Here is a 54,938-nt window from a genome sequence, read left to right as displayed (position 1 = left end):
GCCGGTCCCGGCCAGCGGCGGCGCCGAGGTCAGCAGGCGCACCACCTCCCGGGCCCGCTCCCGCACCGCGGGCCGGTCCGCGCCCAGCGAGCGCGCCGCCCCCGCCAGGGCCGAGGCGGTGTTGCCGCGCAGCAGCCCCGGGGCCACCCGGCCCCGCGCCCCCGCCGCCCGCAGTGCGGCCGCGACCGGCTCCAGCACCCCGGCCAGCACGGACTCCGCCAGGTGGGCGGCCACCGCCGCGGGCTCGCGGCAGACCGGGGTGGCCCACCGCTGGGAGGTGCGCAGCACCGGCGCGCCGGCGGCCCCCGGGTCCCGGTGGAAGTCCCGCGCGCGCAGCGCCGCCCCGTGGCACAGCGCGGCGGCCAGCACCGGCGACAGCAGCCGGGTGGCCAGCCCCTGCTGGAACAGCGACGCCGCCACCCGCCACTCCACCGCCCCCGCGGGGACGGCGGCGAACCCCGCCAGGCGCTCGCGCACCCGCTCCACCTCGGCCGCGGCCTCTTTGGGCCCGGCACCGGACAGTGCCCGCCACCCCGGGCCCGGCGGCCCCGCCTCCAGGGCGAACAGCATGTTGACGCGGCCGATGTCGGCCAGCACCGGGGCCACCTCGACCCGCTCCCCGACCACACGGTCCCCTTCCCTCGACGCCCGCCCGCGGGCGGGTAGTGCCACCACCACCCGGTGTCCACGTGCTGAGGGGATCGTGTCCCGACCCGCCCCGAACCTAGATTGGGGTACGTGAGCGGTCGCAGTCCATCCATCGCACGGCCCGGCGACCCGCCCGGGCCCTCCCAGGGGTCCGTCCGCGACGCCGTCGCCACGGCCCGCCGGACGCCCTGGCGTGCCCGCGCGGTCGAGGTCGCCCACCTGATGACCTCGTTCGCCCTGTCGCTGTTCTACCTGCTCCCCGCGATCACACTGGTCGCCGCCGCCTCCTGGGCGGGGTTCACCTTCGCCCCGGGCGGGGGCGACCCCTGGGACGGCGGGCTCGCCGACCTCGCCGGGGACGTGCTCGGCATGCTGGTCGTACTGCCCGCCGTCGCCGTCCTGCTGGCCCGGCTGGCCTGCCGGGTGCAGCGGCACCGGCTGGGCACGGTGTTCGGGATCGTGGAGACCGCGCCGCCCGACCCGCTGGCCCCCGACGGGCGCTGGCCGAGGCTGTGGCGCTTCCTGTTCGGCCGCGAGGCCTGGTCCATGGTCGTCTACACCACCGCCGCCGGGCTGCACGGGCTGCTGTTCGGCGGGGTCGCGGTGGTCCTGGTGGTGTCCGGGACGGCGATGGCCATCGGCGCGCTGTTCGGCACCGTGTTCATCCTCGCCCAGGGCCAGCCCTCGGACCTGGCCGGCCCGCTGGCCCAGGTGGTGCTGGGGCCGCTGGTCGCCCTGGTGGGGCTGAAGCTGGCCCCCTACGCGGTCACCACCGAGGTGGCGCTGCACCGCGCCCTGCTGTTCGACGCGCCCGAGGTGCGGATGCGCCGCCGCCTCTCCCACGTCCAGGACAGCCGGCTGCGCATGGTGGACGCCGCCGAGGCCGAGCGGCGCCGCATCGAGCGCGACCTCCACGACGGCGCCCAGCAGCGGCTGCTCGCGCTGACCCTGACGCTCACCCGGGCCCGCGCCCGCGTGGGCAGCGACCCCGGCGCCGCCCTGGAGCTGATCACCGAGGCCCAGCGCGAGTCCCGCGAGGTCATGGAGGACCTGCGCGAGGTCGCCCGCGGCCTGCACCCCCGGGTGCTCACCGACCGCGGCCTGCCCGCCGCCCTGCCGGTGGCCGCCGGGCGCTCGCCCGTCCCGGCCAAGGTGGAGGTGGACCTGGACGGGCGGCCCTCGGCCCGCGCCGAGGGCGTGGCCTACTACGTGGTGTGCGAGGCGCTCACCAACGCGGCCAAGCACTCCGGCGCCGGGCGGGTCACCGTGTCCGCGCGGCGCGTGGGCGCCGGCCGCGGCGGCGACCTGCTGCGGGTCGCCGTCACCGACGACGGCGCCGGCGGCGCCGACCCCGAGTCCGGCAGCGGCCTGTACGGCCTGTGGGACCGGGTGGACGCCGTGGACGGCGTCCTGACCGTGCACAGTCCGGCGGGGGAGGGCACCGTCCTGACCGCCGACATCCCCTGGGAGGCATGAGAACCGTGTTCCACGGACACGACGCGCGACCGGCCCCGGCCCGGCCCGCGCAGCAGGGCGGGGTCCCCGGGGCGGGGCCGCGGGTGGTCATCGCGGAGGACTCGGTGCTGCTGCGCAGCGGCATGGCCCGGCTGCTGGAGGACGCCGGGGTGGAGGTGCTCGCCGAGGTCGGCGACGCCGACGCGCTCATGGGCGCCATCGCCGCCCACCCGGAGGTGGACCTGTGCCTGGTGGACATCCGGATGCCGCCCACCTACTCCGAGGAGGGCATCCGGGCGGGCATCCGCATCCGCGAGGAGCACCCGGAGGTGGCGGTGCTGCTGCTGTCCCAGCACGTGGTGGGACGCTACGCCGCCGAGCTGTTCGGAGGGCGCGACATGTCCCGGGTCGGCTACCTGCTCAAGGACCGGGTCGCCGACATCGACGAGTTCCTCACCGTGCTGCGCCGGGTGGCCGGCGGCGGCGCGGCGATCGACCCCGAGGTGGTGTCCCAGCTGCTCAGCGGACACCGGGGCAGCGCCCTGGACCGGCTCACCCCGCGGGAGACCGAGGTGCTGGAGGTGATGGCCCAGGGCCTCAACAACGCCGGGATCGCCTCCCGGCTGACCGTCACCGAGCGAGCGGTGGAGAAGCACATCCGGTCGATCTTCACCAAGCTCGACCTGGGCCAGGACGACCACGACCACCGCAGGGTGCAGGCGGTCCTGCACTACCTGCGCGACCACGACCGGGACTGACCGGCACCGCGGCACGACGGGGCAGGGGCCCCGGACGGAGAGGAAGAAAGTGACATTCAAGGCACGGGGGCTGTACGCCTCGTCGAGCAAGGAGCCCCGGAGCGGGTTCCGCGCCGGACCGTGGCTGGTGCTGGGCGGCGTCCTGGTGGCGGTCCTGATCGCGGTGACCGCGGTCTCGGTGCTGGGCAGCGTGGGCGTGGACCGGGGCGGCAGGGAGGACTCCTTCGCCTCCCCTGAGCGCCTGGTCGTGGAGAACGAGACCCGCGGGCGGGTCACCCTCACCGGCACCGACGGCGACCGGGTCCTGGTGGACCGGGAGATGCGCGGCACCCCGCTCTCGGAGCCCGACGAGGACATCGAGACCGAGGACGGCCACCTGCGCATCGAGACCGAGTGCTCGGGCATCTGGTTCGTGGGCGGCTGCGCGGTCGACTACGCCATCGCCGTCCCGGCCGGTGTGTCGGTGCAGGTGGAGACCATCGGCGGCGGGGTCAGCGCCACCGGCCTGGACGCCGGGGTGCAGGTGGACACCGTCAGCGGGGCGGTGGACCTCTCCGACGTCTCCGGCGAGGTGCGGGTGGAGACCACCAGCGGCCGCATCGACGCCGCCGGCGTGGCGGGCTCGGCCGACCTGGAGACCACCAGCGGCGCCATCACCGCCTCCGGTGAGGGCGAGCGCCTGTACGCCTCCAGCACCTCCGGGGCGGTCGACGTCGGCGGGTTCTCCGCCGCGGCGGTGGAGGCCGAGTCCACCAGCGGCCGGGTCTCGGTCGGCGGCGGGTTCGACACCGCCGAGGTCTCCTCGGTCTCGGGGGCCGTGGAGGTCCTCACCGACGAGCCCTTCCAGACGCTGGCGGTGGAGACCACCAGCGGCTCGGTGGACGTGGGCGTCCCCGCGGGCGCCTACGACGTGACCGGCGAGTCGGTCTCCGGCGGGCGCGAGATCGGGGTGGACACCTCCGCCTCGGGGCCGCGCGTGCAGGTGGACACGGTCAGCGGGAGCGTCCAGGTCCGCGAGCGCTGAGGTTCAGGCGCGGGTGAAGCGCAGCGCCGTCCAGTCGGAGTCGATCTCCTCCTGGGCGGCGGGGCGCCACCCGTCGTCGACCAGGACGTCCCACCCCTTGTCGGGGCCCAGGTCGGTGATGATGGTGCCGCCGCGCCGGGGGTAGCACACCCAGACCGCCGCGGCCGGGGACAGGGTCTTCAGGAGCGGGTGCAGCTCGCGGTCCACCGTCCCGCGGTCCAGGGCGAACAGGTGCGCGGAGTCGTACTCGGCCCCCTCGATGGGGCCCAGGTCGATGTGCACGTCGGGCGGCGGCTCCAGCAGCCTCAGGTACCGCTCGGGCGCGTTGAGGACGAGCAGCCTGTCCCCGGGGCGCACCCCGAGCCTGTGGGCGAGCGTCTGCGCCATGTCCCCCTCCGATGTCCGCCGGACCGGCTCCGTGCCGTCCTGGGGCCACCGTACGGCCCCCGCGCCCGGAAACCGAGGACCTTCCCCCGCCCGGACCCCGGGATGGCCGTGTTTTTAGGATGCATCCATGACAGATGAGAACGGCGTACTGCGCTGGGGCGTGCTCGGCACGGGCGGGATCGCCCACTCCTTCATGGAGGGCCTGCGGGCCACCCCCACGGCGAGGGTCACCGCGGTCGGCTCGCGCACCCCGGAGCGGTCCCGGGAGTTCGCCTCGACCTGGGGCGTCGCCCGCGCCCACGGGTCCTACGAGGACCTGGCCGCCGACCCCGACGTGGACGCGGTCTACGTCGCCACCCCCCACCCCTGGCACCACCCGCACACCCTGCTGTGCCTGAACGCGGGCAAGCACGTGCTGGTGGAGAAGCCGATGGCGATGAACGCGCTCCAGGCGGCGGAGATGACCGCGGCCGCCGGGGCCAACGGCGTCTTCCTCATGGAGGCGATGTGGACGCGCTTCCTCCCCGTACACCGCCTGGTCCGCGAGCTGGTCGCCGACGGGGCGATCGGCGAGCTGCGCCAGATCTCCGCCGAGTTCGGCGTCAGCGCCCCCTACGACCCCGACCACCGGCTGTTCAACGCCGACCTGGGCGGCGGCGCCCTGCTGGACCTGGGCGTGTACCCGCTGATGCTGGCCTCGTGGTACCTGGGGGAGCTGACCGTGGTGGGGGCCACCCGCCGGCTGTCGCCGGACCACATGGTGGACACCCACACCACGGTGCTGGTGCGCGGGGAGCACGGCGCGACGGCCACCCTGTCGTGCGCCTCGCTCACCGCCCTGCCCAACCGGGCGGTGCTGGCCGGGACGCGGGGGCGGGTGGAGCTGCCGCTGTTCTGGGCGGCGACCGAGGCGGTCCTGTACCGGGAGGGCGCCGAACCGGAGGTCCTGGAGCGGCCCTTCCGCGCCAACGGCTACGAGTACGAGGCCGAGGAGGTCGCCCGGTGTGTGGCGGCCGGGCTCTCCCAGAGCCCGGACATGACCTGGGACGAGAGCCTGCGCCTGGCCGCGCTCACCGACAGGGTGCGCGACATGGGCGGGCTGGTCTACACCGCGCCCACGGTCAAGGCCGTGCCGCTGTGAGCAGCCCGACGGTGTCGGGGTGGACCGGCGCGGCGGCGCGTCCGCCGCGCCGGGGCCGCCCGCCCAGGGAGGGCATGCGGCGCACCCGCGAGCGGGCGGCGCGGGCCAGGGCGCAGCGGGCGAGCGCGGCGGCGTCCATGTGCGCCACCACCATGAGGGCGTCCTTGGGTCCGACGGTGCGGGCGAAGAGGTCGTCGATGTCGCTGTGGCCGCTGCGCGGGCGCACCCCGTAGACGTCGCCGTCGAACACGCGGTAGGCGTCGCGCACCACGAGGGTGTCGGGGTCCAGGCCGGGGCCGTCGCCGAGCCAGTCGGCGGCGTCGGCGGCCACGCGCCGGACCCGAGCGGGGAGGGGCCGGCGCGTGTTGGGGAAGACCCGCTGGGGGCCCAGGTTGTGCAGCCACCCGGCGTAGACGGCCGGGTGGCGGGTGCGCATGACCACGTCCATGCCGCGCAGCGGCCGGGTGCGGATCTCGCGGGTCAGGAAGTGCGTCATCAGCGCCGAGGTGATGCCGCTGCGGCGGTGGGCGGGCACCACGCCGGTGGCGTCCAGGTACAGGGCGGGCCGCCCGGCCAGGTGCAGCCGGTGGTAGCCGCCCCAGCCGACGGGGACGCCCGTGCGGTCCATGACCAGGGCCAGGGCGGTGACCCGGTCGAAGAACCCGCCCTCGACGCGGGCGTGCCAGTAGGCCGAGTGGTCGGCTCCGAAGGCGCGGGCGGCCAGGCCGCGCAGCAGCGCGTGCAGGCGGGCGCGGCGGTCGGCCGTCAGGGCGGCGGGGGAGTCCCAGCGGGCGATCCGGTAGCCGGGGCACAGGTCGCGCACGGTCGGCAGGAGGTGGCGGTCGGACGTCGGGCTGAGGGCGCGGTCGAGCACGCTGATCCCACTTTCATCACTCTGGGAAATCGTGTAGCTGCTCACAGTAGTTGCTTTGGGGTGTCCCCGTGGGGAGTTCCCCGGCGAAGGACGGCCCGGCCGACTACGATCGATCTCAATGACCTTTGTGGGCCTCAAGTGTCCTCCAAGGACACTTTTCGACGATCGTTAGGTGGGGACATGTGCGCGCAGCCGGTGCCCGACTGGCTCATCCCTCCGCCCGGGGGCTTCAGAGCCGAGGACCTCGACAGACTGCCTGAGCTGCCCCCCCACACCGAACTGATCGACGGGAGCCTCGTTCTCGTGAGTCCTCAGAAGGGCTTTCACAGCGTTTTCCTGGACATCTTGGTCCAGCGGTTGCGCTCGTGCGCTCCCCCGGAATACCGGGTCCGGCGCGAGATGACGGTCACGCTCGGTCCTCGTCAACGCCCTGAACCCGATCTGTTGGTGGTTGACGCCTCCGCAGTGGACGAGGAGCAGACGAGTTTCGCACCTGCCTCGGTCACGTTGGTGGGTGAGGTCGTCTCCCCCGAGTCGGTCGATCGGGACCGGGTGCGCAAACCCCAGCTCTATGCAGAAGCGGGAATCCCTCACTTCTGGCGGATCGAGAAGAAGAACGGCGACCCTGTGGTGTACGTGTACGAACTCGACCCTGCCACGAACCGCTACATTCCTTCTGGCCTGCACCGTAATCGCTTGAAGGTCGACCTGCCCTACTCCGTCGACATCGACCTCACCGAGTACCGGCGCCTCTGAGGGTCAGCCCGCGGCGCGGCGCAGGCGCTCGGACAGCGCCGCCATCTCGGCGCGCAGCTCCCCGGGCTCCTCCACACGCATCTCCACGTCCAGCATGGCCAGGTAGCAGGCCATCATCCGCAGCGAGTCGCCCGCGACCTCCAGCACACAGGAGTCCGCGTCCGCCGGCTCCAGCCGCCCGTACGCGCCGATGCCGCGCCGCTCCGCCTCCTCGGCGTCCACGAACAGCCGCACCCTGGCCCGGTGCGGCCACATGTGGAAGTTCATCCGCTCGGCCAGGTAGGCGGCCACCCCCTGCGCGGGCGGGTCGCGCGGGGGCACCCGCGGCCCGGTCGGGGTGAGCGGGCGCATCCGGTCCACCCGGAAGGTCCGCCAGTCGTCGCGCTCGTTGTCCCAGGCCACCAGGTACCACAGCCGCCCCCGCGAGACCAGGCGGTGCGGCTCGGTGACGCGCCGGGCGACGGTGCCGTCGTGGCGCTCGTAGTCGAAGCGCAGCCGCTCCCCGTCCCGGCACACGCCCGCCACCAGCGCCAGCACGTCGGCGTCCACGACGGGGCCGCCGCCCGGCACGGGCACGGTGAAGCCGCCCAGGGCCTCCACCCGGCGGCGCAGCCGGGAGGGCAGCACCATGAGGAGCTTGGCCAGGGCGCGCACCGAGGTCTCCTCGATGCCGCGCACCCCGCCCTGCGCGGCGGTGCGCAGCCCCACCGCGACGGCGACGGCCTCCTCGTCGTCCAGCAGCAGCGGGGGCAGCGCGGCGCCCACGCCCAGCTGGTAGCCGCCGCCGGTGCCCATGGTGGCCCGGATCGGGTAGCCCAGCTCGCGCAGCCGGTCCACATCGCGGCGCACGGTGCGGGCGCTCACCTCCAGGCGCTCGGCCAGCTCCCCGCCGGGCCAGTCCTTGCGGGTCTGGAGCAGGGAGAGCAGGCGCAGCAGGCGTGAGGACGTGGTGGTCGACATACCCGCAGTCTGCCAGCAGTGCAGGCCAGGACGTGTCCGCTACCGGCGGGGGGCCAGCGCCGCGACCGCGTGCAGCAGCGCCGCCGCGACCAGGCACGCCGGGACCGAGGACTGCGCCAGCGGCCCGGCCGGCGGCGCACCCGCGGCGAACGCCGAGATCTTCAGGCTCGCCCCGGTGGTGAAGACCCGCGCCCGCAGGGGTTCGGGCGCCTCGCGGTGGCGGATCGCGAACAGGGCGGCCAGCTGGGGCCCCTCGGCCGCGCCCACCAGCGCCACCGCGGCCACCAGCGCCGGCGTGCAGGACGCCGACGCCGCCCACGCCGCCCCCGCGGTACCGGCGGCCTGCACGGCCACGCACACCCGCAGCAGGGCGTCGGGGGAGACCGCGCCGGGCCGGCGAGCCATCACCAGGTTGGCGGCCAGCGAGCACACCGCCATCCCGGCCAGCAGCAGCGCCCCCTGCTCGGCGCCGCCCATCAGGCGCATCCCCAGCAGCGGCGCGCACACCACGAGCATCCCGGTCCCGGCGACGGACAGCGCGCTGACCGCGGTCGCCCACCGCAGCGCCCCCGGGGCCAGCACCGCCCGCACCCCCTCCCACAGCCGGGGGAGCACCCGGCCCGCGGGCCGGGCGGCGGGGGCGCCGGGCAGCGCCAGCGCGGCCGGGACCGCCAGGGCGATGAGCGCGGCGGCGCAGGCCAGCGCCGCACCCGCCCCGGCCAGGACGGCGACGGCGCCCGCCAGCGCCGGTCCCAGCAGGGAGGCGGCGCCGAAGGTCATCGCGTCCCAGGCGTCAACCCGCCCGCGCGGGGCGGAGGGCACCGCCCGGGGCAGCTGCGCGGTCCACCCGCCCGAGAGCGCCGGGCCCAGCAGCCCCACCGCCGCCGCGGCGCCGACCGCCAGGGGCAGGGGCACCCGGCCCACCGCCAGGGCCAGCGCCACCAGCCCCGCCGCGTAGGCGCACAGCGCCCACGCCAACAGCCGCCCGGGCCGGGCGGAGCGGTCCAGCAGGGCGCCCACCAGCGGGCCTCCCACGGCCGCCGCCCCGGTCAGCCCGGCCAGCAGCGCCGAACCCGCCACGGCCTCGCCCGTCAGCGCCATCCCCAGCAGCAGCAGCGCCGGCCCCGACATCTCATCGCCCGTCCGGGCCGCGGTCGCACCGCCCAGGTACCTCGTCACGTCGCGCACGGCCCGGACGCTACGGGGTAACGCCACAAACCAGAAGAGGCGTTACAGTGGCCGCATGCCCACCCCGACCGCCCTCACCGGCCGCTCGGTGCGCGCGGTCGCCGCCCGCACCGCCGACCTCGTCAACGCCCTGGCCCGGCCGGACACCGGTCCCGGGCGGGTGCGGGAGGTGCTGCGCGCCCACGGCGAGACCGACCCGGTCGCCGGCGCCGACGTCGAAGCCATGCGCGGGGCGGCCGGGCGGATCCGCGCCGTCCTGGCCGCGGACACCGCCGCGGCGGCGGCAGCCGCGGTCAACGCCCTGCTGGCCGGGGCGCACCGGCCCCGGCTCACCGACCACGGCGGCACCTCGCACTGGCACGTGCACACCGACTCCTGCGACGACGCGCCGCTGGCGGAGTGGTTCGCCGCCTCGGCAGGCCTGGTGCTGGCGCTGCTGCTGACCGACCGCCAGCGCCCGCCGGGCGGGGTGTGCGCGGCCCACGGCTGCGACCTGGTCTTCATCGACACCGGCAGCGGCAGCACGCGCCGGTTCTGCTCCAAGCGGTGCGCCACCCGCGCCCGGGTGCGCGCGCACCGCGCCCGCGCCTGAGCGGGCGCACCGGGCGGGAAGGGGCGCGGCCCCCGGCGCGGGACCGCCCGTGCGGGGGTGCGGCGCACCCCGGAGAGGCGCGGCCTTCCTCCCGCTGCCCGCCCCGGCCAGGGTGGGGGCCATGAGCACACACGGAACGGGCACAGCGGCACAGAAGGTCGTCCTGGTGACGGGGGCGGGCAGCGGGATCGGCGAGGCGGTGGCCCGGCGCCTGGCCGCGCAGGGGCACACGGTCGTCCTCACCGGGCGGCGGGCCGAGCGCCTGCGCGCCGTCGCCGACGACCTCACCGCGGCCGGGCACACCGCGCGGGCGCACCCCCTGGACGTGACCGACCGCGCCGCCTTCGCCGCCCTGGCCGCACAGGCGGCGGCCGAGCACGGGCGCCTGGACGTCCTGGTCGCGAACGCGGGCGTGATGCTGCTGTCGCGCCTGGAGTCGCTGCTCGTCGACGAGTGGGACCGGATGTTCGACGTCAACGTCAAGGGTCTCTACAACGGGGTCGCCGCGGTGCTGCCGCACTTTCGCGCCCAGGGGTCGGGCCACGTGGTGACCGTCGCCTCGGTGGGCGCCTACGAGGTGCCGCCCACCTCGGCGGTCTACTCGGCCACCAAGTTCGCGGCCCGGGCGCTGACCGAGGGGCTGCGCGTGGAGTCCGACCCCTCGGTCCGGGTGACCACCGTCTCCCCGGGGGTGACGGAGTCGGAGCTGGCCGAGCACATCACCGACCCCTACGCCGCGGACTTCATGGTGGAGTACCGCAGGCGGAGCATCCCGGCCGACGCGGTCGCCCGCGCCGTGGCCTTCGCCCTGGACCAGCCCGCGGACGTGGACGTCAACGAGATCATCGTGCGCCCCGCCGCCCAGCGCTGAACCGCCGGGGCGGGGACGGTGCGCACCGTCCCCGCCCCGGCGGGCGGCTCAGGCCGCCGCCACGGCGACGGCCTCCACCTCCACGAGCTGGTCGTCGTAGCCCAGGGCCGCCACCCCGAGCAGGGTGGAGGGTGCGTCGTGGTCGCCCATGTGGGCGCGCACCACGTCCCAGGCGGCCACCAGGTCCTCCTGGCGGGGGGAGGCGACGTAGACGGTGGTCTTGACGACGTCGGTGAGCGAGGCCCCGGCGTCGGCCAGGGCGGTGCGCAGATTGCGCATGACCTGCTCGGCCTGGCCGGCGACGTCGCCGACGGCCACGGTGGCCCCCTTCTCGTCCAGGGGGCAGGCCCCGGCGGTCCACACCGCCCGCAGGGGTCCGGTGGCGGTGGCCGCGTAGGCGTAGTCGACGTCCGGTGTGAGGGTGGCGCTGCGGACGAGGCGGACGGCGGTCATGGGTCTCCCGTGTTCGGTGGTGCTGTCCCCCTGTCCAACGCCGCAGCGCCCGCCCCGGTGCCCGTCCCGTTTCCGCCGACGGCAGAGCGTCAACCCTTCTTGACACTCTTAGGGCGTCAAGATAAATTGACACCATGCATGGGGGAACGCCGCCGACCGACCCGGCCACCGGCCTGACCGCCGTGGCCGCGCTGCGCAAACTCGCCGACCACCTGGAGGCCCTGCACGTGCGCGCCGCCCGCGAACAGGGCCGGTCCTGGCAGGAGATCGCCGACCACCTGGGCGTCACCCGCCAGGCCGTCCACCAGAAGCACGCCCACCGGGAGTGACACCGTGTTCGAACGCTTCAGCCGCACCGCCCGCGCCGTCGTCTCCGACGCCGTCGCCACCGCAGCCGAGCAGGGCGACGCCAAGGTCGGTCCCGCCCACCTGCTCCTCACCCTGGCCCGCTCCGAGGGGGCCGGCGCCCGCATCCTGGCCGACGCCGGGATCACCCCCGCCATGCTCGCCGACCCGCCCGCCGGACCCGCCGGGCTCAACGACCGCGAGCTGCACGCCCTGCGCGCCGTGGGCATCGACACCGACGCCCTGTTCCGCCGCCTGGAGGAGGCCTTCGGCCCCCAGGGGCTGGCCCCGCCCGAGCGGCCGGCACCGGTGCGCCGGCGCGGGCGCCTGGGCAGTCCCTTCGACGCCAGGGCCAAGAAGGTCCTGGAGCTGTCCCTGCGCGAGACCATCGCCGCCGGGCACGACGCCATTGACTCCGCCCACCTGCTGCTGGCCCTGCTCCGCCAGGGCCTGCCCGAGCCCGCGGCCTCGGTGCTGGCCTCGCGCGGCCTCACCCACGCCGAGGTCCTGCGCCGCACCCGCGCGCTCCTGGACCGGGCGGCGTGAGGGCGCGGCGACCCGCCGCGGGTGCCCCGGCCCCCGTGCCGGGGCACCCGGCCGGTCAGGTCAGGACGGCCACGCCCAGGGACACCAGGACGCCGACCCCCACGCCCCACAGCACGATCGCGACCGCGTGCCAGAACACCACCGCGCCGCGGGTCGCGCCGAAGGAGACGGTCGCCGCCGCCGTGATCTGGCTGGGCAGCGCCAGCGGGCCCAGCAGGGCCACCCCGGCCACGCCGTAGCGGTCGAACCGCTCCTTCAGCTTGGCCCGGCGCGGCGACGGCTCGCTCGCGTCGCCGCCGCGGCCGGCCAGCACCCTCTCCCGCACCCGGGAGGAGACCGCCACCACGGCCATCATGGACACGAGGTTGCCGGCCACCGCGGCCGGGACCGCCACGAAGACGGGCAGACCCGCCACCACGCCCAGCGCCGAACCGTTGTAGGACTCCACGAAGGGGACCATGCCGAGCAGGATCACCACGATCCATTGCAGGGCCTGGGGCACCTGGGAGGTGAAGTCCTGGAGGTACTCGATCATCGTGGAACCCTTCGTCGGTGGGGAATCGCGTTCCCCCCAACAGTCGCCCGCCGACCCCCTCCCGCGGCAGTGCGACCGCGTCACCGGCCGACCGTGACATTCACCCGCCCCGACCGTGACGCCGTGTCACTGGTGGGGCCCGCCCGGACCCGGCCAGACTGGGGGCGCGCCGCGCCCGCCGGGGGCCCGCGCCGCGGACCGGGAGAGGGAGGCGCATGGCGTCCGAGCAGACCGAGGAAACACAGGGACGGCTGCGCCGGCTCAACCTGGACATCGTGTCGGGGTCGATCGCGGCCGTGGGCGCGCTGCTGATCGCCACCGACGCCGAGGCCTGGTGGGACGCGCTCCTCATGGGCCTGGGGCTGTCCCTGACGATGATCACCGTCAACCTGTGGACCGCGGGCCGGCGCCCCCTGCTCATGCTCCCCGGCGCCCTCGTCGTCACCGCCGTGTGGGTCGCCGGGGTCCTGTGGCTGGACGGCGCCACCACGGTCTACGGCTTCGCGGTCGTGGCCACCATCCTGGTCTCCGAGCTGCGCCGCCACCGCAGGGCGGCCGCCGCCGGGGTCGTGGCCCTGGCCGCGGTCCTGATCGGGGTGCGGGCGGCCCTGGGGCCGGAGGGCCCCCTGGAGATCCTGTTCCGCTACGGCGTGACCTCGGCCGCCGTCGGCCTGGGCGGGTTCGTCCTGGTCTCGCTGGTCTTCGCCGTCCACGACGTCATCGGCGAGCTGGAGCGCGCCCGCGAGCGCGAGGCCGAGATGGCCGTCATGCGCGAGCGCGTGCGCTTCGCCGGCGACCTGCACGACATCCAGGGGCACACCCTGCACGTGGTCAAGCTCAAGGTCGCCCTGGCCCGCAAGCTCCTGGGCGCCGACACCGTCCGCGCCGAGAAGGAGCTGGGCGAGGTGTACGAGCTGGTCGGCGACACCATCTCCCGCACCCGCGAGCTGGCCTACGCCCAGCGCAGGCTCAACCTGTCCGCGGAGCTGGAGAACGCCAAGAACCTCTTCGAGGCCGCCGGCATCCGGGTGGAGGTCGACCGCGAGGGCGAGGTGGACGAGCGGGCGGGGGTCCTGCTCGGCCAGGTGCTGCGCGAGACCACCACCAACATCCTGCGCCACGCGCAGGCGTCGAGGGTGCGGATCACCCTCGCCGAGACGGGCATCATCATCACCAACGACGGCGCCGGACAGGGGCCCACCCCCGCGCTGCGGGGACTGGCCGCCCTGGGGGAGCGGGTGGCCGGCGCCGGTGGCGAGCTGACGGCGCGGCGCGAGGACGACCGGTTCCTGACGGCCGCCTCGTTCCCGGCCCCCCGGCCGGCCGCCGCGCGCTGACGATCACGAGAGGACACAGATGACCATCACCGTGGTGCTCGCCGACGACGAGGCCCTGCTGCGGTCGGCACTGGCGGCGCTGCTGCCCCTGGAGGGGGACATCTCCGTGCTCGCCGAGGCGGCCGAGGGCGCGGCGGCCGTGGAGGCCGTGCTGCGGCACCGGCCCGACGTGCTCGTCATCGACCTGGAGATGCCCGGCACCGACGGGCTGGAGGCCGTGGCCCGGCTGCGCCGGGAGCTGCCCGGCCAGGCGGTGCTGATGCTCACCCGCCACGCCCGCCCCGGGGTGCTGCGCCGGGCGCTCAAGCTCGGGGTCCAGGGGTTCGTGAGCAAGTCGGCCGAGCCCGCGCACATCGCCGAGGTCGTGGCCACCCTGCACGGCGGCAAGCGGTGGATCGACCCGGACGTGTCGGCGCTGGCCGTCATCGACGACTCCCCGCTCACCGACCGCGAGGTGGACGTGCTGCGCGAGACCCGGGAGGGCTACTCGGTGGCCGAGATCGCCGGGCGCCTGCACCTGGCCGAGGGGACGGTGCGCAACTACCTGTCCAACGCGATGCAGAAGACCCAGACGCGCACCCGGCACGAGGCCGCCCGCTACGCCCGCGAGCACGACTGGCTGTGAACCGGCGCGGTCCCGGGGGCTTCGGGCTCCCCGGGACCGCGCCGCGCGTGCGCTCAGGCGCGGCGGCGGGCCCGCAGCACCGCGTCGTGCAGGACGGAGCGGTGCCCGCCCCGCTCCACCTCGCGGCTGCGCGACTCGCTCACCAGCACCTCCCACGCGCCGGGGTCGAGCACGGCGGCCACCTCGGCCGCCCCCACCCGCGCGTGCTCCAGCGACCCGTCGTGGCCGTGGGACCCCGCGTGGCCGTGGGGCCCGGTGTGGTCGTGCCCGACGACGAACAGCGTGCCGCCCGGCGCCACCGCCGACGCCAGCAGGCCGAAGAACGCCGCGTACCCGCCGGTGGGATGCGCGTAGTGGCTGCACACCAGGTCGTAGCCGCCCCCGCCGGGGATCCCCTCGGTCAGGTCCGCGCGCACCCACGCGATGCGCCCGGCCGCCTGCGGGTCCAGGTCCGCGGTGCGCTCGCGGGCGGCGTCCAGGGCGGCCTGGGAGATGTCCGCAGCCGTCACCCGCCATCCCCGCCCGGCCAGCCACCGGGCCTCGGCCCCGGTGCCCGCCCCGGCGTCCAGCGCCCGGCCGGGCTCCAGGTCCGAGGCCTCGGCGACCAGGTGCGGGTTGGGCGGGACGCCGTGCCCGCCCGCGTGGCCGCGGTAGCGGTCCTCCCAGTAGTCCCGGTCGAAGTCCTGCGCCATGTGCTCCCCCTCGTCGCGCTCGCGTGTCACAGTCCGTGGCGCTCCGGCCCCGCCACCGCCTCGTGCGCCCGGGCCTCCGCCCGGGCCGAGAACGGCAGCCCGGCGCGCATCCGCGCGACCGCGCGGTCGGCCTCCTCCATGACCAGGTCCGCGTTGATCTGCGCCCCGGCCATCGTGCCCGCCGCGGCGGCCGCGCCCACCTGGGCGGTCAGGTCGGTGACGTTGCCCGCCGCCCACACGCCCGCCACCTCCGTGCGCCCGCCGAACTCCGCCTCCACGTGCTCGCCGACCCCCATGGGGTGCTCGCGCAGGGGCAGGCCCAGCTCCGCCAGGAAGCCGGCGCGCGCCACCATGCGGGTGGCCACCGCCAGGGCGTCGCGCTCCACCACCCGCCCGTCTCCCAGGCGCACCCCGCTCAGGCGGTCGCCGGCGGTCTCCACCGCGGCGACCGCGCCCTGGACGACCTCGATGCCCAGGGCCCGCATCCGCTCGCGGTCCTCGGCGCCCACCGGGTCGGCGGTGTGGGCGAAGAACACGACGTCCTCGCTCAGCTGGCGCATGAGCAGCGCCTGGTGCACCGACATCGGTCCGCTGGAGAGCACGCCGATCCGCTGCCCCCGCACCTCCCAGCCGTGGCAGTAGGGGCAGTGGATCACGTCCCGCCCCCACCGGTCGCCCAGGCCCGCCACGTCCGGCAGCTCGTCCGCCAGGCCGGTGGCCACCAGCAGGCGGCGCGAGCGCAGGGTGCGCCCGTCGGACAGGCGCACCGCGAACCCCCCGTCCTCGCGGGCGGCGCCCACGACCCGGCCGCCGACCACCTCGCCGCCGTAGCCGCGCAGCTCCTCGCGCCCCCGGGCCAGCAGGTCCAGGGGGTCGACGCCCTCCCGGCCCAGCAGCACGTGCACCCCCTCGGCGGGGGCGTTGCGGGGCTCGCCCGCGTCCACCACCGCCACCGAGCGGCGCGAGCGGGCCAGGGACACCGCCCCGCTCAGCCCGGCCGCACCGCCGCCGATCACCACCACGTCGTAGTCGCGGGTGCCGTCTCGATCCGTCACCTCGATCACCTCCGCGACCAGGATGCGGCCCGTCGGGCGTCCAGCACAAAAAACTTTGCCGTAATGGCAAAACGGGGGGCGGCGGGGTCAGGTCACCGGCCGGGGAGCAGCACGCTCAGGCAGGTCACGCACGCCTCCAGCTTCTCGAACTCGGAGATGTCCACCGGCAGCACCCGCCACCCCCGCCCGGACAGCTCGTGGACGGTCTCGTGCGCCGCGGCGCTGATGAGCACGTCCCGGCCGCCCAGCGGCAGCACGTGCGCGCCGGGCTCCTCCCGCGGGCGCAGCAGCGGCGGCAGCGCCGCGGCGTCCACCAGCTCCTCCAGGCCCACCAGGGTGCCGTCGCCCAGCGCCGTGACCGCCGACTTCAGGTGCAGCGCCGCCCCCAGCGCCACCCGGCGCACCTCCCGGCCCATCGGCTTGAGCAGCCGCTCCAGCTGGGCCGCGCCCGCCTCGTCGGTGCGCCCGCCCACCCCCACGTACACGGTGGCCCCCACCTGGAGGACGTCGCCCCCGTCCAGGGTCCCCGGCGCCTCGATCCGCGCCACCCGCAGCCCCAGGCCGCGCACGGCCGCCTCCACGCCCTCGACCTCCCCGCGCCGCTCCGGCGCCCCGGAGCGGGTCAGCACCGCGAGGTCGCCGCAGACCACCACGGGGTCCTCCACGAACACCGAGTCGGGGTGCTCGGGCGCCGGGTCCACCTCGTACACCCGCCACCCCGCCGAGGCCAGCGCCTCCTGGTAGATGGTGTACTGGCGGGCCGCCAGGACCGGGTCGACCTCCACCCGGTCGATGTGGGTGACGATGCCCCGCGCCAGGTTCGGCCCGGGGCGGCGCATCAGGGCGACGCCGTGGTAGGTGCTCACGTGTTGACTGCCTTCCAGGGGATGGGTGCGCTCCTCGTTGACCGCACAACCTATCGCCGCTGCCTACCCCGGTCCCGGATGCGGCACGCGGGTCTTTCGGCTTGTTCACGGGAGCGTCACAGGCCGCGGCGACCGGGCATTCCACCGCTTTCCACCGCCAAGGGCGCACATCACAGAGCGGGCCGCCCCGGTGACGCGCGCCCCGGCTCCGGGAACAGTGCCCGCCCGGCGGCCGGCAGGGGTCGCGCCCCCGGGAGGCCGGGGCGCCGCGACTACCGCGGGAACCCGCCGGTACGGGGGCGCTGGAAGACCCCGGGCCGGGCCGCGTACGGTGGACCGGCCGCCCGACCACCCCGCCGGGGCCCGCCCCGGCACCCCCGACCGGAGGATGCCATGGACGTGATCGTGGTCGGCGGCGGCATCGTCGGCGCCAGTGCGGCGCTCCACCTCACCGCCAAGGGCGCCTCCACCGCCCTGGTCGAGGACTCCCGCGCCGGCGGGGCCACCGCCGCCGGACAGGGCGTCGTCTTCCCCTGGCCCCTGCCCGGGGAGGACCCCGCCCTCCAGGCCCTCAAACGGGGCGCCGCAGCCCACCTGCCCGGACTCCTGGACCTGCTCGCCGACGACGGCCGGGCCACCGGCCACGAGCGGGTCGGCGGCATCCGCCTGGACCCCGAGGGAGACGACACCGGGTACGACCTGCTCCGCGCCCTGGCCGCCGAACCCGGCCACGAGGGCATGGGCCGGGTGGAGCGCCTGGCCCCGGGCGAGCCGCGCGAGCACGTCCCGCTGCTCTCCGAGGCCCACCGCGGCGTGTACGTCGAGGGCATCGCGCGCGTGCGCGGCGCCGTCCTGCGCGACGCCCTGTTCCAGTCCGCCCAGGAGCGCGGCCTGCACCACCGCAGGGGCGAGGCGCACCTGCTGTGGGACGGCGGCCGGGTGAGCGGGGTGCGCGTGGGCGGCGAGGACCTGCGGGCGCCCACGGTGGTCGTGGCGGCCGGGGCCTGGTCCGGCCGCCTCCTAGAGCCGGCCGGGACGGACCTGCCGGTGGTCCCGGTGCGCGGCCAGGTCACCCACTTCGCGCTGCCCGGGACCGACACCCGCTCCTGGCCGGTCCTGCGCTGGGGCGGGCACGGGGGCCACGCCGTGGCCTTCGGCCCCGACCGCGTCGTCACCGGCGGCACCCGCGAGCCCGAGGCCGGGTTCGACCACCGCGTCACCGCCCGCAGCACCGCCGAGAACCTGTCCCGGGCCCTGGAGGACCTGCCCGGCCTGGCCGGGGCCACCGTGGTCGGCTCCCTGGCGGGCCTGCGCCCGGCCACCCGCGACGGGCTCCCGCTGCTGGGCGCCCACGCACGGATCCCCGGCGTCGTCGTGGCCACCGGCCTGGGCGGGGAGGGCCTGTCCCTGGGCGCCTACCAGGGGGCGCTCGCCGCCCGCCTGGCCCTGGGGGAGCCCGGCCCGCAGGACCTGTCCGCACTGCGCCCGGACCGGCCCGCGCCCCCGCGACCCGCCGGACCGGACGCGGGGTGAGTAGGCGTACTCAGGCGCCCCGGACCGGCCCCGTCCACCATGGGCGTATGAACCCCTTCGCCCCCGCCCCCCGGTCCAGCCCCCAGTTCTACCTCCAGTCCATGATCTCCTTCGCCGCCGCCTCCGTCGGCCTGGGCGTGGGCGTGGTCTTCCTCCCCGTCGACCTGTGGATCCGCGCCTTCCTGGGCATGGGCCTGCTCTACGTCATCACCGCCACCTTCACCCTCGCCAAGTGCGTGCGCGACCGCCAGGAGGACCAGGCCGCGGCCGAGGCCGCCCAGCAGTACCAGCAGTGGAACGGCGTCGAGCAGGTCCCCCAGCAGCGCTGACCCGCCGCACCCCCGACACGCCCCCGCCCCCGCACCCGGACTCACGGCGCGTACCGCGCATGTGACATACCGTGCCCATCCGGGTAGTCCTGGGAGAACCGGACATCGGAGGGGGAGAACGTGGCAAGTGCCAGCAAAGGGACGGGCGAGGACGCCGACATCGTCCGCGTCACCATGATCGCCGCCGCGGCGGCGATGGGCGGGTTCCTGTTCGGCTACGACAGCGCCGTCATCAACGGCGCCGTCGACGCCATCCAGACCAGGTTCGAGGTCGGCGCGGGGGTCCTGGGGTTCACCATCGCCTCCGCGCTGCTGGGCTGCGTCCTGGGCGCGGCCACCGCGGGCTGGCTGGCCGACCGCCACGGGCGCATCCGCGTCATGCAGGTCGCCGGCGTGCTGTTCGCCGTCAGCGCCATCGGATCGGCCCTGCCCTTCGGCGTGTGGGACCTGACCGCCTGGCGCGTCCTGGGCGGCGTCGCCATCGGCATGGCCTCCGTCATCGCCCCCACCTACATCGCCGAGGTCGCCCCGGCCGCCTACCGCGGACGCCTGGGCTCCCTCCAGCAGCTCGCCATCGTCCTGGGCATCGCCTGCTCGCAGCTGGTCAACTACGGCATCGCCCAGATCGCCGACGGCAGCGCCTCCAACACGATCGGCCCCCTCCAGGCCTGGCAGTGGATGCTCGGCGTGGAGGTCCTGCCCGCCCTGGTCTACCTGCTGCTCAGCCTGCTCATCCCCGAGTCGCCCCGCTACCTGGTGCGCGTGGGCGAGCACGACCGGGCCCGCACCGTCCTGGGCGAGGTGGAGGGCGGCGGCCCCGAACGGGTCGAGCGCCGCATCGGCGAGATCCGCCGCGCCCTGGGCTCGGAGGTGCGGCCCCGCCTGCGCGACCTGCGCGGCCCCCACCTGCTGCTGCCCATCGTCTGGACCGGCGTGGCCCTGTCCGCGTTCCAGCAGCTGGTGGGCATCAACGTCATCTTCTACTACTCCTCCTCGCTGTGGCAGTCGGTGGGCATCGCCGAGTCCGACTCCCTGCTGCTGAGCCTGTTCACCTCCATCGTCAACATCGTCGGCACGGTCATCGCGATCCTCCTGGTCGACCGGATCGGCCGCCGCCCCCTGCTGCTGGTGGGCTCGGCCGGCATGACCGTCGCCCTGGCCACCGCCGCCTACGCCTTCGGGCACGCCACCGCCTCCGGCGAGGAGGTGACCCTGCCGTTCGTGTGGGCCGCCGTGGCCCTGGCCGCCGCCAGCTCCTTCGTGCTGTTCTTCGCCCTGTCCTGGGGCGTGGTCGTCTGGGTGCTGCTGGGCGAGATGTTCCCGCTGCGCATCCGCGCCGCCGCCATGGGCGTGGCCACCGCCGTCCAGTGGCTGGCCAACTGGGCCGTCACCGTCAGCTTCCCGAGCCTGCGCGACTGGAGCCTGAGCGGCTCCTACCTCATCTACGCGGCGTTCGCCCTGCTCTCCCTGCTCTTCGTCCTGAGGTTCGTCAAGGAGACCAAGGGCAAGACCCTGGAGGAGATGACCGGCTGACCCCGGCACCGCGGGCCCCGGGCCAAGTCCCGGACATGATTCACCCCGGGTTCCACCGACCCGGGGTGTCGTGCGCCCGCCCCCGCGAGCCCCGGCACCGACCCTGGCGGAGGTCGGCGACGCGCGTCGCCGCGGAAGGGAGCGGGTGTGACCGGGAAAGGCAGCGCGGGGGCGTCCCAGGACCTCTCGGAAGGCGGCGGGGACCTCGGCAAGGTCACCATGATCGCCGCCGCGGCGGCGATGGGCGGGTTCCTGTTCGGCTACGACAGCGCCGTCATCAACGGCGCCGTCGACGCCATCCAGGCCAGGTTCCAGGTCAGCTCGGCGACCCTGGGGTTCACCGTCGCCTCGGCCCTGCTGGGCTCGGCGGTGGGCGCCGCCGTCACCGGCTCGCTGGCCGACCGCTACGGGCGCATCCGCACCATGCGCATCGCCGGCGTGCTGTTCGCCGTCAGCGCCGTGGGCATGGCCCTGCCCTTCGCCATCTGGGACCTCATCCTGTGGCGGGTCCTGAGCGGCATCGCCATCGGCATGGCCTCCGTCATCGCCCCCACCTACATCGCCGAGATCGCCCCGGCCGCCCACCGCGGACGCCTGGGCTCCCTCCAACAGCTGGCCATCGTCCTGGGCATCGCCGTCTCCCAGCTCGCCGACTACCTCATCGCCCTGGCCGCCGGCGGCAGCGCCTCCAACATGCTCGGCCCCCTCCAGGCCTGGCAGTGGATGCTGGGCGCCGAACTGGTGCCCGCCGCCATCTACCTGCTGCTCACCCTCGTCATCCCCGAGTCCCCCCGCTACCTGGTGCGCGTGGGCGAGGACGACCAGGCCAAGGAGATCCTCGCCGAGGTCGAGGGCGGCGGCCCCGCCCGCCTGGACCGCCGCGTCACCGACATCAGGAAGGCCCTGGGCTCGGAGGAGCGCCCCCGCCTGCGCGACCTGCGCGGCCGGCTCGGACTGCTCCCCATCGTCTGGATCGGCATGGCCCTGTCCGCGTTCCAGCAGCTCGTGGGCATCAACGTCATCTTCTACTACTCCTCCTCGCTGTGGCAGTCCGTGGGCGTGCCCGAGTCCGACTCCCTGCTGCTGAGCCTGTTCACCTCGGTCATCAACATCGTCGGCACCGTCGTCGCGATCTTCCTCGTCGACCGGGTCGGCCGCCGCCCCCTGCTGCTGGTGGGCTCGGCCGGCATGGCGCTGGCACTGGCGGTGGCCGCCTACGCCTTCGGCCACGCCACCGCCGTCGGCGAGGAGGTGAGCCTGGACTTCGCCTGGGGCGTGGTCGCCCTGGTCGCCGCCAGCTCCTTCGTGCTGTTCTTCGCCCTGTCCTGGGGCGCCGTGGTGTGGGTGCTGCTGGGAGAGATGTTCCCGCTGCGCATCCGCGCCGCCGCCATGGGCGTGGCCACCGCCACCCAGTGGATCGCCAACTGGGCCGTCACCGTCACCTTCCCCAGCATGCGCGACTGGAGCCTGAGCGGCTCCTACCTCGTCTACACCGGCTTCGCCGTGCTCTCCCTGCTGTTCGTGTGGAAGTTCGTCAAGGAGACCAAGGGCAAGACCCTGGAGGAGATGACCGGTTGACCCGCACGGGCCCGCTCTGGCAGCGTCGGAGTATGGACGAGCCGGAGCGGGCCTGGGAGTTCGCCGCCGCCCCCGCCCGGACCGCCCCCGGGGTCGTGTCGATGACCGGCTACCGGGCACTGGCGGTACCCGAGTCGGTCCACCTGGGCCTGCCCTCGGCGTCGGTCACCTTCATCGTCGGCCTCGACGAGGGCGTGCGCGCCGCACCCGACGCCGCATCCCTGCCCGCCGCCCGCCCCGCCCCCCTGCTGCTGGGCGGCCTGCACCTGCACGCCTCCCACGTGCACCAGCGCACCGGCCACGCCGGAATCCAGCTGGCCCTGCACCCCCTGGCCGTGCGCTCCCTGTTCGGGGTGCCCTGCGCCGAGCTCGGCGTCGACGACTACGACGGCCTGCCCCTGGCCGGCCCCGCGGGCCGCGCACTCTACGAGCGCCTGGACCCCGCCACCCCCTGGGAGGACGCCTTCGCACTCGTCGCCGCCCACCTGCGCGACCGGTACCGCCCACACGGCCCCCGCCCCGAACTCGCCGGCGCCTGGCACCTGCTCGCGGCCTCCGGCGGCCGGGCCCGGATCGGCGACGTGGCCGACCGGGTCGGCCTGACCCCCCGCCACCTGGGCACCCTCTTCCACCGCGAGGTCGGCCGCTCGCCCAAGACCGTGGCCGCACTCATGCGCTTCGACCACGCCCGCCGCCGCATCACCCGCAGCCTGCACCGGACCGGGCGCACCGACCTGGCGGGGGCCGCCGCCGCGGCCGGGTACACCGACCAGGCCCACCTGAGCCGCGCCTTCACCCGCTTCACCGGCCTGCCGCCCGCGGCCTGGGCCGCCCGGGAGTTCCGGAACGTACAAGACGACACCCCCTCCCGCCCACCAGCCTGGGAACCATGAGCACACCGCACACCGACACCACCGTCCGGCCCCGCCTGTGGGGCACCCTCCAGGCGCACGACGCCGCCGCACTCATCGACTTCTACACCGGGGCCTTCGGCTTCACCGCCACCGCCCGCCACCACGACGCCGACGGCCGCGTGGCCCACGCCGAACTCCTGTGGCCCCAGGGGGCGGGCGGGATCATGCTCGGCGACCACGCCCCGGGCCGCGCCTGGTCGCGCGAGCCCGGAACGGCCGGGTTCTACGTCGTCACCGCCGACCCCGACGCCCTGCACGCGCGCGCCGCCGATCACGGCGCCCAGGTGGTGAGCCCGCCGCACACCACCGGCCACGGGTCCCGGGAGTTCACCGTCCGCGACCCCGAGGGCAACCTGTGGGCCTTCGGCGACTACCCGGGGGCCTGAAGAAACCCGCCGGTGCCCCGCCGCGTCCGCGGCGGGGCACCGGCCCTCACCCCGGGGACCCCCCGGCCAGCAGGGCGCGCACCCCCTCCCCGGTGGTCTCCACCAGGCCCTCGCCCGCGAACAGCCACCGGGTGACACCGACCGACTCCAGGAACGGCAGGTCGTGGCTGGCCACCACCAGCGCCCCCTCGTAGGCCTCCAGGGCCCCGGTCAGCTGCCGGACGCCGGACACGTCCAGGTTGTTGGTGGGCTCGTCCAGCAGCAGCAGCTGCGGCGCGGGGGAGGCCAGCATCAGGGCCGCCAGCGCCGCCCGGAACCGCTCCCCGCCCGACAGCGTCCCGGCGACCTGCGCCGAGCGCGCCCCCCGGAACAGGAACCGGGCCAGCTGCGCCCGGACGCGCTGCTCCTCCACCCCCGGCGCCAGCCGCTCCACGTTCTCGGCCACCGTCAGGGCGTCGTCCAGCACGTCCAGCCGCTGGGGCAGGAACCGCGAGGGCACGAACACCCGCGCCGTCCCCTCCCGGGGCTCCAGCTCGCCGAGCAGGGTGCGCAGCAGGGTGGTCTTGCCCGCCCCGTTGCGCCCCACCAGCGCGATCCGCTCCGGGCCGCGCACCAGCAGGTCCACCCCCGACAGCGTCCCGTGCACCGGGGTCAGCCCCCGCACCGCCAGCACCTCACGCCCCGCGGGCACGGCGGTCTCGGGCAGCTCCACCCGGATCTCGGCGTCGGCGCGCACCGCCTCGGCGGCCTCCTCCCGCCTCTCGCGCGCCTCCTGGATGCGGTCCTCGTGCACCCCCTTGAGCTTGGCCGCCGACCCCTCGGCCTTGTTCTTCATCGTGTTGGCGAAGATCTTGGGCATGCCGCCCTGGGCGTCGAGCCGGCGGCTCTGCTTCTGGCGGCGGGCCAGCTTGACCCGGGTCTCCTCCATCTCGCGCTTTTGCCGTTTGAGGTCGGAGTCGGCGGCGCGCAGGGTCCGCTCGGCGGCCTCCTGCTGCACCGCCAGCGCCTGCCGGTAGTCCGACCAGCCGCCCCCGTACCAGGTGACCGAGCCCTGGCGCAGCTCGGCGATACGGTCCACGCGCTCCAGCAGGTCGGTGTCGTGGCTGACCACGATCAGGGTGCCGGTGCGCCAGGAGTCCACGGCGTCGTAGAGCCTCCTGCGGGCGAACAGGTCGAGGTTGTTGGTGGGCTCGTCCAGCAGCAGGACGTCGGGGCGCTCCAGGAGCAGGGCGGCCAGGCGCAGCAGGACGGCCTCGCCGCCGGAGACCTCACCGACGGTGCGGTCCAGGCCGAGGCCCTCCAGGCCCAGGCCCCCCAGGGCGGCCAGGGCCCGCTCCTCGACGTCCCAGTCGTCGCCGACCTCCTCGAAGTACTGCTCGGACACGTCGCCGGACTCGATGGCGGCCAGCGCGGCGCGGGTGCCGGCGATGCCCAGGGCCTGGTCCACGCGCAGGCCGGTGTCCAGGGTGATGTTCTGCGGCAGGTACGCCAGGCGCCCGTGGACGGTGACCGACCCCGAGGCGGGGCGCAGCAGCCCGGCCAGCAGCCGGAGCAGGGTGGACTTGCCCGCACCGTTGGCGCCGACCAGCCCGATACGGCCGCGGCCGGCCGCCAGGGACAGGTCCTCGAAGACGGCCGTGCCGTCGGCCCAGGAGAAGTCCAGGGCGGAGACGGCCACGGAGGCACCGGTGACAGCGGGATGAGACATGGTTCTCTCGCAATACGGAAGCGAAGTGACAGGGGCTTCGTATGCGAGCACCACGCGGCCGGGGCCGACAGGAGGGGTGCGAGGGGTCCCGTTGGAGGACGGCTCGTGCACCGAGGTTCCATCCACGCACTGGCGCCGACGGCCCGGGGGCCGTGGCGTGCGGCCTCAAAGGCCGTGCCGCGTGGTGATCGCGAACCTCAGATGCGCAACGTCCACCTCATTCGTCGACAACAGGACGGCCGCCACTGTACACGCCCCGCCGCCCGCTGCCAACGGCACAATCGCACATCCGCCCCGGGAATCCCGCCGCCCCCGCGGGACGGCGCGGCGGTGCACGGCGAACGGGGGAGGGGGAGGGGCGGCGACCCGGCCGGAGGGCGCGCGGCCCCCGAAGCGACCGCCCGGGGGAGGGGCACGGACACCGCGGACCCCGCCCCCCGGCGGAGCCGCGGGTGCGCGGGCGGTGCGCGCCGCCGCGGGGGCCGTCCGCCACCACGGCTCCGGCCCCGGACACCGTCCGGCCCGGCCGAGGGGCCCCGTCGACCCGGAGCCGACGGAGGCCGGACCCCCTGGGGCACACCGGGGAACCGGGGGAGCGCACCACCCGGAGCCGGTCCCACCGGCACCGGGCCGACCGAGGCAATGCCCTGCGGGGTCATTGCCGGCCCCACCGGCACCCGTGCGCCCGCCGGGGCGGGCCGCGGGGTCATTCGAGGTCGATCCTGCGCTGGAGGTACTCCTCGCGGTCGATCTCCCCGCGCGCGTATCTCAGGCGCAGCTCCTCCTGGGCCCGGTCGACCTGGGGACGCCCGGGCGCGGGGGCGGCACCGCGCCCGCCCGAGGCGCCCGAGACCGCGACCACGAGGTAGACGCCCAGCACCGCCAGGACCAGGATCACGGCCCAGGCCAGGAAAGCGGTCACCGCGGACTCCCTTCTGCACGAGGGGGAAGAAGCCCTCACCCTCCTGTCTACCCGGGCCGCCCCCGCCGCACCAGGTCCCCGGGCCGCCTGTGGACGACCGCGCGGTCCCAGACCGGTTCCGGCCGCCGTATCCTCTGATGTCGACATCCACAGGGGAAGGGGCGGGATGCGCGTTCTGCTCGTGGACAACCACGACTCCTACACCTACAACCTCTTCCAGCTGATCGCCCGGGTCTGCGGGACCGAGCCCGCCGTGCTCGCCAACGACGACCCCGCCTGGGACCGGTTCGACTTCGCCGGACTGGACGCCGTCGTCGTCTCACCCGGCCCGGGCCGCCCCCAGCACCCCCGCGACCTGGGCCGCGTCCCCGAACTCCTGGCCGGCGCCCCGCACCTGCCGGTGCTGGGCGTGTGCCTGGGCCACCAGGCCATCGCCCACCTGGCCGGGGCCGACGTCGTCTCCGCCCCCCAGCCCCGCCACGGCCACCTCACCCGGATCCGCCACACCGGCACCGGCCTGTTCGCCGGCCTGCCCCAGGACTTCACCGCCGTGCGCTACCACTCGCTGGCCGTCCCCGAGCCCCTGCCCGCCGCCCTGGCCGTCACCGCCCGCGCCGAGGACGGCGTGGTCATGGCCCTGGAGCACCGGCACCTGCCCCGCTGGGGCGTGCAGTTCCACCCCGAGTCCGTCGCCGGGGAGCACGGCGCCGCCCTCCTCGCCAACTTCCTGGACCCGGCCCGCCCCCGCAGCCCGGCCCCCGCCCGGCGCACCGCCGCGCGCCCTGAGCCGACCCCCGCCCCCACCCCCACACCCACACCGGCGCCGGCTCCGCGCACCCGCACCCTGGACACCGCCGTCGACACCGAGGCCGCCTTCGCCCGCCTGTACGGCGACGCCGAGTACGCGTTCTGGCTCGACAGCTCCCGCCCCCAGGGCCCCGCCCGGTTCTCCTTCCTGGGCGCGGCCACCGGCGAGGTCCTCACCTACCGCGTCGGCGGCCCCGTCCGCGTCCGCCGCCCCGACGGCACCGCCACCGACGAGCCCGGCACCGTCTTCGACGCCCTGGAACGCCGCCAGGGACCGCGCACCCCCTCCCCGCTGCCCTTCGACTTCACCGGCGGCTACGTCGGCTACCTCGGCTACGAGCTCAAGGCCGACACCGGCGGCGCCGCCGCGCACACCGCCCCCACCCCCGACGCCGTGTGGATGCGCTGCGACCGGTTCGTCGCCGTGGACCACCACATGGGCCGCACCCACCTGGTGTGCGCCGACACCGCACCCGACGGCGACACCTGGCTGGCGGACACCGCCGCGACCCTGGCCGACCTGCGCCCGCTGCCCGCACCGCCCCCGCCCGCCGCCCCCCTGGACCCCGCCGCCCTGCTGGAGCACCCCGGCGGGGACTACGTCGCCGACGTCAAGCAGTGCCTGGCCCTGCTGGCCCAGGGCGAGAGCTACGAGATCTGCCTGACCAACCGCCTGCACGCCCCCTACACCGGCACCGACCTGGACTTCCACCGCCGCCTGCGGGCCGCCTCACCGGCCCCCTACGCCGCCCTGCTGCGCCTGGGGGACACCAGCGTGCTGAGCGCCTCCCCCGAGCGCTTCCTGCGCGTGGACGGCGCCGGCGGCGCCGAGAGCCGCCCCATTAAGGGCACCGCACCCCGCCACCCCGACCCCGACACCGACGCCCGCGCGGCACAGGAGCTGCGCACCGGAGCCAAGACCCGCGCCGAGAACCTCATGATCGTCGACCTGCTCCGCAACGACCTGGGCCGCGTGTGCGAGGTCGGCACCGTGGAGGTCCCGGCGTTCATGTACACCGAGACCTACGCCACCGTCCACCAGCTGGTGTCCACCGTCCGCGGACGGCTGCGCCCGGAGGTCTCCACCGTGGCCGCGGTCCGCGCCTGCTTCCCCGGCGGCTCCATGACCGGCGCCCCCAAACGGCGCACCATGGAGATCATCGACGCCCTGGAGCGGTCCGCCCGCGGCGTCTACTCCGGCGCCCTGGGCTACCTGTCCCACACCGGCGCCGCCGACCTGAGCATCGTCATCCGCACCGCCGTGCGCCGGGGCGGGGAGCTGGCCATCGGCGCGGGCGGCGCCGTCGTCCTGGACTCCGACCCCCGGGACGAGTACGCCGAGATGCTCCTCAAGGCCGCCGTCCCCCTGCACGGGCGCTGACCCGCCCGAAAACCGGTTGCGGGCCCGGCCGTACGGCGGCCAGGGTGAACGCCGTGCACACCCCGACCCCCCGCCACCAAATCCGCGCCCGCCACACCGACACCACGGTCACCGTCTACCAGGCCTACGCGCCGCGCCTGGGCCTGCCCGCCGCCCGCGCCGGCCGCTTCCCCGCCGACTGGAAGCGCGGCCGCATGACGTGGATCAAACCGTCCTTCCTGTGGACGATGTACCGCTGCGGGTGGGTGCTCAAGGCCGACCAGGAGACCGTCCTGGCCGTGGAGATCACCCGCGAGGGGTTCGAGTGGGCGCTGCGCAACGCGTGCCTGTCGCACTACGACCGGAGCGTGCACGCCGACCGCGACGCCTGGCGGCGCGAGCTGGCGGCGGCCCCGGCCCGGGTGCAGTGGGACCCCGAACGCGACCTGCGCCTGCGGCCCCTGGAGCACCGCTCCCTCCAGCTCGGCCTGGCGGGGGAGGCCTCCACCCGCTACGCCGACACCTGGATCACCGCCATCGACGACGTCACCCCCACCGCCCGCCGCGTCCACGACCTGGTACGCCGGGGCGACCTGGCCGGGGCGCGGGAGCTGCTGCCCCGCGAACGCCCCTACCCCCGGGTCCCCGGCCTGCTGGACCGGCTGGCGCCCGCGGAGGCCGCCCGGCACTGACGGCGACCGCGCGCCCCGGAACCCCGCCCCGGCCGGCCCCGGTCAGCCCCGCGCCACCAGGTGCTCACCGAAGAACGGCGCCGCCTCCGACACCGCCCGCTCCACGTACTCGGGCACGTCGTAGAAGTCCGTGTGCGTCGCCCCGCCCACCACCACCAGCCTCTTGGGGCCCCGCGCCCGGCCGTGCAGCTCCGTGGAGTGCCACAGCGACCCCGCCGCGCTCCCCGCCACGATCAGCAGCGGCTGCGTCAGCAGCTCCTCCACCAGGTGGAACGCGTCGAACGCCAGCATCCGCCACAGGCTCTGCGCGAACAGCTTGCGGTTCGGCGCGTGGGGATGGCGCCCCCGGTCCGTCATCAGGTACTCACTCGCCAGCACCAGGTCCCGCGGCGTGTTCTCGTCCGGCTCCACCGGCACGTAGGGCATCGTCGCCACCTCCGCCCCCCGCGTCACCTCGTCCGTGCGCTGGCGCGCCACCTCCTCCAGCGTGGCCACCGCCGCCGAGTCCGGATCGGTCCCGAACCAGCCCCGCCGGTACGTCGTCCCCACGTTCAGCGCGCTCACCGTCGCCACCGCCCCCACCCGGTGGTCGGTCATCGCCGCGCTCACCCCGTAGGCCCCGCCCGCGCACACCCCCAGCACGCCCACCCGCCCGGCGTCCACGAAGTCCAGCCCCTGGAGCAGGTCCACCGCGGCCCGCACGTCCTGGACCCGGGCCGCCGGATCCTCCAGGAAACGCGGCTCCCCGCCGCTCTCACCCTGGTGCGAGGCGTCGAACGCCAGCGCCACGAACCCCCGCCCGGCCATCGCCGCCGCGTACAGCCGGGCCGCCTGCTCCTTCACACCGCCGCCGGGATGGACCACCGCCAACCCGGCGTAGGAGCCCCCGGGATCGAACCCCTCGGGCAGGTGCAGGTCACCGGCCATGGTGACCGGGCCGTTGGGAAAGGTCACGGCTTCCATCGCGTCGTCCTCGTTCCACATCGGTCTCACACGGGCCAGGGAGCCCCGCGCACCCGCGCGGGCCCGGATCCGGCGTCCCCCGCATGCTCTCAGAGGCGCCGCCCCGCCGTCCGCGGAGTCCGGGAAATCCCCCCGGCCCGCCCCCTCACCCGCCCGCGTACTCCGCCAGGTGCTCGCCCGTCAGCGTCGAGCGCGCCGCCACCAGCTCCCGCGGCGTCCCCTCGAACACCACCCGGCCGCCGTCGCGGCCAGCCCCCGGCCCCAGGTCGATGATGTGGTCGGCGTGCGCCATCACCGCCCGGTGGTGCTCGACCACCACCACCGATGTCCCCGCGTCCACCATCCGGTCCAGCAGCCCCAGCAGCCGCTCCACGTCCGCCAGGTGCAGCCCGCCCGTCGGCTCGTCCAGCACGAACACACCGCCCTCCCCGCCCAGGTGCACCGCCAGCTTCAACCGCTGGCGCTCACCGCCCGACAGCGCCGTCAGCGGCTGCCCCAGCGCCAGGTACCCCAGCCCCACGTCCCGCAGCCGGCCCAGGATCCGCAGCGCCGCCGGCACGCGCGCCCCCTCCCCGGAGAAGAACACCTCCGCCTCGTCCACCGACATCGCCAGCACCTCGGCGATGTCGCGCCCGCCCAGCCGGTACTCCAGCACCGACGCCTGGAACCGGCGCCCCCCGCACTCCTCGCACACCGAGGACACCCCGGCCATCATCCCCAGGTCCAGGTACACCACCCCGGCCCCCCGGCACTCCGGGCACGCCCCCTCGGAGTTGGCGCTGAACAGCGCCGGCCGGACCCCGTTCGCCTTGGCGAACGCCTTGCGGACCGGCTCCAGCAGCCCCGTGTACGTCGCCGGATTGGACCGCCGCGACCCCTTGACCGGCGACTGGTCGACCACCACCACACCCTCGCGCCCGGCCAGCGAGCCCCGGACCAGCGAACTCTTTCCCGACCCCGCCACCCCGGTCACCACCGTCAGCACCCCCAGCGGGATGTCCACGTCCACGTCCCGCAGGTTGTGCGTGTGCGCCCCCCGCACCCGCAGCACCCCCGACGGCGAGCGCACCCCCTCCTTCAACGGGGTCCGGTCGTCCAGGTGGCGCCCGGTCACCGTCCCCGCGGCGCGCAGCCCCGCCACCGTGCCCTCGAAGCACACCGAGCCGCCTTCGGACCCCGCGCCCGGCCCCAGGTCCACCACGTGGTCGGCGATCCCGATCACCTCGGGCTCGTGCTCCACCACCAGCACCGTGTTGCCCTTGTCACGCAACCGCAGCAGCAGCCCGTTCATCCGCCGCACGTCGTGCGGGTGCAGCCCCGCCGTCGGCTCGTCGAACACGTACGTCACGTCCGTCAGCGACGACCCCAGGTGCCGGATCATCTTCACCCGCTGCGCCTCGCCGCCCGACAGCGTCCCCGCCGACCGCTCCAGCGACAGGTACCCCAGCCCGGTCTCCACGAACGAGTCCAGCGTCCCCGACAGGGCCTCCAGCAGCGGCCCCGCCGACGGCTCCCGCAGCTCCCGCACCCACCGCGCCAGGTCGGTGATCTGCATCGCGCACAGCTCCGCCAGCCCCGCCCCCGCCACCCGCACCGAGCGCGCCTGCCCGCTCAGCCGGCTGCCGCCGCACCCGGGGCACTCCTTGAAGGTCACCGCCCGGTCCACGAACGCCCGGACGTGCGGCTGCATCGCCTCCCGGTCCTTGGCCAGGAACGACTTGCGGATCTTGGGGACCAGCCCCTCATAGGTGAGGTTGACACCCTCCACCTTCACCTTCGTCGGCTCCTTGTACAGGAAGTCCTCCCGCTCCCGCGCCGAGAACTCCCGGATCGGCTTGTCCGGGTCCAAGAACCCCGACTCCGCGTACAGCCGCACCGTCCACCAGCTGTCCGACTTCCACCCCGGGATCGTGAACGCGCCCTCGGAGATCGACTTGGAGTCGTCGTACAGCTGCGCCAGGTCGATGTCGGACACCGCCCCCCGGCCCTCGCACTCCGGGCACATCCCGCCCAGCCGGCTGAACGTCGCCCTGACCGCCTTCTTGGCGCCCCGCTCCACCGTGATCGCCCCGCTGGCCCGCACCGAGGGCACGTTGAACGCGAACGCCCCCGGCCCCCCGATGTGCGGCGCACCCAGCCGGCTGAACAGGATCCGCAGCATCGCGTGCGCGTCCGTCACCGTCCCCACCGTCGACCGCGGATCCGCCCCCAGCCGCCGCTGGTCCACGATGATCGCCGTCGTCAGCCCCTCCAGCACGTCCACCTCCGGACGCGGCAGCGACGGCATGAACCCCTGCACGAACGCGCTGTACGTCTCGTTGACCAACCGCTGCGACTCCGCCGCCACCGTCCCGAACACCAGCGAGCTCTTCCCCGAACCCGACACCCCCGTGAACACCGTCAGCCGCCGCTTGGGCAGCTCCACGTCCACCCCGCGCAGATTGTTCTCCCGCGCCCCGAACACCCGGATCACGTCGTGCCCGTCCGCCACAGCACCCATCCCCGGCCCCCTTCGCCCCACCGGGCGCCGGCCCCTGCCGCCGCCCCTGCCACCACGGTAAAGACCCCGGCCCGCCCCGCGCTTCTTCGAAACAGACGGATCCGCGCACCCCCGTCGCACCCCCGTGCGACACTGCCAGGGTGAAAAGGCCCGACCTCGACGACCTGGTCCGACTCCGCCGCGCCCGCGACCGCATGGACCGCGACTACGACCAGCCCCTGGACGTCGCCGCCCTGGCGCGCGACGCCCACATGTCCCCGGGCCACTTCTCCCGCAGCTTCCGCGCCGCCTACGGCGAGACCCCCTACGGCCACCTCATGACCCGCCGCATCGAACGCGCCAAGGCACTCCTGCGCGCCGGCCGCCTCACCGTCACCGAGGTCTGCATGGCCGTCGGCTGCACCTCCCTGGGCTCCTTCAGCAGCAGCTTCACCCGCCTGGTCGGCCAGACCCCCAGCGCCTACCGCGCCCGCGACCACTCCGGCTCCGCCGCCGTCCCCGCCTGCGTCGCCAAGATCCACACCCGCCCCGCGAGGGTCCGCCGAGCGCCCGCCCCGCGGCCCTAGCATCGACCCATGGCCCTCACACTCGCCCAGTGCTTCATCGCCGTCCACGACCACGACGCCGCCCTGGCCTTCTACCGCGACGCCCTGGGCCTGGAGGTCCGCGACGACGTCTCCTACGAGGGCATGCGCTGGGTCACCGTCGGTTCCCCCGACCAGCCCGACGTCTCCCTCGTCCTGGAGCCGCCCAGCGCCGACCCCGGCACCTCACCGCAGGACCGCCGCGCCCTGGACGAACTCATGGCCAAGGGCCTGCTCCGCGGCGCCATCTTCACCACCGACGACTGCGACGCCACCTTCGAGCGCCTGCGCGCGGCCGGAGCCGACGTCGTCCAGGAGCCCACCGACCAGTACTACGGCGTCCGCGACTGCGCCTTCCGCGACCCCTCCGGCAACATGCTCCGCTTCACCCAGCCCCTCTAGACCGCGCCGGTCCGGTCCGAAGCGGTGGGGGAGCGGCGCCAGAGCCCACCGTCCCCCTGCGCCGGCCCAGGCACCGCACCCGGAGCGGCAGCCGCGTCCGCCGCGTGGACTCGAAGGCCCGGGAAGAGGCGCGGGCGCCCGCCGGTGCGAGGAGGCGGTCCGCCGGGGGAGTGCGCCCCCTGCGGCAGTGACCGGCACGGACGCCGCCGGGCGTTTACAGTGCGGGGTGCGGCACTGTGGCGACCGGACCGACCCGGGGCCGCGCGGGCGGCGGTCAGTCGTGCTGGACGGCGAAGCACACGGCGAGCAGGAAGGTGAGCCCCAGCCCGCCGACCATGAGCGGCGAGCCGTCTGGAAGCGCGACGCGCTCACCGGCCCAGGCCAGGGGTCCCCACTCGACGCCCCAGAACAGCCGGGTGAGCGCCGCCCCGTACCCCTGGACGAGGAGCAGGGACCCGACGACCAGCGCCAGTCCGTAGATCCGCGCCTCCACGAACATGAGGCGCAGTGTTCCCGACATACTCGACCCTTCTTTTTGCAATGCGCTTGCATTGTAACCATGGTGCGAGGAGCGCCGCGCCGTGCGATGCTTCGGACCATCGCTGCGTGAGAGCACCCGGACGAACCTTTCCGGACACAGCACTGGCCGAAGCCCAGCCTTGAGCAGGGCTTCGGCCATATGCGCAGCCGTGTCCTCGGCCGTGTTCTCGACGCCCGGCCCGCGCTCATCCAGGAGGTGGCCGCACAGGGAAGGCACTGAACCTCTGGCGAGGCCCCAACCCGTGGTCAGGGCCCCGCCGGGGATGATCGGTCGGTCGATGTGGGGGACCCGGGCCAGGTGTCAGGCGATCAGCACCGCGCACTCGCAGGAAGGTCGGCTTTGTAGTCGCCCTGGAGGGCGACAACCGGAATCCAGCCGATCGAACCATAGTCCAGGCGGATCCGGACCCACACATTGCCGGTGTAACCGCCGAAGGTGATGGACTGGTAGCGCCCCCAGCACTCGGCCTGAGCGGTGTCCGGCCACACGAGGTGGTCGCGCCGGGGGGAGCGGGGACTGGTCCCGTCGAGTATGGGCACCGTCATGCCCACCCGCGGGACCACGGTGTACGTGGCCGCGTGCTCCACCTCCGCCGAGGCCGGGACGGGCGCCGCGAGCGGGCCGACCGCCACGAAGGCGAGCAGGGCCGCGACCAAGACGCTCCTCATCCGGGCGGCAGGGCCCCTCGTTGCGCGGCTCAGCACCGTGCACCCGCAGGCAGGTTGGCCTTGTAGTCGCCGCTGAGGGCGATCGCGGTGACCCAGCCGACGCCGCCGGAGTTCAGGCGCAGCCGGACCCACACGTTGCTGGTGTAGCCGAGATAGGTGATGGTCTGGTAGCGCCCCCAGCACTCGGCGTTGTAGGAGTGCGGGGCCACCACATGACTGAGCTGGCGGCTGTTGTTGTTGGGCTCGGCACGCACCGGGGTGGGCCCGTTGTTCCAGGCGGTGACGCGGTAGGCCTGGGCCGACACCTCGTCGGCCGGGGCCGCGGAGGGTCCGGTGGCGGCGGAGGCGGGAGCGGTGCTCGCGAACAGTCCGACCGCCATAAGGGCGACCAGGAGGGGGGAGAAGAGGGTCTTCATGCGCAAGGGGGTTCTCCGGTTCAGAGAAGGCGGGTGTATGCGCGCCGAGGTCTTTCGGTGACGCACAGCATCCAAAGTAGTAGCAATGCAACTGCATTGCAATGCGTTCGCATTGCAACTTTGGCGCCAGGAGCGCCGCGCCGTGCGATGCTTCAGACCGACGAGGGGGAAGCGATGCCCAGACAGGTGGACCACCGGCAGCGACGTGCCCAGATCGCGGACGCGGTCTGCGCACTGGTCTCCGCGCGCGGACTGGAGGCCGTCAGCCTGCGCGACGTGGCGGCCCAGGCCGGCATCTCCATGGGCCGGGTGCAGCACTACTTCCGGACCAAGGACGAGATGCTGCTCTTCGCCCTGGAACACGTGGCCCAACGGGACGTCGCCGCGACACTGGAGCGCCTGGAGGAGGCGCCGGAGCCGTCCTGCCCGCGGACCCTCGTCCGCACCGTCCTGGGCGGCCTGCTCGACGACGGCCCCCGCGCACAGGAGGCCCAGCGCGTCAACGCCGCCTTCACCGCCCGCGCCGTGGTCGAGCCGCCCCTGGCGGCCTTCCTGCTCCGCGGCTACGCCGACCTCCAGCAACTCCTGGAACAGGCGGTGCGCCGGGGCATCGACGAGGGCACCGTCGACACCGGGACCGACCCCGCCCTGGCCGCCGCCGAGGCCCTCGCCCTGGCCGACGGACTCAGGATGCAGGCCCTCCTGGGCCACACGACCAGGGACCGCGCCCGGGAGGTCCTGACCGCCCACCTGGACCGGCTGTTCACCGGCTGACCGCCACCCCGGACCCACGCGTCGGCGCCGGACGCACGGTGGCGATCGCCGCCCCGCACCGCCCCCGGCCCCGGTCTCTTCCGATGCGGCGCCCGACCGCGCCGAGGAGCCGCGCGACGCGTCTTCGCGCCACCTGTCGGCCGACCCCCGCCGCAACCCGTCCGGCACGGCGGAGAGCCGCCAGGGGGCGGGGGAGCGCGCGGCCCCTCAGCGCCCGGCTGGAGTCTCCGAGCGGTGGGACCACCCCAGCTCGCCCCCGAGACCGAAGTAGTGCCGAAAGCTGTACACCAGCGGCCGCCAGCGCCCGGGATCCACGTGGTCAGTACCGGGCACCACCACGTCCTGCGCCGCATGGACGCGCACCACCTCGGCCTCCACCACGACGTGGGCTCCCGAACCGTCCGCCCGCACCCCGCGCACACGCGCCTCCAACTGCAACGGGCACTCGCCCACACGCGGCGGGCCCACGAGATCCGAACCCAGCTCCGTCAGCCCCGCCGCACCGAACTTGTCCGCCTCGAACCGGCACCCCGGCGGCTTCCCCCCGGGCACCGGGCTGCGCCCGGTCAGCGGCGCCAACCGCTCCACCCGCTCCCACAGGTCCTCCGAAGGCAGGTTGACCACCAGCTCGGGGCGCTCCCGCAGGTTGAGCGCCGTCTGCCCCGTGGCGCCCAGGCCCAGCACCACCGTCATCCCCAACGCCCACACCGAGGACACCGGTGCCAGGTTGGGCGTCCCGTCGCCGTTGAGCGTCGAGAGCAGGGCCACCGGGGTCCCGAAGTACAGGATGCGGGGTTCGATCCGGACGTGCCCTCCGGCACCGGCCGACGGCCGTACGTGTCTGTCAGAACTCATGGAAGGCGACCCTAGGCAGGGGAGGCTTCGACGCACGGCGAACCGTCGACGGGGGAGGTGCCGCACCGGTGGGGGATCACTGCGCGACGGCCGCGGAAAGGCCCCAGACCATGAGGACGGGAAGCACCAGGAAGAAGCACAGAATGAACTTCCCGAGAGCTTTCGAGAACGCCACCTCAAGGGCGAACCACTGCAAGAGGAAACCGAGGGCGAACGCCACCGAGGAAAGGAGCACGGTGTCCGCCGAGACACCCCAGCTCAGCACAAGGGACGCCGGCAGGGCCGCGTACAGCAGCGCCACCAAAACAGAGGAGGCCCGAACAGGAGCCCGCGGGGCGCCCCGGCCGTCCGGGGATTCCTTTCCCCTGGAAAAGGCGAGTGCCACGGCTCCCACTGAGGCGTTCAGAAAGACGAACACCAGGTAGGCCAGACAGAAGGCGGCGAAGACGCGCAACGGCGCCAGATCGCCGTGGACACCGGCGGGGAAGAGGAGCATGACACACGCGTGCAGACCGCTGCCCGCGGATACTCTGAGGATCTTCTCGGCAACGGTCATGCGCGCCTCGCAGGTTCACGGTCGAGCGGCAACCGGGGAGGGTGGGACGCCGTTTCCAGGGCTGCCACAGCCCACGGCGATCGGCGGTAATTCCATGCCGGAGAACCCGGCATCGGCTTTTCAGAAAAGCAGGGGAAACGGGGTTCCGTGTACTGTCGGACAACCGGATGATCGCCGGGAGCGGGAGAACTCGGAATGCGGTGCATCGCGATGCTAACACCGTGATCCGGAACGCCGGATCCGCCCTCCGGAACGGTCCCACGACCCGCCACCGCACGGAATTCGGCCGAAGCGCGCCATCCGCTCCGGCCGCCCTCCCGCGCCCGCCGGCCCGGCGGGAGAAGACCCGGCCCACGCACCGGACCGCGTGTTCCCCCCACGACCAGAAGGACCGCGCCCGACCGCCCGACCGGGCACACCGCCGGCCTACACGCGGAACTCTCTCAGGTCCCCGCCCAGCACCCGGTCGAGCGCCGCCCGCCCAGCCGGGCCCCACGCCGGCTTGCCGCCGGGCAGGCCGAGCTCCCCGTTCCGGCCCATCAGCATCAGGAACAGGCTCTTCAGCACGGCCAGCCCGCGGGCCCGCCGGACCGTCGCCCCGTCTGCCGCCCCGTACGCCGAGAAGAAACGCGCGGCCGAACCCGCCGGCAGCAGCACCCAGGCGGCGGCCAGGTCCACCGCCGGATCCCCGGCGAACAGGTCGCCGAAGTCGACGACACCCGCCAGCGTCCCGTCCGCGACGACCACGTTCGCGGGATGCAGGTCCCCGTGCACCCACACCGGCGGTCCCTCCCACGCGGGGGCCGCGACGGCGTCCTCCCACACGGCCCGCACCTCGGCTTCGTCGGCTCCGACCGCACCGGCGCCGACGGAGCCGAGGAACCGCTCGAAGCCGTCCGTACAGTCCCGGGGGTGCGCCCCCCGGCCCTCGTCGACCGGCGCGTCGACGGGCGCCGACACGTGCAGCGCCCGGAGGAACGCCGCCAGGGTATCGGCCGCGTGCCCGCCACGGGTGATCTCCCCGCGGTCCAGCGGCAGGCCCGGCACCCACGTCATGACCGTCCACATCTTGGGAAAGCGCGCGGAGGGCGCACCGTCGCGCACCGGCACGGGGATCGGCAGCGGCAGGCGCGGGGCCAGTACCGGAAGCCACCGGCGCTCCTTGAGCTGGGGACCGGGACCGGTGTCCATGCGCTGGATCCGCACGGCCAACCCGTCACCCAGGCGCCACATCTGATTGCCCCAGCCGCCCTCCACCTCGCGCAGGGGCAGCCCGGCCAGATCCGGGTACCGGTCCCGCAGCAGCTCGCGGACGAGCCCCGCGGTGATCTCGACGTCGGTCATGCGGAGCAACCCTACGGGTTCCGTCCACGACCGCGCCCCCGACCGCTTCGACGTCCCCCGCCGACGAAGCCGCGGACACACCGGCCACGGGACCTCCCGGCCGAGATCCGGGACCGCACCCGGGACGGGGAAGGAAGGCCGCGGCGGACGGTGCGGCGCAGGCGGGGGAGAGGGCCACGAAGCCCCCGCGCGACACGAGTGCCGTGCGGGGGCCTTCGCGGTTGCGCCGACCTCGGATCCCCCGACCGAGGCCCCGGCGCGGCCACGCGCGTCACCCCCGATCGGCGCGCGGCCCGCACTCGCGCTCGTCCGCCCCGGGACTTCGAGAGCCCGCACGGGGCAGGGCTGCGAGTGCACCCTCCCACTACCCGATCGCGCGGTGACAAACGGTGATCGAATGTGACGGCTATCACCGAAAACCCGTCCGAACGCCCTTCCGGCCCAGCCGACGCGGACAGCGCGGGGGAGCGGCACGGTGATCACGGAGAGTGACGAACGGCGTCCGGGCTGCGGGGGAGAGGCACCACTTCAAGCGTGCGGCCCCACCCTGACCTCGACGAACACCAACCGAGGCACGCCGCCGATCCGCGCCACCTGCTCCGCCACCCTCGCACGCCGCGCACCCGACAGCGGCACCAGCGCCTCCACCGTCACCTCCGGCCGACGCCCCGAACGCCGCTGACGCCACGCACCCGTCACCACGCCGTCCACGTACAGCACCGGACGGTTGCCCGCCGGCGCGGCAACGTGCCCTGGAAGGCGTCCATGACGCGGTCGGCGACCCAAGGGTCCGCGCGTTCGGCCAGGGGCGCGGTGGGCTCGTCGACGGTCGGCACCGGCCGGGCGCAGTCCCACGGACGGCTCCGTCGCGGACATCACCTGGGCGTGCGCGCCGCACATGGCCGAGACCGTGTCGGCTACGCCGTCGAAGGGGACGGCGGACCCGTGCGCCGCCATAGGCGTCGCGCCGCCGTGTCCTGCCAGGTGACGGGGGTGCCCCTCGTGATCCTCGGAGTCGGGTCCGCGTCCGGGCCCTCACTGCGGGGAGAGTGGAGGTCGGGAACGGTCCTTCCGTGCCTCCTGGGCGCACATCGCCTGTGGGGAGGGCCTTCCGGAGGTTTACTTGACATAATGTGCATTATCGGCGGTGGACTGAAAGTGTCCGAGAGGGGCTGGAACGCCTGTGCGGCAGGCGATCTGCGCATCCGCACCGTCTCGGTGCCGACCGCGGACCCCGGCCCGGCAGGTCGCATACGGCTCCGCCGGTGCCGTCGACGACACCGAGACGGTGCGGAGCGCCCCCGGAAACGCCCCGGGCGCCCTGGTGACTGCGGGTGACCATCGACTCCGAAGCGTCATGGCGGGTGAAGCGTTTCGAGGATTCGCGCGCCGGAGAACGGGATCCCCGCACGCCTCCGGACACCTCGGCGGCGTTCGGTGGCCACCGACTCCGGAGCGTCACGGCGAAGGAAGCACCCGGACCGCCCGCCGCGGGATTCCCACGCACCCCCGCGCGAAGCGCCCCCACCCGCCCCGGCCCGTGGAGCCCACCCCCGTCCCCCGCTCGCCCCTCCTCCCGCGCCTCAGGAGTTTTGCTGCATAACATGCTTTATGCATCATTTGCGTGTCTTTGAGAGCTTTCATGCCATCTGATCTCTATAAGCACATCTGACTGTTTCAGGCCGTCCCCTCCCACCCCTCCCCAAAGGTCACCGAACCGGCTCGGCGTCTGGAGTTCCCCGATCCCCGGCGGTTACCGTGGCCCTGATCGACGGGCCCTCCCCCGTACCAGTGGTGCCCGCCGGTCCCGCACTCCCCCGACCGCACATCCAGGGAGGAAACGCATGGGACTCGGCCAGGACGAAATCCAACGCATCGACGCCTACTGGCGCGCCGCCAACTACCTCTCCGTCGGCCAGATCTACCTGCTCGACAACCCCCTCCTGCGGGAGGAGCTGCGCCCCGAGCACATCAAGCCCCGCCTGCTGGGGCACTGGGGCACCACGCCCGGCCTCAACTTCTGCTACGCCCACCTGAACCGGGTCATCAAGGCCCGCGACCTCGACATGATCTACATCATGGGCCCCGGCCACGGCGGCCCCGCCGCCGTCGCCAACGCCTGGCTGGAGGGCGGCTACAGCGAGGTCTACCGGGACGTCACCCGCGACGAGCCGGGCATGCGGCGCCTCTTCCGCCAGTTCTCCTTCCCCGGCGGCATCCCCAGCCACGTCGCCCCGGAGACCCCCGGGTCCATCCACGAGGGCGGCGAGCTGGGCTACTCGCTGGCGCACGCGTTCGGCGCCGCGTTCGACAACCCGGACCTGGTGGTCGCCTGCATCGTGGGCGACGGCGAGGCCGAGACCGGGCCGCTGGCGGGCAGCTGGGACTCCAACAAGTTCCTGGACCCGGTGGGCGACGGGGCGGTGCTGCCGATCCTGCACCTGAACGGCTACAAGATCGCCGGGCCCACCGTGTCGGCGCGCATCCCCGAGGAGGAGCTGCTCCAGCGGTTCGAGGGCCACGGCTACCACCCGATCGTGGTGAGCGGCGACGACCCGGAGTACATGCACGGGCGGATGGCGCAGGCCCTGGACGAGGCGCTGGACATGATCGCCGACATCCAGCGCAGGGCGCGCACGTCGGGGCTGGAGGGGCGGCCGGTGTGGCCGGCGATCGTCCTGCGCTCGCCCAAGGGGTGGACGGGGCCGAGCGAGGTGGACGGGGTGCCGGTGGAGGGCACCTGGCGGTCCCACCAGGTGCCGCTGGCGCAGGTGCGCTCCAACGAGGAGCACCGGCGGATGCTGCGGGAGTGGATGCTGTCGTACCGGCCCGGTGAGCTGTTCGACGGGGAGGGCGCCCCGGTGGAGGCGCTGCGCTCGCTGCCGCCGGAGGGCGGGCGGCGGATGAGCGCGAACCCGCACGCCAACGGGGGGCTGCTGCTCCAGGACCTGCGGCTGCCGGACTTTCGGGACTACGGGCTGGAGTTCGAGGGGCACGGGACGCACATCGGGGAGGCGACCCGGGTGCTGGGGCACTTCCTGCGCGACGTGATCCGCGCCAACCCGGAGACGTTCCGCCTGGTGGGTCCGGACGAGACGGCGTCCAACCGGCTGTCGGCGGTGTACGAGGCCACGGACAAGGTGTGGGGCGCGGAGCTGCTGCCGGTGGACGAGCACCTGGCCCGGCGGGGGCGGGTGATGGAGGTGCTGAGCGAGCACCTGTGCCAGGGGTGGCTGGAGGGCTACCTGCTGACGGGGCGGCACGGGCTGTTCAGCTGCTACGAGGCGTTCGTGCACATCGTCGACGCGATGTTCAACCAGCACGCGAAGTGGTTGAAGGTGACGCGGGGGCTGGCGTGGCGGCGGCCGATCGCGTCGTTGAACTACCTGTTGACGTCGCACGTGTGGCGCCAGGACCACAACGGGTTCACGCACCAGGACCCGGGGTTCCTGGACGTGGTGCTGAACAAGCCGGCGTCGGTGGTGCGGGTGTACCTGCCGCCGGACGCGAACACGCTGCTGTCGGTGGCGGACCACTGCCTGCGGTCCAGGGACTACATCAACGTGGTGGTGGCGGGGAAGCAGCCGGCGCTGAGCTACCTGTCGGTGGAGGAGGCGATCCTGCACTGCACGCGCGGGATCGGGATCTGGGAGTGGGCGAGCACGGACGGGGGCGGTGACCCGGACGTGGTGCTGGCGTGTGCGGGGGACGTGCCGACCCTGGAGACGCTGGCCGCCGCGGACCTGCTGCGGCGGCTGTTCCCGGAGTTGCGGGTGCGGGTGGTGAACGTGGTGGACCTGATGCGGTTGCAGCCGGCGGGCGAGCATCCGCACGGGATGTCGGACGCGGAGTACGAGGCGCTGTTCACGTCGGACCGTCCGGTGATCTTCGCGTTCCACGGGTACCCGTGGCTGGTGCACCGGCTGGCGTACCGGCGGCGCAACCACGCGAACCTGCACGTGCGGGGGTACAAGGAGGAGGGCACCACGACGACGCCGTTCGACATGGTGATGCTGAACGACCTGGACCGGTTCCACCTGGTGATCGATGTGATCGACCGGGTGCCGGGGCTGGGTGAGCGTGCGGCGCACATCCGTCAGAGGATGGTGGACGAGCGGTTGCGGCACCGGGCCCACACCAGGGAGCACGGTGAGGACCCGGCGGATATCAGGGATTGGGTGTGGCCTTACTGATGCGAGTGCTGGTGGTCAACGCGGGGTCGTCGACGCTGAAGCTGAGCATGCTGGACTCCGACGACGCGGAGCTGGGGTCGGAGACCATCGAGCTGGTGGAGGGCGGGTGGGACCCGGTGGCGGTGCGGGGGTTCCTGGAGGGGCTGCCCTCCCCCGACGTGGTGGGCCACCGGGTGGTGCACGGGGGGCGGGAGTTCACGGCTCCGGTGCTGCTGGACGCGGGGGTGGTCGGGCGGTTGGAGGCGCTGTCGCCGTTGGCGCCGCTGCACCAGCCCAAGGCGCTGGCGGGGATCGGGGCGATCTCGGAGGTGCTGCCGCGGGTGGCGCAGGTGGCGTGTTTCGACACGGCGTTCCACGCGACGCTGGGGGCGGAGGCGTTCACGTACGCGGTGCCGTCGGCGTGGCGGGAGCGGTTCGGGGTGCGGCGGTACGGGTTCCACGGGTTGTCGCACGAGTACGTGTCGGGGGTGGCGGCGCGGCGGACGGGCGGGCGGCGGATCGTGACGGCGCACCTGGGTGCGGGGGCGTCGCTGGCGGCGGTGCTGGACGGGCGGTGCGTGGACACGACGATGGGGTTCACGCCGCTGGAGGGGCTGGTGATGGCGACGCGTTCGGGGGACGTGGACCCGGGGATGGTGCTGTGGTTGCAGCGTGAGGGCGGGTTGGGCGCGGACGAGGTCGCGGAGGGGTTGGAGCGGGGAGGCGGGCTGACGGCTCTGGCGGGGACGGCGGACATGCGGGAGGTGCTGGCGGGGGTCGGTCGGGGCGAGGAGCGGGCGGTGCTGGCGTTCGGGGTGTACGTGCACCGGTTGCGGGCGGCGGTGGCGGCGATGGCGGCTGCGCTGGGCGGGTTGGACGTGCTGGTGTTCACGGCGGGTGTGGGTGAGCGGTCGGCGCCGGTGCGGCGTGCGGTGGCGGAGGGGTTGGGTTTTCTGGGGGTGGTGGTGGACCCGGTGGCCGATGAGGGGGTGTCCGGGGAGGCGGACGTCTCGGGGGCGGGGGCGTCGGTGCGGACGCTGGTGGTGCCCACGCGGGAGGACGTGCAGATCGCGCGGGGGGCGCGGGGGGTGGTGGGGGGCTGAGGGGTCCCTCTTCCCCGGGCCGGTGGCGGCCGTGGCGGGCGCGGGCCCCGGGGGTCCGCGCCCGCCGGTGTGCGCGGGGTCGGTCCGGGGGCGTGCGCCTCTCCCCCGCTCCCCCGGGCGGTCCACACCGGCGCGCCCCTGCGCCTGGCCCTGACCGGTGGCCCCCGCACCGTCCCCGCCCTGCTCTCCCGCGAGGCCTACCGCATCGCCCGGCAGGCCCTCACCCACGCACCCGGCCACCCCCTCGGCCTCACCCTGCGCAGTTCCGGTCGGCGGTCCGTTTTCGTGCGGGTTCAGGGGCGGGGCGGTGGTGCGAGCGCGGTCGCGCGGGCCAGGTGCGGGCGGGTGAGGACGTCGGTGCTGTCGACGTACTGGTCGACGGCGCCGGCCTCGGGGAGCTCGCGCAGGGCGGGGTCGGTGATCCGGGAGCGCAGCGCCGCGGCGAGGCGGTCGGCGCCCAGGACGCGGAAGGGCCGGTTATGGAAGGGGCGGGTGGAGGGGTCGACGGGGTCGGTGAGGCCGAGCCGGTTGTGCTCCCGCGCGGTGCGTTCGTAGGCGAGGCAGAGGTGGTGTTCGCGGGTGGGGTGGTCGGTGGCGGTGAGGGCGGCCTTCAGGTGCGGGGTGAGCCCTGCCGCTGCGGGGGTGCGGGTGAAGGCGGTGCCGAGCCATTTGGAGTAGGGCGGGTAGCGGCGGTGCATGAGCAGGTGCAGGCGCATGAGGTCGCGGACCAGGCGGGCGGTGACCACGGTGGCGCCGAGGTCGTCGCCGACCTCGGCGCAGCGGCCGACGAAGGCCTCCTCCTGGGCGAGGCGTCGCCACTGGCAGGCCAGGACGTGGAGCCACAGGTCGCGGGGGTACCAGCGGAGCCGGAGCCGTGCGGGGGCGAGGCGGTGGAGGCCGTCGTGGAAGACGGCGCCCGCGGTGGCCTGGGCGAGGAGCTGGGTGGGGGTGGCCAGCCAGTCGGCGGGGGTGACGCCGGTCGTGGGGTCCAGGCCCAGGTGGGCGGTGAACCAGGCGGTGGGGTCGGTGATCTCGACGTGGTGGCGGGTGTCGGTGTGCGGGTCCTGTCCGGTGGGGGCGAAGCGGACGGGGTGGCCGAGGAAGTCGGCGGGCAGGTTCTGTGCGAGGTGGTGGTGGAGCCGTGGTCCGTGGCGGTCGGTGTCGCGGGGGGTGAGGAAGATCTGCAGGCGCGGGCCCCAGTCGTGGTCGCGGGAGCGGGGGGTGTCGAATCCGAGCACCTCGGAGCCGGGGCCCAGGAGGGCGGCGGAGTGGGGTGTGGCGGGTGCGGCTTCCTCCAGGAGCGGGCGGACCGCCTCGTGGTAGAAGCGGTGGGCCAGTTCCAGGCCGGGGAGGAAGGCGGGTGTGCTCATGCGGCCCACCGTGCCGGATGTCCCGGGGAGGGGCGAGTGGTTTTCCGCGGGGCCGGAGGGCTGGGGGCGCCTCTCCCCCGGTGGCGGGGCTGTCGCGGGCGGGGTGGGAGGATGACGCAATGGCGGATTATGTGACGGAGGGTGACGTGGCGCGGCGTTCGGCGGCCGCGGTGGACGCGGCGGTCGGTGCTGGGCGGGCTCTGGGTGTGGAGGTGGCGCAGGCGCGGGTGCTGCACGACCTGTTCTCGGTGGTGGTGCACCTGGCGCCGTCGCCGGTGGTGGCGCGGGTGCCGACGGTGCTGCCGGGGTCCACGGGTCCGGAGGAGTTGGGGCGGCGCCAGCGTGCGGAGCTGGATGTGGCGGCGTGGCTGGCGGGGCGGGGTGTGCCGGTGGTGGATCCGAGTCCGCTGGTGCCGCGGGAGCCGGTGCTGCGGGACGGGTTCTCGATGACGTTCTGGCGGTTCTGGGAGGAGGACCGGGGGCGCGGGCCCGACTACGCGGCGCAGGCGCGGGAGACGGCGGTGCTGCACGCAGCGCTGGAGGGGTATCCGGGGCGGTTGCCGTTCCTGGGGGCGGTGGGTCCGGGGGCGGTGGAGGAGGCTTTCGGGGTGCTGGAGGGGTGTCCGGAGCTGTTGGGGGCGACGGATCTGGAGCGGGCGCGGCGGGAGTGGGCGGTGCTGGGGCCGGTGGTGCGCTCGCGGGCGGTGTTCGAGGAGGTGTTCCCGGGGGTGCGGGTGCGTCCGGTGCACGGTGACTCTCCCCCGGCGAACGTGTTCCGGGGGGTGGGGGGCGACCGGTTCGCGGATTTCGAGCTGGTGTCGCTGGGTCCGGTGGAGTGGGATCTGGCGGGGTTGGATCCGGAGCTGGTGGCGGCCTATGACGGCGGTGCGCGGCGGGAGGGGCTGCGGGTGCTGGACGGGCGGGTGCTGGGGTTCGTGAACGCGGTGGGGATGCTGTGCGTGCTGTCGGCGCTGGCGCTGGTGCCGCGGATGCCGTCGTTGGGGCGGTACCTGGTGCCGGCGGTGCGGGGGTGGCGGGAGTCGCCGTTCGCGGGCGGGGTGGACCTGGGGCGGTGAGGGGTCGTCCCCTTGTCGGTGTCCGGGGGCGGGGGTATCGTCCGGGGTCCATGTGCGTGCGGCGGGGGGTGAGGGGCGTGAGGCGGAGGATCCGGCCGTCCGTCCGGAGGGTCCGGGGTGCGGGCGGCGGGTTCCGAGAGGAACGAGATGTCCCGTACGGACAGCACCAAGCCGCTGTGGGTGCGCCATGTCGAGCACGGTCCGGGTGTCGTTCACGATCACCGGTTCGGTCCGTGCGACCTGCCGGAGCGGTTCTTCCCTGAGCGGGGTGGGACGCGGTGCGGTTGGGAGGACCCCGGTGTGATGCTGGGGCGGTCCTGCTGCGCGGGGTGCAACAGGCGTTCGTGCACGGCTGAGTGGCAGGGGATGGTGCGGGCGGCCAACCGCAGGGAGCGTTATGCGGGTCGGCGCCTGGTGCGCCGCTATCTGGCGGGTCTGGAGGCGTTGTAGCGGGTTCCGTCCCCTGTGGGGCGGTGTGGGGCCTTCGCGGCGGGTGCCGCGGGGGCCCTTTCCCGTGTCCGGGGAACGTGTGTTCCCTCCGGCGGCCGTGCTGGGTGGGCGGCGGGGGCCGGGATCGGGAATGCTGGGGGGATGAGCGAGCGTCTGGTGGATGCGGTGGAGGAGTATCTGGTGGCGCGGCGGGCGGCCAAGCCGTCGGAGCACACGGTGGCGGCGTACCGGCGGGACCTGCTGGGGGTGCTGGTGTGCGCGGCGCGGGTGCGGGGGGTGGAGCCGGAGGGGCTGCGGTGGGTGGACCTGGACGTGGCGGTGCTGCGGGGGGCGTTCGCGGAGTTCGCGGCGACGCGGGCGGCGTCCAGTGTGCTGCGGGCGTGGTCGACGTGGAACGGGTTCTTCGGGTTCTGGGTGTCGGAGCGGGTGGTCGCGGGCAATCCGATGTCGGCGGTGCCGCGTCCGCGGGTGCGGCCGTCGGGGCCCAAGCCGTTGCGGGGCGAGGATACTCCGGAGCGGTTGTTGGAGGCGCTGGCGCGGGGGGCGCGCAAGGCGCGTGATCCGTGGCCGGAGCGGGACCTGGCGGTGTTGGCGCTGGCGCTGCTGACGGGGATGCGGTCGGCGGAGATGCTGGGGCTGCGGGTGGACTCGGTGTCGGGGCGCTCGGGTGAGATGCGGGTGCGGGTGGTGGGCAAGGGCGGTGGTGAGCGGGTGCTGCCGATCGAGCTGCCGTTGGAGGCGTTGCTGGAGGCGTACCTGGCCTCGCGGCGGGAGCGGTTCGGGTCGGTGGCGGGGGCGGATCCGCTGCTGGTGGACAACCGGGGCGAGGGGTTGCGCCGGGGCGGGCTGCAGTACCTGGTGCGGCAGTGCTACCGGCACGCGGGGGTCAACGACCGGGTGGCGCGGGGGACGCTGGTGCACGCGCTGCGGCACACGTTCGCGACGCGGTTGGCGGAGGACGGTGCGTCGGTCACGGAGATCATGCACCTGCTGGGGCACGCGTCGGTGGCGTCGTCGCAGGCCTATATCGAGGTGACGGCGCGGGCGACGCGGGATGCGGCGTCCTCGAACCGGACGTACGGGGTGGTGCGGCGCCTGGTGGCCGGGGGTGAGCGCGGCGAGGCGGTGGGCGGTGCTGGCTAGGCTGTGTTCGTGCAGCAGACGATGGTGATCTCGACGGTGAACGTGAACGGGTTGCGGGCCGCGGCGAAGAAGTCGCCGGGGTTCTCGGACTGGTTGTCGGCCTCGGCGGCCGATGTGGTGTGTTTGCAGGAGGTGCGGGCGGAGGAGTCGCAGCTGCCCGCGGAGGTGGCCTCTCCCCCGGGGTGGCACGCGGTGTTCGCTCCGGCGGCGGCCAAGGGGCGGGCCGGGGTGGCGGTGTACTCGCGGGTGGAGCCGGACGCGGTGCGGGTGGGGTTCGGCGAGGCGGAGTTCGAGGGGTCGGGCCGGTACCTGGAGGCGGATTTCGGGCGGGTGTCGGTGGCGAGCCTGTACCTGCCCTCGGGTGAGGTGGGGACCGAGCGCCAGGACGAGAAGGAGCGGTTCATGAAGACGTTCCTGCCCTACCTGGTCGAGCGCCGCAAGGAGCTGGAGGCGCGGGGGCGGGATCTGGTGGTGTGCGGGGACTGGAACATCGCGCACCGGGAGGCCGACCTGAAGAACTGGCGCGGGAACGTGAAGAATTCGGGGTTCCTGCCCGAGGAGCGGGCGTGGATGGACCGGGTGTTCGGTGAGGCGGGGTACGTGGACGTGGTGCGGGGGCTGTTCCCGGACCAGGAGGGCCCGTACTCGTGGTGGTCCTACCGTGGGCGTGCCTTCGACAACGACACGGGGTGGCGCATCGACTACCAGGTGGCCACGCCGGGGTTGGCGGGGCGGGTGGTGGAGGGCCGTGTGGAGCGGTATCCCGACCGTGCGGGGCGTTGGTCCGATCATGCGCCGGTGACGGTGCGCTACCAGGTGTGAGGGGTGGGGGCATGAGCGTTCCGGTGGACGTTCCGATCGTTCTGGTGCACGGTCTGCGGGTGTCGGGGAGCATGTGGCGTCCGCAGGTGGACCTGCTGACGGAGCAGGGGCGGCGGGTGGTGGCGCCGGATCTTCCGGGGCACGGGTCGCGGCGGGGTGAGGACTTCTCGCTGGGGCGCGCGGTGGACGCGGTGGTGGAGGCGATCGACGGTGTGGGCGGCCGTGCGCTGGTGGTGGGGTTGAGCCTGGGCGGGTTCGTGTCGATCGCGACGGCCGCGGCGGCGCCGGGGAAGGTGTCGGGCCTGGTGGCGGCGAGTTGTACGGCCAAGCCGGCGCAGGCGCTGGCGCAGGTGTACCGGATCCCGTCGGTGCTGATGGAGCGGTTGCCGGACAAGGGGGCGACGCTCAACGAGCGGTTCCACCGGTTGACGCTGCGGGACACGGCGGCGGACGCGGTGCTGGACGGCGGGTTGGCGGTGGAGGCGGCGACGGCGGTGATCGACGCGGTCTCGGACATGGACGCGCTGTCGGCGCTGGAGAGCTACCGGGGTCCGGTGTGGTTGGTGAACGGGGCCCGGGACCACTTCCGGATCCATGAGCGGCAGTTCTTCGACGCGTGTGCGGAGGGGCGGTTGCTGAACGTGCCGCGTGCGGGTCACATGGTGAGTCTGGACCAGCCGGTGGACTTCGCGCGGATCGTGTCGGACGCGGCGGACGTGGTGTGGGTGCGTGAGAGCGCGGCGGCGCGTGAGGGGCGTTCGCTGGGGTCGGACGGGGTGTAGCCGCAGGGCGGGTGCGGGGGGTGGCCGTGGGCCGCCCCCCGTTCTTCGTGTGCGGGGTCAGGGGGTGGCGTGGGCGCGGGGGCGTGTGGTGGCGGGTGAGGCGGGGTGGGGGCGGGTGGGCAGGTGGAAGAAGATCGCGGGATCGGTGCGGGCGGGGTGGGGGGTGTGCAGGCCGAGTTCGGTCCTGAGGTCGGTGAGGGTGCGGTGGGCGTGGGGGGCGCGGGCGGCGGAGGCGGTGAAGTAGCCGGTGGTGTTGTTGGCGAGCCAGGACAGGACGAGGGCGCCTTCGGTGAAGGGCGGGGTGTGGGGGTGGTGGAAGACGCCGTGGACGGCGATGGGGGTGTCGGGGGCCAGGGTGGGCAGGAGGTGGTGCAGGTACCAGCGGGCGAACCAGCCGCCCTGGGTGCTGTCGAGGGCGAGCAGGCCGGTGTGGCGGGGCAGGTGGGAGAGTTTGGCGCGGACGTCGCCCTTGGTGTGTTTCCAGCGTTGGGGGTCCATGCCGGGCGGGAGGTGGTGGGGGTGGGTGTCGTTGGTGTCGAAGGTGTGAAGGTCGCCGGTGCCGTTGTGGTCCAGGGCGGCCAGGGTCCAGGCGGTGGCGGTGCCGTGGGCAGTGCCGATGCGTACGACGTGGTCGGGGGTGTGGTGGCGGATGAGGAGGTAGGTGATCTCGGCTTCGATGTCGTCGGATTCGGGGGCGGGCGGCAGGGTGGGGGTCAGGGTGCGGATGTGGGCGCGGGCGCGGGCGAGGCCGTCGCGGTGGGTGCGGTAGAGGGTGCTGAGGTGGTCGAGGTCGATGGTCGGCACGGTGCTGCTCCCAGTGGTGCGACGGCGTGTGATTGCCGAAAGTAGCAGCGTCGTCACCGTGTGTCGGGTTCGTGGTGGGCGTGTCGCGGTGCCGGGTGCGGTGGCGGGGTGGGTTCGTCGGGGTTCGCCCCGCTCCCCCGGTGCGGGTCAGCCGCGGGCCCGGACGAGTCCGGAGTCGTAGGCGGCGATGACGGCCTGGGTGCGGTCGCGGGCGCCGAGCTTGGTGAGGATGTTGGAGACGTGGGTCTTGACGGTCTCCGTGCCCAGGTGCAGGCGGTGGGCGATCTCGGTGTTGGTCAGGCCCTGGGCGATGAGGGTGAGGGTCTGGGACTCGCGGGGGGTGAGGGCGGCCACGGCGCGGGCGGCGGGGGTGGGCCGGGCGGGTCGGGTGGCGGCCAGGGCGCGCAGGGCGGTGGGGAAGAGCAGGGTGTCCCCGCGGTGGGCGATGCGGATGGCGGAGAGGATGTCCTCGGGCGGGGTGCGCTTGAGCAGGAATCCGGTGGCGCCGGCGCGCAGGGCGTCCCAGACGTGGGCGTCGTTGTCGAAGGTGGTCAGGACCAGGACGCGGGGTGCGCCGGGGCGGGCGGTGAGGGTGCGGGTGGCCTGGATGCCGTCCAGGCGGGGCATGCGCACGTCCATGAGGACCAGGTCGGGGCGGGTGCGGGTGATGAGGTCGGGGACGCCGGCGCCGTCGTCGGTCTGGCCGGCGACCTCCATGTCGGGTTCGGCGCCGATGAGGGCGGCCAGGCCGGCGCGGATGAGGGCTTCGTCGTCGACCAGGGCGATCCGGATCATGGGGTGTCGGTGTCTTTCCAGTTCAGGGTGAGGTCCAGGGTCCAGTGCGGGGGGTCGGCGCCGGGGTCGGGTCCGGCGGTGAGGGTGCCGCCGAGCAGGTGGGCGCGTTCCTGCATGCCGGTGATGCCGCGGCCGCCGGTGCGGCGGCGGGTGAGGGGGGTGCGGCGCGGGAGGGGGTTGCGGGCGTTCAGGCGCAGGTGGCGGGGGGTGATGTGCAGGGTGAGGTCGAGGGGGTGGCCGGGTGCGTGGGTGAGGGCGTTGGTGAGGGCCTGCTGGGCGATGCGGTAGGTCTCGCGGGAGAGCAGGGCGGGGACGGTGCGGGGGTCGCCGTTCAGGGTCAGGTGCAGGGGTGTGCCGGTGTGGTCGGCGGTGGCGGCCAGGTGGTCCAGGTCGGTGAGGTCGGGCGGGGGCGCGGTGGGGGCGGGGGTGTCCTCGCGCAGGATGCCCAGGGCGTGGTCGAGGTCGGCGGTGGCGGTGCGGGCCTGGTCGGCGATGTGGGTGAGGGCCTGGCGGGCGAACTCGGGGTCGCTGTCCAGCAGGCGGGCGGCGGTGGCGGCCTGGAGGGTGACCACGGACAGGGCGTGGCCCAGGGAGTCGTGGAGTTCGCGGGCCAGGCGGTTGCGTTCGGCCAGGGTGCGGGCGCGGGCTTGGGCGTCGGCGAGCAGTCGGGCGGGCGAGGGGCCCAGCAGGCGGGGTGCGGGCAGGGAGAGCAGGTGGCCGGTGAGGGCGACGGCGGCGGTGAGGGCGGCGAGCAGGGCCAGGCCCAGGAGGGGGCCGGCCAGGCGCTGGGCGGGGGTGAGGGGTCCGTGGCCCAGGAGGGTGAAGGGGCCCTGGGAGACGGTGTAGGGGTCGCCGACCAGGGGGGCGACGGCCAGGAGGGCGGATTCGGTGAGGCCGGTCATGGTGATGAGGCAGACGGCCATGCCGGTGAGGGTGTGCAGGCACAGCCACAGGGCGGCGCGGGCCCCGGGGGTGGGGGGTGTGTCGGGGAGGCGGTCCAGGGGGCCGCGCAGGAGGGCGCGGGCGAGCTGGTGCTGGGCGGTGGCGACGCCGGGGATGCGGGCGGTGGCCGCCAGGGCGGCCAGGGTGAGGGCCAGGGCCAGGAGCCAGCCGGCGGGGCCGGGCGGGTTCTGGGCGGTGCCGGTGCCGGTGACGAGGGTGGCCAGGACGAGTGCGGCGGTGGCGAAGGGGGTCAGGAGTGCGCCGCCGATGACGAGGTAGGCCCAGCGCCGGTAGGTGTGGGGGCTGGTGAAGGGGCGTGCCGCGGTGGTGAGCGGGCGGATGAGGTGGCGCACAGGGGTGATGGTGGCACAGGGCGGCGGGGGTGCGCCTCCCCCGTGGTGGGGAGGGCGTGGCGCGGGGCGGGGCCGCCTCCCGGAGGGGTGTGATGTGTCCCCCAATGGGGACTTATAGGGCGTTCTGGGAGGGTTTGGTGCGTCCCGGGGTGGGGGTGTGCTCTTAGTGTTGGTGGGGTGACGAGCAGTGCGACGCCGCCCGATCCCGAGGCGCACACCCCGAAGAAGCCCGCCGCCGCCGGCCTGGCCCACACCCTGCGCCGCCGCCACATGGCGCTCATCGCCATCGGCGGCTCGGTGGGGGCGGGCCTGTTCATCGGCTCCGGAGCGGTCGTGCAGGCGGCCGGGCCCGCCGCCGTGGTTTCCTACGCCCTGGCCGGGGCGCTGGTCTTCGTGACCCTGCGCGCCCTGGGCGAGATGGTCGTGTCCGTGCCGGCCGGCGGCTCCTTCTCCGACTACGCCCGCCTGGCCTTCGGCCCGCGCGCGGGCTTCACCATCGGCTGGGTGTACTGGTGGATGTACGCGGTGCTGGTGGCCGCGGAGTCCGTGGCCGGCGCGACCATCCTGTCGGGGTGGGTCCCGGGTGTGCCGGCCTGGGTGCTGGCGCTGGCGGTGCTGCTGTCGATGACGGCGGCCAACCTGGTCTCGGTGCGGGTCTTCGCCGAGACGGAGTCGCTCTTCTCCGCGGTCAAGGTGGCCGCCATCGTGGCGTTCCTGTTCATCGGCGGCGCCTGGGCGCTGGGGCTGTGGCAGGGCGCGGACGGGAACTCGCTGGCCAACCTGTGGCAGCACGGCGGGTTCGCGCCCCGGGGGTGGACGGCCGTACTGGGGGCGACCGTGGTGGTGCTGTTCGCCTTCGGCGGGGTGGAGATCATCACCGTGGCCGCCGGGGAGAGCGCCGAGCCCGAGCGCGGGGTGGCCTCGGCGGTCACCAGCGTCCTATGGCGGATCGGCCTGTTCTACGTGGCCTCGATCGCGGTCGTGGTGCTGGTGCTGCCCTGGAACACGGTGGAGCCGGGGGTGAGCCCGTTCGTGGCGGCCATGGAGCACGTGGGGGTCCCGGGTGCCGCCGCGGTCATGGAGGCGGTGGTGTTCGTCGCGGTGCTGAGCGTGCTCAACGCCGCCATGTACACCTCCTCGCGGATGCTGTTCACGCTGACCCGGCAGGGGGACGCCCCGCGGGTGCTGAGCGGGGCCAACGGCCGCGGCGTGCCGGTGCGGGCGATCCTGCTGGGCACGGTGGTGGGGTACGTGGCGGCGGTGGCCGAGTACCTGTTCCCCGGGCACGTGTTCCCGTTCCTGGTGGCCTCGATCGGCGCGATCCTGCTGGTGCTGTTCGTGACGATCTGCGCCTCGCAGCTGGTGGTGGGGCGGCGGGTGCGCACGCGCGAGCCGGAGCGGCTGGGGTTCGCGGTGCGGCCGTTCCCGTACCTGACGTGGGCGGCGCTGGCCGGCCTGGTGGTGGTGGGCGCGGCGATGCTGGTGATCCCCGAGCAGCGTCCGGCGCTGCTGGCGTCGCTGGGCGCGGTGGCGGTGGCCCTGGCGGCCTACGAGGTGCGGCGCCGGCAGGGCCGGCCGCCCTCGGACCGCGTCCTGGAGCTGGAGGGGCGCCCGGGGGCGGACGGGCTGCGCCGGGACCCGGGGGCGCCCTGACCCCTCGTCCGGGGCGCCGCTCCCCCGCCGGGGTGCGGCGCCCCCTGGCGTGCGGGGGCGGGGGAACGGCCGTCCGAGGAGTCCGCTTGGTGGGGCTTCGCGTGCCGGAGGACGGTTTTGTCGCTAAGGTGTCGCGCAACCTCTGAGAGGAGCACCCCCGTGCGACATGTCGTCGGCTTCCTGTCCGGTCTGGTCCTTGCCCCCGTCCTGGTGCTGGCCTGTGGTTGGGCCTTCTCCCACCTGCGCGCCCTGCACGCCGTGGAGCGCGGTGTGCTGGAGGGGTCCGGCCCGCTGGTCCTGGCCGGCCTGGTGGGGGTGGGGATCATGGTGGCCCTGCTGGCGGTCCCCCCGCGGCTGACCCCGATGCTGCCGCTGTCGGTGGCCCTGGTGCTGGGCTCGGCGACCGGGGTGGCGCTGCTGCGCGGCCACCTGCTCCAGCGGCTGCCGGACGTGCCGGGCCTGGACGGCGCGCTGGACCTGCTGCCGCTGGGCGTGTTCGTGCCGCTGGCGGTGGTGCTGGCGGCCACGGTGTTCGTGGGCGGGCGGTGGCGGCGCCGCGACGAGCACGAGGTGACCGAGGAGGAGTACTTCGAGGGCCTGCACGACGAGGCCCCCGGGTCCGGGGCGCGCTCGGAGCCCGCGGCCCAGCACGTGCCGCGCCACCGCGCCTGAAGGCCCCGCACGGCGGCGGGCCCGCACCCCCTCTCCTGCGAGGGGTGCGGGCCCGCGGCGTGTACGGCCTCAGCGCCAGGTGGGGCCCCAGGCCGAGCTGTTGGAGACCCCGGGGGGCAGCGGCGGCAGGCCGGTGCCGGCGGGCGGGTCGGCCGCGGGCGGGGGCCCGGGGGCCGGACGGGGCGGTTCGGGGCGGGGCTCCGGCTCCGGTGCGGGGGGCGGCGGGGCGGGCGCCCGTTCCGGTTCGGGCCGCCGCGCGCGCGGGTCGGGCACCGGGTCGGGTTCGGGGGGCAGGAAGCCGCGGACGCGCTCGGCGCCGGCGCCGTCC

General features: G+C 74.8%; 56 protein-coding genes (2 of these 56 only partly in view). 30 read left to right on the top strand and 26 right to left on the bottom strand.

Going from position 1 to position 54,938, the window contains the following annotated elements; genetic code table 11:
* Window positions 1–627: the 5' portion of a (2Fe-2S)-binding protein gene (locus BUE45_RS00825; protein WP_245832673.1), read on the bottom strand. 135 nt of this gene lie to the left of the window's left edge; the window shows 627 of its 762 coding nt (coding positions 1–627); its start codon is at window positions 625–627; the stop codon falls past the left edge of the window.
* A 111-nt stretch (window positions 628–738) separates the two neighbouring features.
* Between BUE45_RS00825 and BUE45_RS00820 the strand changes: the two genes are divergently transcribed.
* From BUE45_RS00820 to BUE45_RS00810, 3 genes are all read left to right on the top strand, one after another.
* A complete protein-coding gene (locus tag BUE45_RS00820; RefSeq protein ID WP_394328501.1) occupies window positions 739–2,124 on the top strand; it encodes a sensor histidine kinase in 1,386 nt (461 codons plus the stop codon).
* 83 nt (window positions 2,125–2,207) lie between these two features.
* Window positions 2,208–2,861 (top strand): response regulator transcription factor, encoded by a 654-nt coding sequence (locus BUE45_RS00815; RefSeq protein ID WP_073375205.1) that lies wholly within the window; start codon window positions 2,208–2,210, stop codon window positions 2,859–2,861.
* Between the two features lie 49 nt (window positions 2,862–2,910).
* Complete coding sequence (locus BUE45_RS00810) at window positions 2,911–3,885, top strand: DUF4097 family beta strand repeat-containing protein (RefSeq protein ID WP_084736746.1); 975 nt, start codon at window positions 2,911–2,913, stop codon at window positions 3,883–3,885.
* Window positions 3,886–3,888: 3 nt separating this feature from the next.
* Here BUE45_RS00810 and BUE45_RS00805 read toward each other — a convergent pair whose 3' ends face one another.
* On the bottom strand, window positions 3,889–4,272 hold the full coding sequence (locus BUE45_RS00805; protein ID WP_073373884.1) for a hypothetical protein: 384 nt from the start codon (window positions 4,270–4,272) through the stop codon (window positions 3,889–3,891).
* Between the two features lie 127 nt (window positions 4,273–4,399).
* Here BUE45_RS00805 and BUE45_RS00800 point away from each other — a divergent pair, with 127 nt between their 5' ends.
* Window positions 4,400–5,413 carry a Gfo/Idh/MocA family protein gene (locus BUE45_RS00800; protein ID WP_073373882.1) on the top strand — a complete coding sequence of 338 codons (1,014 nt, stop codon included), beginning with the start codon at window positions 4,400–4,402 and terminating at the stop codon, window positions 5,411–5,413.
* Here BUE45_RS00800 and BUE45_RS00795 read toward each other — a convergent pair.
* Window positions 5,394–6,287 (bottom strand): GNAT family N-acetyltransferase, encoded by an 894-nt coding sequence (locus BUE45_RS00795; protein ID WP_073373880.1) that lies wholly within the window; start codon window positions 6,285–6,287, stop codon window positions 5,394–5,396. The genes BUE45_RS00800 and BUE45_RS00795 overlap by 20 nt on opposite strands.
* A gap of 180 nt (window positions 6,288–6,467) precedes the next feature.
* On the opposite strand from BUE45_RS00795, the gene BUE45_RS00790 reads away from it, so the two are divergent.
* A complete protein-coding gene (locus tag BUE45_RS00790) occupies window positions 6,468–7,043 on the top strand; it encodes a Uma2 family endonuclease (protein WP_073373878.1) in 576 nt (191 codons plus the stop codon).
* 3 nt (window positions 7,044–7,046) lie between these two features.
* Here the strand turns inward: BUE45_RS00790 and BUE45_RS00785 are convergent, their stop codons facing one another.
* Complete coding sequence (locus BUE45_RS00785; RefSeq protein WP_073373875.1) at window positions 7,047–8,003, bottom strand: helix-turn-helix transcriptional regulator; 957 nt, start codon at window positions 8,001–8,003, stop codon at window positions 7,047–7,049.
* Window positions 8,004–8,042: 39 nt separating this feature from the next.
* A complete protein-coding gene (locus BUE45_RS00780; RefSeq protein WP_073373873.1) occupies window positions 8,043–9,191 on the bottom strand; it encodes an MFS transporter in 1,149 nt (382 codons plus the stop codon).
* A gap of 55 nt (window positions 9,192–9,246) precedes the next feature.
* Between BUE45_RS00780 and BUE45_RS00775 the strand changes: the two genes are divergently transcribed.
* Together BUE45_RS00775 and BUE45_RS00770 are read left to right on the top strand one after the other, a co-directional pair.
* Window positions 9,247–9,783 carry a CGNR zinc finger domain-containing protein gene (locus BUE45_RS00775; protein ID WP_073373871.1) on the top strand — a complete coding sequence of 179 codons (537 nt, stop codon included), beginning with the start codon at window positions 9,247–9,249 and terminating at the stop codon, window positions 9,781–9,783.
* Between the two features lie 121 nt (window positions 9,784–9,904).
* A complete protein-coding gene (locus BUE45_RS00770) occupies window positions 9,905–10,654 on the top strand; it encodes an SDR family oxidoreductase (RefSeq protein ID WP_073373868.1) in 750 nt (249 codons plus the stop codon).
* A gap of 48 nt (window positions 10,655–10,702) precedes the next feature.
* On the opposite strand, the gene BUE45_RS00765 is transcribed toward BUE45_RS00770, so the two are convergent.
* On the bottom strand, window positions 10,703–11,107 hold the full coding sequence (locus tag BUE45_RS00765) for a RidA family protein (protein ID WP_073373866.1): 405 nt from the start codon (window positions 11,105–11,107) through the stop codon (window positions 10,703–10,705).
* Window positions 11,108–11,241: 134 nt separating this feature from the next.
* On the opposite strand from BUE45_RS00765, the gene BUE45_RS00760 reads away from it, so the two are divergent.
* A complete protein-coding gene (locus BUE45_RS00760) occupies window positions 11,242–11,436 on the top strand; it encodes a hypothetical protein (RefSeq protein WP_073373864.1) in 195 nt (64 codons plus the stop codon).
* A 4-nt stretch (window positions 11,437–11,440) separates the two neighbouring features.
* Complete coding sequence (locus BUE45_RS00755) at window positions 11,441–11,998, top strand: Clp protease N-terminal domain-containing protein (RefSeq protein ID WP_073373862.1); 558 nt, start codon at window positions 11,441–11,443, stop codon at window positions 11,996–11,998.
* A 55-nt stretch (window positions 11,999–12,053) separates the two neighbouring features.
* On the opposite strand, the gene BUE45_RS00750 is transcribed toward BUE45_RS00755, so the two are convergent.
* Entirely contained in the window at window positions 12,054–12,533 is a 480-nt protein-coding gene (locus BUE45_RS00750; RefSeq protein ID WP_073373860.1) for a hypothetical protein, read from the bottom strand.
* Window positions 12,534–12,748: 215 nt separating this feature from the next.
* Here BUE45_RS00750 and BUE45_RS00745 point away from each other — a divergent pair, with 215 nt between their 5' ends.
* The gene (locus BUE45_RS00745; protein WP_073373858.1) at window positions 12,749–13,870 is read left to right on the top strand and encodes a sensor histidine kinase; all 1,122 of its coding nucleotides are present in this window, start codon (window positions 12,749–12,751) and stop codon (window positions 13,868–13,870) included.
* A gap of 19 nt (window positions 13,871–13,889) precedes the next feature.
* Window positions 13,890–14,495, top strand: coding sequence for a response regulator transcription factor (locus BUE45_RS00740; protein WP_073373856.1), 606 nt, complete (start codon window positions 13,890–13,892; stop codon window positions 14,493–14,495).
* A 53-nt stretch (window positions 14,496–14,548) separates the two neighbouring features.
* Here the strand turns inward: BUE45_RS00740 and BUE45_RS00735 are convergent, their stop codons facing one another.
* From BUE45_RS00735 to ddaH, 3 genes are all read right to left on the bottom strand, one after another.
* Window positions 14,549–15,217: a class I SAM-dependent methyltransferase gene (locus tag BUE45_RS00735; RefSeq protein ID WP_342745972.1), complete on the bottom strand. Its 669-nt coding sequence runs from the start codon at window positions 15,215–15,217 to the stop codon at window positions 14,549–14,551.
* Window positions 15,214–16,242: an NAD(P)/FAD-dependent oxidoreductase gene (locus tag BUE45_RS00730; RefSeq protein WP_073375201.1), complete on the bottom strand. Its 1,029-nt coding sequence runs from the start codon at window positions 16,240–16,242 to the stop codon at window positions 15,214–15,216. The genes BUE45_RS00735 and BUE45_RS00730 overlap by 4 nt, the downstream gene beginning before the upstream one ends.
* A gap of 92 nt (window positions 16,243–16,334) precedes the next feature.
* Window positions 16,335–17,081, bottom strand: coding sequence for a dimethylargininase (gene ddaH / locus BUE45_RS00725; RefSeq protein ID WP_073375197.1), 747 nt, complete (start codon window positions 17,079–17,081; stop codon window positions 16,335–16,337).
* Window positions 17,082–17,501: 420 nt separating this feature from the next.
* On the opposite strand from ddaH, the gene BUE45_RS00720 reads away from it, so the two are divergent.
* The 6 genes from BUE45_RS00720 (at window position 17,502) to BUE45_RS00695 (ending at window position 23,381) form a co-directional block, all read left to right on the top strand.
* Complete coding sequence (locus BUE45_RS00720; RefSeq protein ID WP_073373854.1) at window positions 17,502–18,641, top strand: NAD(P)/FAD-dependent oxidoreductase; 1,140 nt, start codon at window positions 17,502–17,504, stop codon at window positions 18,639–18,641.
* Window positions 18,642–18,688: 47 nt separating this feature from the next.
* On the top strand, window positions 18,689–18,970 hold the full coding sequence (locus tag BUE45_RS00715) for a YiaA/YiaB family inner membrane protein (RefSeq protein ID WP_073373852.1): 282 nt from the start codon (window positions 18,689–18,691) through the stop codon (window positions 18,968–18,970).
* A 174-nt stretch (window positions 18,971–19,144) separates the two neighbouring features.
* Window positions 19,145–20,503 carry a sugar porter family MFS transporter gene (locus BUE45_RS00710; protein ID WP_084736742.1) on the top strand — a complete coding sequence of 453 codons (1,359 nt, stop codon included), beginning with the start codon at window positions 19,145–19,147 and terminating at the stop codon, window positions 20,501–20,503.
* A 147-nt stretch (window positions 20,504–20,650) separates the two neighbouring features.
* Window positions 20,651–22,081, top strand: a complete 1,431-nt coding sequence (locus BUE45_RS00705) for a sugar porter family MFS transporter (protein ID WP_073373848.1) — start codon at window positions 20,651–20,653, stop codon at window positions 22,079–22,081.
* 32 nt (window positions 22,082–22,113) lie between these two features.
* Complete coding sequence (locus tag BUE45_RS00700; RefSeq protein ID WP_245832671.1) at window positions 22,114–22,974, top strand: helix-turn-helix domain-containing protein; 861 nt, start codon at window positions 22,114–22,116, stop codon at window positions 22,972–22,974.
* Window positions 22,971–23,381: a VOC family protein gene (locus BUE45_RS00695; RefSeq protein ID WP_073373846.1), complete on the top strand. Its 411-nt coding sequence runs from the start codon at window positions 22,971–22,973 to the stop codon at window positions 23,379–23,381. The genes BUE45_RS00700 and BUE45_RS00695 overlap by 4 nt, the downstream gene beginning before the upstream one ends.
* Before the next feature lie 46 nt (window positions 23,382–23,427).
* Here BUE45_RS00695 and BUE45_RS00690 read toward each other — a convergent pair whose 3' ends face one another.
* Window positions 23,428–25,089 (bottom strand): ATP-binding cassette domain-containing protein, encoded by a 1,662-nt coding sequence (locus tag BUE45_RS00690; RefSeq protein WP_073373844.1) that lies wholly within the window; start codon window positions 25,087–25,089, stop codon window positions 23,428–23,430.
* 706 nt (window positions 25,090–25,795) lie between these two features.
* Complete coding sequence (locus BUE45_RS00685) at window positions 25,796–26,011, bottom strand: SHOCT domain-containing protein (RefSeq protein ID WP_073373842.1); 216 nt, start codon at window positions 26,009–26,011, stop codon at window positions 25,796–25,798.
* A 166-nt stretch (window positions 26,012–26,177) separates the two neighbouring features.
* Here BUE45_RS00685 and pabB point away from each other — a divergent pair, with 166 nt between their 5' ends.
* Both pabB and BUE45_RS00675 read left to right on the top strand, forming a co-directional pair.
* The gene (gene pabB / locus BUE45_RS00680; protein ID WP_073373840.1) at window positions 26,178–28,199 is read left to right on the top strand and encodes an aminodeoxychorismate synthase component I; all 2,022 of its coding nucleotides are present in this window, start codon (window positions 26,178–26,180) and stop codon (window positions 28,197–28,199) included.
* Window positions 28,200–28,252: 53 nt separating this feature from the next.
* On the top strand, window positions 28,253–28,870 hold the full coding sequence (locus tag BUE45_RS00675) for a DUF4291 domain-containing protein (protein ID WP_143173227.1): 618 nt from the start codon (window positions 28,253–28,255) through the stop codon (window positions 28,868–28,870).
* A 42-nt stretch (window positions 28,871–28,912) separates the two neighbouring features.
* On the opposite strand, the gene BUE45_RS00670 is transcribed toward BUE45_RS00675, so the two are convergent.
* Window positions 28,913–29,833, bottom strand: a complete 921-nt coding sequence (locus BUE45_RS00670) for an alpha/beta hydrolase (protein ID WP_073375192.1) — start codon at window positions 29,831–29,833, stop codon at window positions 28,913–28,915.
* 145 nt (window positions 29,834–29,978) lie between these two features.
* Window positions 29,979–32,333, bottom strand: coding sequence for an ATP-binding cassette domain-containing protein (locus BUE45_RS00665; RefSeq protein ID WP_073373836.1), 2,355 nt, complete (start codon window positions 32,331–32,333; stop codon window positions 29,979–29,981).
* Between the two features lie 194 nt (window positions 32,334–32,527).
* Between BUE45_RS00665 and BUE45_RS00660 the strand changes: the two genes are divergently transcribed.
* Window positions 32,528–32,899: a helix-turn-helix transcriptional regulator gene (locus BUE45_RS00660; RefSeq protein WP_218619487.1), complete on the top strand. Its 372-nt coding sequence runs from the start codon at window positions 32,528–32,530 to the stop codon at window positions 32,897–32,899.
* A 9-nt stretch (window positions 32,900–32,908) separates the two neighbouring features.
* A complete protein-coding gene (locus BUE45_RS00655; RefSeq protein ID WP_073373832.1) occupies window positions 32,909–33,319 on the top strand; it encodes a VOC family protein in 411 nt (136 codons plus the stop codon).
* Window positions 33,320–33,593: 274 nt separating this feature from the next.
* Here BUE45_RS00655 and BUE45_RS00650 read toward each other — a convergent pair whose 3' ends face one another.
* The 3 genes from BUE45_RS00650 to BUE45_RS00640 form a co-directional block, all read right to left on the bottom strand.
* Window positions 33,594–33,839, bottom strand: coding sequence for a hypothetical protein (locus BUE45_RS00650; RefSeq protein WP_143173226.1), 246 nt, complete (start codon window positions 33,837–33,839; stop codon window positions 33,594–33,596).
* A gap of 329 nt (window positions 33,840–34,168) precedes the next feature.
* On the bottom strand, window positions 34,169–34,528 hold the full coding sequence (locus tag BUE45_RS00645; RefSeq protein WP_073373828.1) for a hypothetical protein: 360 nt from the start codon (window positions 34,526–34,528) through the stop codon (window positions 34,169–34,171).
* A gap of 29 nt (window positions 34,529–34,557) precedes the next feature.
* Complete coding sequence (locus tag BUE45_RS00640) at window positions 34,558–34,944, bottom strand: SH3 domain-containing protein (RefSeq protein ID WP_073373826.1); 387 nt, start codon at window positions 34,942–34,944, stop codon at window positions 34,558–34,560.
* Window positions 34,945–35,118: 174 nt separating this feature from the next.
* Between BUE45_RS00640 and BUE45_RS00635 the strand changes: the two genes are divergently transcribed.
* Window positions 35,119–35,718 carry a TetR/AcrR family transcriptional regulator gene (locus BUE45_RS00635; RefSeq protein ID WP_073375190.1) on the top strand — a complete coding sequence of 200 codons (600 nt, stop codon included), beginning with the start codon at window positions 35,119–35,121 and terminating at the stop codon, window positions 35,716–35,718.
* Between the two features lie 207 nt (window positions 35,719–35,925).
* On the opposite strand, the gene BUE45_RS00630 is transcribed toward BUE45_RS00635, so the two are convergent.
* The 4 genes from BUE45_RS00630 to BUE45_RS34040 all read right to left on the bottom strand — a co-directional run bounded on the left by BUE45_RS00630 (window position 35,926) and on the right by BUE45_RS34040 (window position 39,349).
* Entirely contained in the window at window positions 35,926–36,573 is a 648-nt protein-coding gene (locus BUE45_RS00630; RefSeq protein ID WP_073373824.1) for a flavin reductase family protein, read from the bottom strand.
* 76 nt (window positions 36,574–36,649) lie between these two features.
* The gene (locus tag BUE45_RS00625) at window positions 36,650–37,129 is read right to left on the bottom strand and encodes a hypothetical protein (RefSeq protein ID WP_073373822.1); all 480 of its coding nucleotides are present in this window, start codon (window positions 37,127–37,129) and stop codon (window positions 36,650–36,652) included.
* 426 nt (window positions 37,130–37,555) lie between these two features.
* Window positions 37,556–38,473: an aminoglycoside phosphotransferase family protein gene (locus BUE45_RS00620; RefSeq protein ID WP_073373820.1), complete on the bottom strand. Its 918-nt coding sequence runs from the start codon at window positions 38,471–38,473 to the stop codon at window positions 37,556–37,558.
* A gap of 528 nt (window positions 38,474–39,001) precedes the next feature.
* Window positions 39,002–39,349, bottom strand: a complete 348-nt coding sequence (locus tag BUE45_RS34040) for a DNA glycosylase AlkZ-like family protein (protein WP_394328504.1) — start codon at window positions 39,347–39,349, stop codon at window positions 39,002–39,004.
* A 968-nt stretch (window positions 39,350–40,317) separates the two neighbouring features.
* Here BUE45_RS34040 and BUE45_RS00615 point away from each other — a divergent pair.
* Together BUE45_RS00615 and BUE45_RS00610 are read left to right on the top strand one after the other, a co-directional pair.
* Window positions 40,318–42,666, top strand: a complete 2,349-nt coding sequence (locus BUE45_RS00615; RefSeq protein ID WP_073373818.1) for a phosphoketolase family protein — start codon at window positions 40,318–40,320, stop codon at window positions 42,664–42,666.
* Window positions 42,666–43,748, top strand: a complete 1,083-nt coding sequence (locus BUE45_RS00610; RefSeq protein WP_073375188.1) for an acetate/propionate family kinase — start codon at window positions 42,666–42,668, stop codon at window positions 43,746–43,748. The genes BUE45_RS00615 and BUE45_RS00610 overlap by 1 nt, the downstream gene beginning before the upstream one ends.
* 293 nt (window positions 43,749–44,041) lie before the next feature.
* Here BUE45_RS00610 and BUE45_RS00605 read toward each other — a convergent pair whose 3' ends face one another.
* On the bottom strand, window positions 44,042–45,118 hold the full coding sequence (locus BUE45_RS00605; protein ID WP_073373816.1) for a DUF4037 domain-containing protein: 1,077 nt from the start codon (window positions 45,116–45,118) through the stop codon (window positions 44,042–44,044).
* A gap of 119 nt (window positions 45,119–45,237) precedes the next feature.
* Here BUE45_RS00605 and BUE45_RS00600 point away from each other — a divergent pair, with 119 nt between their 5' ends.
* From BUE45_RS00600 to BUE45_RS00580, 4 genes are all read left to right on the top strand, one after another.
* Window positions 45,238–46,194 carry a phosphotransferase gene (locus tag BUE45_RS00600; protein ID WP_073373814.1) on the top strand — a complete coding sequence of 319 codons (957 nt, stop codon included), beginning with the start codon at window positions 45,238–45,240 and terminating at the stop codon, window positions 46,192–46,194.
* Window positions 46,195–46,785: 591 nt separating this feature from the next.
* Window positions 46,786–47,787 (top strand): tyrosine-type recombinase/integrase, encoded by a 1,002-nt coding sequence (locus tag BUE45_RS00590; RefSeq protein WP_073373810.1) that lies wholly within the window; start codon window positions 46,786–46,788, stop codon window positions 47,785–47,787.
* Window positions 47,788–47,808: 21 nt separating this feature from the next.
* On the top strand, window positions 47,809–48,609 hold the full coding sequence (locus tag BUE45_RS00585; protein WP_178378443.1) for an exodeoxyribonuclease III: 801 nt from the start codon (window positions 47,809–47,811) through the stop codon (window positions 48,607–48,609).
* Window positions 48,610–48,620: 11 nt separating this feature from the next.
* Window positions 48,621–49,391: an alpha/beta fold hydrolase gene (locus tag BUE45_RS00580; protein WP_378655637.1), complete on the top strand. Its 771-nt coding sequence runs from the start codon at window positions 48,621–48,623 to the stop codon at window positions 49,389–49,391.
* A gap of 57 nt (window positions 49,392–49,448) precedes the next feature.
* On the opposite strand, the gene BUE45_RS00575 is transcribed toward BUE45_RS00580, so the two are convergent.
* The 3 genes from BUE45_RS00575 to BUE45_RS00565 all read right to left on the bottom strand — a co-directional run bounded on the left by BUE45_RS00575 (window position 49,449) and on the right by BUE45_RS00565 (window position 52,285).
* The gene (locus BUE45_RS00575) at window positions 49,449–50,195 is read right to left on the bottom strand and encodes a class I SAM-dependent methyltransferase (RefSeq protein ID WP_073373807.1); all 747 of its coding nucleotides are present in this window, start codon (window positions 50,193–50,195) and stop codon (window positions 49,449–49,451) included.
* Window positions 50,196–50,342: 147 nt separating this feature from the next.
* Window positions 50,343–50,990 (bottom strand): response regulator, encoded by a 648-nt coding sequence (locus BUE45_RS00570; protein ID WP_073373805.1) that lies wholly within the window; start codon window positions 50,988–50,990, stop codon window positions 50,343–50,345.
* Entirely contained in the window at window positions 50,987–52,285 is a 1,299-nt protein-coding gene (locus BUE45_RS00565) for a sensor histidine kinase (protein ID WP_178378416.1), read from the bottom strand. The genes BUE45_RS00570 and BUE45_RS00565 overlap by 4 nt, the downstream gene beginning before the upstream one ends.
* Before the next feature lie 270 nt (window positions 52,286–52,555).
* On the opposite strand from BUE45_RS00565, the gene BUE45_RS00560 reads away from it, so the two are divergent.
* Window positions 52,556–53,938, top strand: coding sequence for an amino acid permease (locus tag BUE45_RS00560; RefSeq protein WP_073375182.1), 1,383 nt, complete (start codon window positions 52,556–52,558; stop codon window positions 53,936–53,938).
* A gap of 159 nt (window positions 53,939–54,097) precedes the next feature.
* Complete coding sequence (locus BUE45_RS00555; protein ID WP_073373803.1) at window positions 54,098–54,610, top strand: hypothetical protein; 513 nt, start codon at window positions 54,098–54,100, stop codon at window positions 54,608–54,610.
* A 69-nt stretch (window positions 54,611–54,679) separates the two neighbouring features.
* On the opposite strand, the gene BUE45_RS00550 is transcribed toward BUE45_RS00555, so the two are convergent.
* A protein-coding gene (locus tag BUE45_RS00550) for a hypothetical protein (protein WP_073373801.1) crosses the window boundary here: on the bottom strand, window positions 54,680–54,938 show its 3' end. Its footprint extends 1,103 nt past the window's final position; 259 of the gene's 1,362 nt are visible here — the last part of the coding sequence; its start codon lies off the right edge, out of view; the stop codon is at window positions 54,680–54,682.

The sequence above is a fragment of the Nocardiopsis flavescens genome, assembly GCF_900141985.1.
Classification (GTDB): Bacteria; Actinomycetota; Actinomycetes; order Streptosporangiales; family Streptosporangiaceae; genus Nocardiopsis; species Nocardiopsis flavescens.
This window is presented reverse-complemented; position numbering and strand designations above follow the sequence as displayed.

Bases quoted from the DNA above. Each gene is read 5' to 3' on its own strand.
- BUE45_RS00635 (WP_073375190.1), top strand. From the start codon at position 35,119: ATGCCCAGACAGGTGGACCACCGGCAGCGACGTGCCCAGATCGCGGAC.
- BUE45_RS00640 (WP_073373826.1), bottom strand. From the start codon at position 34,944: ATGAAGACCCTCTTCTCCCCCCTCCTGGTCGCCCTTATGGCGGTCGGA.
- BUE45_RS00660 (WP_218619487.1), top strand. From the start codon at position 32,528: ATGGACCGCGACTACGACCAGCCCCTGGACGTCGCCGCCCTGGCGCGC.
- BUE45_RS00600 (WP_073373814.1), top strand. From the start codon at position 45,238: ATGGCGGATTATGTGACGGAGGGTGACGTGGCGCGGCGTTCGGCGGCC.
- BUE45_RS00665 (WP_073373836.1), bottom strand. From the start codon at position 32,333: ATGGGTGCTGTGGCGGACGGGCACGACGTGATCCGGGTGTTCGGGGCG.
- BUE45_RS00740 (WP_073373856.1), top strand. From the start codon at position 13,890: ATGACCATCACCGTGGTGCTCGCCGACGACGAGGCCCTGCTGCGGTCG.
- BUE45_RS00670 (WP_073375192.1), bottom strand. From the start codon at position 29,833: ATGGAAGCCGTGACCTTTCCCAACGGCCCGGTCACCATGGCCGGTGAC.
- BUE45_RS00625 (WP_073373822.1), bottom strand. From the start codon at position 37,129: ATGACCGTTGCCGAGAAGATCCTCAGAGTATCCGCGGGCAGCGGTCTG.
- BUE45_RS00720 (WP_073373854.1), top strand. From the start codon at position 17,502: ATGGACGTGATCGTGGTCGGCGGCGGCATCGTCGGCGCCAGTGCGGCG.
- BUE45_RS00560 (WP_073375182.1), top strand. From the start codon at position 52,556: ATGGCGCTCATCGCCATCGGCGGCTCGGTGGGGGCGGGCCTGTTCATC.
- BUE45_RS00790 (WP_073373878.1), top strand. From the start codon at position 6,468: ATGTGCGCGCAGCCGGTGCCCGACTGGCTCATCCCTCCGCCCGGGGGC.
- BUE45_RS00690 (WP_073373844.1), bottom strand. From the start codon at position 25,089: ATGTCTCATCCCGCTGTCACCGGTGCCTCCGTGGCCGTCTCCGCCCTG.
- BUE45_RS00570 (WP_073373805.1), bottom strand. From the start codon at position 50,990: ATGATCCGGATCGCCCTGGTCGACGACGAAGCCCTCATCCGCGCCGGC.
- BUE45_RS00605 (WP_073373816.1), bottom strand. From the start codon at position 45,118: ATGAGCACACCCGCCTTCCTCCCCGGCCTGGAACTGGCCCACCGCTTC.
- BUE45_RS00800 (WP_073373882.1), top strand. From the start codon at position 4,400: ATGACAGATGAGAACGGCGTACTGCGCTGGGGCGTGCTCGGCACGGGC.
- BUE45_RS00630 (WP_073373824.1), bottom strand. From the start codon at position 36,573: ATGAGTTCTGACAGACACGTACGGCCGTCGGCCGGTGCCGGAGGGCAC.
- BUE45_RS00775 (WP_073373871.1), top strand. From the start codon at position 9,247: ATGCCCACCCCGACCGCCCTCACCGGCCGCTCGGTGCGCGCGGTCGCC.
- BUE45_RS00750 (WP_073373860.1), bottom strand. From the start codon at position 12,533: ATGATCGAGTACCTCCAGGACTTCACCTCCCAGGTGCCCCAGGCCCTG.
- BUE45_RS00805 (WP_073373884.1), bottom strand. From the start codon at position 4,272: ATGGCGCAGACGCTCGCCCACAGGCTCGGGGTGCGCCCCGGGGACAGG.
- BUE45_RS00590 (WP_073373810.1), top strand. From the start codon at position 46,786: ATGAGCGAGCGTCTGGTGGATGCGGTGGAGGAGTATCTGGTGGCGCGG.
- BUE45_RS00770 (WP_073373868.1), top strand. From the start codon at position 9,905: ATGAGCACACACGGAACGGGCACAGCGGCACAGAAGGTCGTCCTGGTG.
- pabB (WP_073373840.1), top strand. From the start codon at position 26,178: ATGCGCGTTCTGCTCGTGGACAACCACGACTCCTACACCTACAACCTC.
- BUE45_RS00760 (WP_073373864.1), top strand. From the start codon at position 11,242: ATGCATGGGGGAACGCCGCCGACCGACCCGGCCACCGGCCTGACCGCC.
- ddaH (WP_073375197.1), bottom strand. From the start codon at position 17,081: ATGCGCCGCCCCGGGCCGAACCTGGCGCGGGGCATCGTCACCCACATC.
- BUE45_RS00655 (WP_073373832.1), top strand. From the start codon at position 32,909: ATGGCCCTCACACTCGCCCAGTGCTTCATCGCCGTCCACGACCACGAC.
- BUE45_RS00585 (WP_178378443.1), top strand. From the start codon at position 47,809: ATGGTGATCTCGACGGTGAACGTGAACGGGTTGCGGGCCGCGGCGAAG.
- BUE45_RS00645 (WP_073373828.1), bottom strand. From the start codon at position 34,528: ATGAGGAGCGTCTTGGTCGCGGCCCTGCTCGCCTTCGTGGCGGTCGGC.
- BUE45_RS34040 (WP_394328504.1), bottom strand. From the start codon at position 39,349: ATGTCCGCGACGGAGCCGTCCGTGGGACTGCGCCCGGCCGGTGCCGAC.
- BUE45_RS00765 (WP_073373866.1), bottom strand. From the start codon at position 11,107: ATGACCGCCGTCCGCCTCGTCCGCAGCGCCACCCTCACACCGGACGTC.
- BUE45_RS00745 (WP_073373858.1), top strand. From the start codon at position 12,749: ATGGCGTCCGAGCAGACCGAGGAAACACAGGGACGGCTGCGCCGGCTC.
- BUE45_RS00650 (WP_143173226.1), bottom strand. From the start codon at position 33,839: ATGTCGGGAACACTGCGCCTCATGTTCGTGGAGGCGCGGATCTACGGA.
- BUE45_RS00580 (WP_378655637.1), top strand. From the start codon at position 48,621: ATGAGCGTTCCGGTGGACGTTCCGATCGTTCTGGTGCACGGTCTGCGG.
- BUE45_RS00695 (WP_073373846.1), top strand. From the start codon at position 22,971: ATGAGCACACCGCACACCGACACCACCGTCCGGCCCCGCCTGTGGGGC.
- BUE45_RS00700 (WP_245832671.1), top strand. From the start codon at position 22,114: ATGGACGAGCCGGAGCGGGCCTGGGAGTTCGCCGCCGCCCCCGCCCGG.
- BUE45_RS00620 (WP_073373820.1), bottom strand. From the start codon at position 38,473: ATGACCGACGTCGAGATCACCGCGGGGCTCGTCCGCGAGCTGCTGCGG.
- BUE45_RS00615 (WP_073373818.1), top strand. From the start codon at position 40,318: ATGGGACTCGGCCAGGACGAAATCCAACGCATCGACGCCTACTGGCGC.
- BUE45_RS00715 (WP_073373852.1), top strand. From the start codon at position 18,689: ATGAACCCCTTCGCCCCCGCCCCCCGGTCCAGCCCCCAGTTCTACCTC.
- BUE45_RS00710 (WP_084736742.1), top strand. From the start codon at position 19,145: ATGATCGCCGCCGCGGCGGCGATGGGCGGGTTCCTGTTCGGCTACGAC.
- BUE45_RS00785 (WP_073373875.1), bottom strand. From the start codon at position 8,003: ATGTCGACCACCACGTCCTCACGCCTGCTGCGCCTGCTCTCCCTGCTC.
- BUE45_RS00610 (WP_073375188.1), top strand. From the start codon at position 42,666: ATGCGAGTGCTGGTGGTCAACGCGGGGTCGTCGACGCTGAAGCTGAGC.